The sequence below is a fragment of the Planomonospora parontospora genome, assembly GCA_014647935.1.
Taxonomy (GTDB): domain Bacteria; phylum Actinomycetota; class Actinomycetes; order Streptosporangiales; family Streptosporangiaceae; genus Planomonospora; species Planomonospora parontospora.
Genome location: BMQD01000031.1, coordinates 1 through 50200 on the forward strand (window position 1 = coordinate 1; position 50200 = coordinate 50200).

At 71.9% G+C, this 50200-nt stretch carries 50 protein-coding genes and 1 pseudogene; 24 read left to right on the forward strand and 27 right to left on the reverse strand.

What is annotated here, in order from left to right:
* Window positions 1-171: 171 nt before the first annotated feature.
* The 3 genes from IEZ07_RS30960 to IEZ07_RS30970 all read right to left on the reverse strand — a co-directional run bounded on the left by IEZ07_RS30960 (window position 172) and on the right by IEZ07_RS30970 (window position 2441).
* Window positions 172-1386, reverse strand: coding sequence for a helix-turn-helix domain-containing protein (locus IEZ07_RS30960; RefSeq protein WP_239321068.1), 1215 nt, complete (start codon window positions 1384-1386; stop codon window positions 172-174).
* 4 nt (window positions 1387-1390) lie between these two features.
* On the reverse strand, window positions 1391-1921 hold the full coding sequence (locus tag IEZ07_RS30965; protein ID WP_239321065.1) for a flavoprotein: 531 nt from the start codon (window positions 1919-1921) through the stop codon (window positions 1391-1393).
* 91 nt (window positions 1922-2012) lie between these two features.
* Complete coding sequence (locus IEZ07_RS30970; protein WP_307729043.1) at window positions 2013-2441, reverse strand: replication initiator; 429 nt, start codon at window positions 2439-2441, stop codon at window positions 2013-2015.
* A gap of 7 nt (window positions 2442-2448) precedes the next feature.
* Here IEZ07_RS30970 and IEZ07_RS30975 point away from each other — a divergent pair, with 7 nt between their 5' ends.
* The 4 genes from IEZ07_RS30975 to IEZ07_RS30990 all read left to right on the forward strand — a co-directional run bounded on the left by IEZ07_RS30975 (window position 2449) and on the right by IEZ07_RS30990 (window position 4781).
* On the forward strand, window positions 2449-2802 hold the full coding sequence (locus IEZ07_RS30975) for a type II toxin-antitoxin system RelE/ParE family toxin (protein ID WP_191898050.1): 354 nt from the start codon (window positions 2449-2451) through the stop codon (window positions 2800-2802).
* Entirely contained in the window at window positions 2799-3098 is a 300-nt protein-coding gene (locus IEZ07_RS30980; protein ID WP_068898232.1) for a helix-turn-helix domain-containing protein, read from the forward strand. Before IEZ07_RS30975 ends, IEZ07_RS30980 begins: the two co-directional genes overlap by 4 nt.
* A 196-nt stretch (window positions 3099-3294) precedes the next feature.
* Complete coding sequence (locus IEZ07_RS30985) at window positions 3295-4134, forward strand: AraC family transcriptional regulator (protein WP_204054720.1); 840 nt, start codon at window positions 3295-3297, stop codon at window positions 4132-4134.
* A gap of 65 nt (window positions 4135-4199) precedes the next feature.
* Window positions 4200-4781 (forward strand): dihydrofolate reductase family protein, encoded by a 582-nt coding sequence (locus IEZ07_RS30990; protein ID WP_191898051.1) that lies wholly within the window; start codon window positions 4200-4202, stop codon window positions 4779-4781.
* 113 nt (window positions 4782-4894) lie between these two features.
* Here IEZ07_RS30990 and IEZ07_RS30995 read toward each other — a convergent pair whose 3' ends face one another.
* Complete coding sequence (locus IEZ07_RS30995; RefSeq protein ID WP_191898052.1) at window positions 4895-5686, reverse strand: hypothetical protein; 792 nt, start codon at window positions 5684-5686, stop codon at window positions 4895-4897.
* Window positions 5687-5790: 104 nt separating this feature from the next.
* Window positions 5791-7113, reverse strand: coding sequence for an alpha/beta hydrolase family protein (locus IEZ07_RS31000; protein WP_239321062.1), 1323 nt, complete (start codon window positions 7111-7113; stop codon window positions 5791-5793).
* Window positions 7114-7360: 247 nt separating this feature from the next.
* Here IEZ07_RS31000 and IEZ07_RS31005 point away from each other — a divergent pair, with 247 nt between their 5' ends.
* The gene (locus tag IEZ07_RS31005; protein WP_239321059.1) at window positions 7361-8779 is read left to right on the forward strand and encodes a sensor histidine kinase; all 1419 of its coding nucleotides are present in this window, start codon (window positions 7361-7363) and stop codon (window positions 8777-8779) included.
* Window positions 8776-9456, forward strand: coding sequence for a response regulator (locus IEZ07_RS31010; RefSeq protein ID WP_191898055.1), 681 nt, complete (start codon window positions 8776-8778; stop codon window positions 9454-9456). The genes IEZ07_RS31005 and IEZ07_RS31010 overlap by 4 nt, the downstream gene beginning before the upstream one ends.
* Window positions 9457-9476: 20 nt before the next feature.
* Here the strand turns inward: IEZ07_RS31010 and IEZ07_RS31015 are convergent.
* The 3 genes and pseudogenes from IEZ07_RS31015 to IEZ07_RS31025 all read right to left on the reverse strand — a co-directional run.
* Window positions 9477-9650, reverse strand: a pseudogene (locus tag IEZ07_RS31015) (DUF7144 family membrane protein); the annotation flags it as partial.
* A gap of 118 nt (window positions 9651-9768) precedes the next feature.
* Window positions 9769-10686, reverse strand: a complete 918-nt coding sequence (locus tag IEZ07_RS31020) for a DUF6891 domain-containing protein (RefSeq protein ID WP_191898057.1) — start codon at window positions 10684-10686, stop codon at window positions 9769-9771.
* A gap of 87 nt (window positions 10687-10773) precedes the next feature.
* A complete protein-coding gene (locus tag IEZ07_RS31025; RefSeq protein WP_191898058.1) occupies window positions 10774-11091 on the reverse strand; it encodes a hypothetical protein in 318 nt (105 codons plus the stop codon).
* A 361-nt stretch (window positions 11092-11452) separates the two neighbouring features.
* Here IEZ07_RS31025 and IEZ07_RS31030 point away from each other — a divergent pair, with 361 nt between their 5' ends.
* The gene (locus IEZ07_RS31030) at window positions 11453-12037 is read left to right on the forward strand and encodes a TetR/AcrR family transcriptional regulator (protein WP_204054719.1); all 585 of its coding nucleotides are present in this window, start codon (window positions 11453-11455) and stop codon (window positions 12035-12037) included.
* A gap of 271 nt (window positions 12038-12308) precedes the next feature.
* A complete protein-coding gene (locus IEZ07_RS31035; protein ID WP_191898059.1) occupies window positions 12309-13187 on the forward strand; it encodes an SDR family NAD(P)-dependent oxidoreductase in 879 nt (292 codons plus the stop codon).
* A gap of 88 nt (window positions 13188-13275) precedes the next feature.
* Here IEZ07_RS31035 and IEZ07_RS31040 read toward each other — a convergent pair whose 3' ends face one another.
* On the reverse strand, window positions 13276-14262 hold the full coding sequence (locus tag IEZ07_RS31040; RefSeq protein WP_191898060.1) for an NAD(P)-dependent alcohol dehydrogenase: 987 nt from the start codon (window positions 14260-14262) through the stop codon (window positions 13276-13278).
* 193 nt (window positions 14263-14455) lie between these two features.
* Here IEZ07_RS31040 and IEZ07_RS31045 point away from each other — a divergent pair, with 193 nt between their 5' ends.
* Window positions 14456-15106: a DUF2306 domain-containing protein gene (locus IEZ07_RS31045; RefSeq protein ID WP_239321056.1), complete on the forward strand. Its 651-nt coding sequence runs from the start codon at window positions 14456-14458 to the stop codon at window positions 15104-15106.
* A gap of 99 nt (window positions 15107-15205) precedes the next feature.
* Here IEZ07_RS31045 and IEZ07_RS31050 read toward each other — a convergent pair whose 3' ends face one another.
* The 3 genes from IEZ07_RS31050 to IEZ07_RS31060 all read right to left on the reverse strand — a co-directional run bounded on the left by IEZ07_RS31050 (window position 15206) and on the right by IEZ07_RS31060 (window position 17908).
* Complete coding sequence (locus IEZ07_RS31050) at window positions 15206-15862, reverse strand: response regulator (protein WP_068898252.1); 657 nt, start codon at window positions 15860-15862, stop codon at window positions 15206-15208.
* Complete coding sequence (locus tag IEZ07_RS31055; protein WP_191898061.1) at window positions 15859-17007, reverse strand: sensor histidine kinase; 1149 nt, start codon at window positions 17005-17007, stop codon at window positions 15859-15861. The genes IEZ07_RS31050 and IEZ07_RS31055 overlap by 4 nt, the downstream gene beginning before the upstream one ends.
* A 568-nt stretch (window positions 17008-17575) precedes the next feature.
* Window positions 17576-17908 (reverse strand): hypothetical protein, encoded by a 333-nt coding sequence (locus IEZ07_RS31060; RefSeq protein WP_191898062.1) that lies wholly within the window; start codon window positions 17906-17908, stop codon window positions 17576-17578.
* A gap of 365 nt (window positions 17909-18273) precedes the next feature.
* Here IEZ07_RS31060 and IEZ07_RS31065 point away from each other — a divergent pair, with 365 nt between their 5' ends.
* Entirely contained in the window at window positions 18274-19122 is an 849-nt protein-coding gene (locus IEZ07_RS31065; protein ID WP_191898063.1) for a pentapeptide repeat-containing protein, read from the forward strand.
* Between the two features lie 59 nt (window positions 19123-19181).
* Here IEZ07_RS31065 and IEZ07_RS31070 read toward each other — a convergent pair whose 3' ends face one another.
* Window positions 19182-20363, reverse strand: coding sequence for an FAD-dependent oxidoreductase (locus IEZ07_RS31070; protein ID WP_191898064.1), 1182 nt, complete (start codon window positions 20361-20363; stop codon window positions 19182-19184).
* Window positions 20364-20415: 52 nt separating this feature from the next.
* On the opposite strand from IEZ07_RS31070, the gene IEZ07_RS31075 reads away from it, so the two are divergent.
* From IEZ07_RS31075 to IEZ07_RS31095, 5 genes are all read left to right on the forward strand, one after another.
* A complete protein-coding gene (locus IEZ07_RS31075; protein ID WP_239321053.1) occupies window positions 20416-20985 on the forward strand; it encodes a PadR family transcriptional regulator in 570 nt (189 codons plus the stop codon).
* Window positions 20986-21329: 344 nt separating this feature from the next.
* Window positions 21330-22316 carry a glycoside hydrolase family 16 protein gene (locus IEZ07_RS31080; protein WP_191898065.1) on the forward strand — a complete coding sequence of 329 codons (987 nt, stop codon included), beginning with the start codon at window positions 21330-21332 and terminating at the stop codon, window positions 22314-22316.
* A 140-nt stretch (window positions 22317-22456) separates the two neighbouring features.
* A complete protein-coding gene (locus tag IEZ07_RS31085) occupies window positions 22457-23329 on the forward strand; it encodes a CPBP family intramembrane glutamic endopeptidase (RefSeq protein WP_191898066.1) in 873 nt (290 codons plus the stop codon).
* A 94-nt stretch (window positions 23330-23423) separates the two neighbouring features.
* Window positions 23424-23996: a putative glycolipid-binding domain-containing protein gene (locus IEZ07_RS31090; RefSeq protein ID WP_191898067.1), complete on the forward strand. Its 573-nt coding sequence runs from the start codon at window positions 23424-23426 to the stop codon at window positions 23994-23996.
* A gap of 170 nt (window positions 23997-24166) precedes the next feature.
* Window positions 24167-24841, forward strand: coding sequence for an NUDIX domain-containing protein (locus IEZ07_RS31095; RefSeq protein ID WP_153054320.1), 675 nt, complete (start codon window positions 24167-24169; stop codon window positions 24839-24841).
* Here IEZ07_RS31095 and IEZ07_RS31100 read toward each other — a convergent pair.
* Window positions 24786-25418, reverse strand: a complete 633-nt coding sequence (locus tag IEZ07_RS31100; protein ID WP_191898069.1) for a GNAT family N-acetyltransferase — start codon at window positions 25416-25418, stop codon at window positions 24786-24788. The genes IEZ07_RS31095 and IEZ07_RS31100 overlap by 56 nt on opposite strands.
* 105 nt (window positions 25419-25523) lie before the next feature.
* Here IEZ07_RS31100 and IEZ07_RS31105 point away from each other — a divergent pair, with 105 nt between their 5' ends.
* Window positions 25524-26015, forward strand: a complete 492-nt coding sequence (locus tag IEZ07_RS31105; protein ID WP_191898070.1) for a GNAT family N-acetyltransferase — start codon at window positions 25524-25526, stop codon at window positions 26013-26015.
* An 85-nt stretch (window positions 26016-26100) separates the two neighbouring features.
* On the opposite strand, the gene IEZ07_RS31110 is transcribed toward IEZ07_RS31105, so the two are convergent.
* A complete protein-coding gene (locus tag IEZ07_RS31110; RefSeq protein ID WP_191898071.1) occupies window positions 26101-26454 on the reverse strand; it encodes a DUF742 domain-containing protein in 354 nt (117 codons plus the stop codon).
* Window positions 26451-28703 (reverse strand): sensor histidine kinase, encoded by a 2253-nt coding sequence (locus IEZ07_RS31115; protein WP_191898072.1) that lies wholly within the window; start codon window positions 28701-28703, stop codon window positions 26451-26453. Before IEZ07_RS31115 ends, IEZ07_RS31110 begins: the two co-directional genes overlap by 4 nt.
* A 174-nt stretch (window positions 28704-28877) precedes the next feature.
* Here IEZ07_RS31115 and IEZ07_RS31120 point away from each other — a divergent pair, with 174 nt between their 5' ends.
* A complete protein-coding gene (locus tag IEZ07_RS31120) occupies window positions 28878-29219 on the forward strand; it encodes a hypothetical protein (protein ID WP_191898073.1) in 342 nt (113 codons plus the stop codon).
* Here IEZ07_RS31120 and IEZ07_RS36070 read toward each other — a convergent pair.
* The gene (locus tag IEZ07_RS36070; protein WP_239321050.1) at window positions 29129-29584 is read right to left on the reverse strand and encodes a barstar family protein; all 456 of its coding nucleotides are present in this window, start codon (window positions 29582-29584) and stop codon (window positions 29129-29131) included. The two genes, IEZ07_RS31120 and IEZ07_RS36070, sit on opposite strands and share 91 nt — an antisense overlap.
* A gap of 110 nt (window positions 29585-29694) precedes the next feature.
* On the opposite strand from IEZ07_RS36070, the gene IEZ07_RS31130 reads away from it, so the two are divergent.
* From IEZ07_RS31130 to IEZ07_RS31145, 4 genes are all read left to right on the forward strand, one after another.
* Window positions 29695-30699 (forward strand): DMT family transporter, encoded by a 1005-nt coding sequence (locus IEZ07_RS31130; protein ID WP_191898074.1) that lies wholly within the window; start codon window positions 29695-29697, stop codon window positions 30697-30699.
* Window positions 30700-30708: 9 nt separating this feature from the next.
* Window positions 30709-31341, forward strand: coding sequence for a GntR family transcriptional regulator (locus IEZ07_RS31135; RefSeq protein ID WP_068898280.1), 633 nt, complete (start codon window positions 30709-30711; stop codon window positions 31339-31341).
* A gap of 76 nt (window positions 31342-31417) precedes the next feature.
* A complete protein-coding gene (locus IEZ07_RS31140) occupies window positions 31418-31768 on the forward strand; it encodes a hypothetical protein (protein ID WP_068898282.1) in 351 nt (116 codons plus the stop codon).
* Window positions 31769-32316: 548 nt separating this feature from the next.
* A complete protein-coding gene (locus tag IEZ07_RS31145; RefSeq protein ID WP_373868895.1) occupies window positions 32317-33702 on the forward strand; it encodes a sugar transferase in 1386 nt (461 codons plus the stop codon).
* 39 nt (window positions 33703-33741) lie between these two features.
* On the opposite strand, the gene IEZ07_RS31150 is transcribed toward IEZ07_RS31145, so the two are convergent.
* The 5 genes from IEZ07_RS31150 to IEZ07_RS31170 are packed head-to-tail and all read right to left on the reverse strand — an operon-like array spanning window position 33742 to window position 41015.
* Window positions 33742-35064: a glycosyl hydrolase gene (locus tag IEZ07_RS31150; protein WP_191898076.1), complete on the reverse strand. Its 1323-nt coding sequence runs from the start codon at window positions 35062-35064 to the stop codon at window positions 33742-33744.
* Between the two features lie 14 nt (window positions 35065-35078).
* Entirely contained in the window at window positions 35079-36392 is a 1314-nt protein-coding gene (locus IEZ07_RS31155) for an RCC1-like domain-containing protein (protein ID WP_191898077.1), read from the reverse strand.
* On the reverse strand, window positions 36389-37690 hold the full coding sequence (locus tag IEZ07_RS31160) for a ParB N-terminal domain-containing protein (protein ID WP_191898078.1): 1302 nt from the start codon (window positions 37688-37690) through the stop codon (window positions 36389-36391). Before IEZ07_RS31160 ends, IEZ07_RS31155 begins: the two co-directional genes overlap by 4 nt.
* On the reverse strand, window positions 37690-39231 hold the full coding sequence (locus tag IEZ07_RS31165) for a lipopolysaccharide biosynthesis protein (protein ID WP_191898079.1): 1542 nt from the start codon (window positions 39229-39231) through the stop codon (window positions 37690-37692). The genes IEZ07_RS31160 and IEZ07_RS31165 overlap by 1 nt, the downstream gene beginning before the upstream one ends.
* Complete coding sequence (locus IEZ07_RS31170) at window positions 39228-41015, reverse strand: Wzz/FepE/Etk N-terminal domain-containing protein (RefSeq protein WP_191898080.1); 1788 nt, start codon at window positions 41013-41015, stop codon at window positions 39228-39230. The genes IEZ07_RS31165 and IEZ07_RS31170 overlap by 4 nt, the downstream gene beginning before the upstream one ends.
* A 191-nt stretch (window positions 41016-41206) precedes the next feature.
* Here IEZ07_RS31170 and pssD point away from each other — a divergent pair, with 191 nt between their 5' ends.
* Together pssD and IEZ07_RS31180 are read left to right on the forward strand one after the other, a co-directional pair.
* Window positions 41207-41641 carry a PssD/Cps14F family polysaccharide biosynthesis glycosyltransferase gene (pssD, locus tag IEZ07_RS31175; RefSeq protein WP_239321047.1) on the forward strand — a complete coding sequence of 145 codons (435 nt, stop codon included), beginning with the start codon at window positions 41207-41209 and terminating at the stop codon, window positions 41639-41641.
* Complete coding sequence (locus IEZ07_RS31180; RefSeq protein WP_191898082.1) at window positions 41638-42186, forward strand: glycosyltransferase; 549 nt, start codon at window positions 41638-41640, stop codon at window positions 42184-42186. Before pssD ends, IEZ07_RS31180 begins: the two co-directional genes overlap by 4 nt.
* A 28-nt stretch (window positions 42187-42214) precedes the next feature.
* On the opposite strand, the gene IEZ07_RS31185 is transcribed toward IEZ07_RS31180, so the two are convergent.
* From IEZ07_RS31185 to IEZ07_RS31205, 5 genes are read right to left on the reverse strand one after another with little or no spacing between them, the layout of a single operon-like run.
* Window positions 42215-43144 carry a glycosyltransferase family 2 protein gene (locus IEZ07_RS31185; RefSeq protein WP_191898083.1) on the reverse strand — a complete coding sequence of 310 codons (930 nt, stop codon included), beginning with the start codon at window positions 43142-43144 and terminating at the stop codon, window positions 42215-42217.
* Window positions 43141-43971 carry a Wzz/FepE/Etk N-terminal domain-containing protein gene (locus IEZ07_RS31190; RefSeq protein WP_191898084.1) on the reverse strand — a complete coding sequence of 277 codons (831 nt, stop codon included), beginning with the start codon at window positions 43969-43971 and terminating at the stop codon, window positions 43141-43143. The genes IEZ07_RS31185 and IEZ07_RS31190 overlap by 4 nt, the downstream gene beginning before the upstream one ends.
* Entirely contained in the window at window positions 43968-44831 is an 864-nt protein-coding gene (locus tag IEZ07_RS31195; RefSeq protein ID WP_191898085.1) for a sulfotransferase domain-containing protein, read from the reverse strand. Before IEZ07_RS31195 ends, IEZ07_RS31190 begins: the two co-directional genes overlap by 4 nt.
* Before the next feature lie 11 nt (window positions 44832-44842).
* The gene (locus IEZ07_RS31200; protein WP_191898086.1) at window positions 44843-46045 is read right to left on the reverse strand and encodes a hypothetical protein; all 1203 of its coding nucleotides are present in this window, start codon (window positions 46043-46045) and stop codon (window positions 44843-44845) included.
* Window positions 46042-47433, reverse strand: a complete 1392-nt coding sequence (locus IEZ07_RS31205) for a hypothetical protein (protein ID WP_239321044.1) — start codon at window positions 47431-47433, stop codon at window positions 46042-46044. The genes IEZ07_RS31200 and IEZ07_RS31205 overlap by 4 nt, the downstream gene beginning before the upstream one ends.
* Window positions 47434-47677: 244 nt before the next feature.
* Between IEZ07_RS31205 and IEZ07_RS31210 the strand changes: the two genes are divergently transcribed.
* A partial coding sequence (locus IEZ07_RS31210; protein WP_191898087.1) for a PKD domain-containing protein occupies window positions 47678-50200 on the forward strand: 2523 nt, incomplete at its 3' end.

Consider the following 50200-nt stretch of genomic DNA (forward strand, 5'->3'; position numbering starts at 1 on the left):
CCGCCGGAATCCGATCTCCCGCCGCCCTCGAACAAGTACCAAAACTTACGATCGGCTCAGTTACCGGGGAAGACGGCTGATTCCGCCGTCGTGTCAGGAAGGACCGTAGGCACACCCCTGTAGGGGAACCCGTACCGCTGTGAAGCCAAAGCACCCGCACAAAAGTACGGGTCAGGCGATGCCCGCCCGAGCGGCCAGGCCTCGAAGCTGGGGAGTGCTGGCCCGGTGCTCGCGCTTGAGGAGCTGGGTCAGCAGGTCACGGGTACGCCCGCCGTAGCGGACGAGTTGCGGCGAGAGCCGTTCGGCTTCCAGGAGCATGTTCACCGCCGCCGCATCCTTGCGTTGCGCCGCGTAGGCCCGCGCGAGATCGAGATGCACCTGAGCGCGCCGGCCGACGAGCCCGGCGGCGAGTTCGGTGGTGTTCAGCGTCTCGCCCTTGCTGATGGCCTGCCGCGGGTCTCCGGACTCCACCGCGGCGGAGACCTCGTGAATGGTGACGTTGGTCAGCCCGAACGCCGTCCAGAAGTCGTTGCGGTCGTGCCCGATGTGTTCGGCCGTCCGCCGCGCTCGCTCAAGGAACGCCCTTACTGCCGTGTGGTCGTACCGGGCAGCCGCAGCGGTGACCGCCACGAGGTGGAGCGCTCCGAAGACGGACAGCGGCCGAGGGTCCGAGCGGCGAGTGGACCGCCCCAGCGCGTCCACCGCCCGCAGCGCGAGCTGAAGGGCCTTGTCCGGCTCGCGGAGCCGGACGAAGACGTAACCGAGCCGGTAGGCGCTCACTGCGACGAGTAGCGGTTTTTCGGCTTCTTCGGCGGCAGCGAGCGATCGGTCGGCGGCCATCCACGCCGGTTCGGCTTCCCCGACGCGTCGCAGCGTGGTCGTGGTGCAGTGGTAGGTCAGCGATCGGAGGGTCTGGTAAGCCCGGCGGTGCCGAGCAGGGGTATGGCGGCTACCCAGTTCGGTCGCCACGATCAGCCGAGGTAGCCGCTGGCCGACCTCGTCATAACGCGTCGCCTGATAGAGCCGGTTCACCTGGCGTATCTCGTGGCGGAGCCAGACGAGACTTTCCGGTGACCCTTCGGCGTGGCCGGGGTCGATCAGCGAGGACAGGCCGTCGTAACCCATCATGGCTTGCCGGATGCCGACTGCGGCTTGATAGGGCGTCATCGCGTCTGCCTTCGTCGCGGTGAGGTCATCGACGGGCAAGCCCAGGATCTCAGTGAGAGCATTGATGACGGTGTGGCTGTCCATGGAGCGTCGGCCCCGCTCCACCTGGCTGAGCCAGCTCTCGGACCGGCCGATCAGTCCCGCGAGGACGGTTTGCGACAGCCCACGACGACGCCGTGCCCGTGCGATCCGCTGACCGATGTCCTTGCGGGCATCCACGCCATCACCCCTGTGAGTGTCGGCCCCCGACAACGCTGTGCAGCTCGTGCATGATGCGTTCCCAGGATGGCATGCGCGCATGCGGTGGGGCCTCGGGATCGAACAGCACCCGCACGCCCATCTCCCGCAGAGCATCGAGGCTCCACCCGAAGGCCAGATGCCGGGCGAGAGCGTCTTTCAGCAGCGGCACGGCGACGATGGGGGTGCCGAAGCCCATCACCTCGCACAGCAGGCCCACCGCGAACGTGTCGGCGATGCCGTTCGCCCACTTGTTGATCGTGTTGAACGTCGCCGGAGCCACGATCACCGCATCTGCCGGAGGCAGTCCCTTGGGCTCGTCCGGCATCCGGTAGGTGCTGCGGACCCGGTCACCCGTCAGCCGTTCCAGCTCTGGAGCGTCGATGAAGCGTGCGCCCATCGGAGTGGTGACGACGTGGACCCGCCATCCGGCTTCCTGAGCGAGCAACACGAGGCGGTGAACGTCGGCAGCCGCAGGTGCAGCGCACGCGATCACGTACAGGACGCCACGCCTCATCTCTGTGCGGTCTCCATAAGCCATGATCCTAAACAGGATCAGCGCCCCGGACCATCGCGCGGAGGAGCGGCTGAAGGCCCTCACGGTGTGGTCAGCCGAGGCTTCCCGATTCCCGCTCCTTCCGGATCATGCGGGCGATGGTGAGGCGCTGGCGGGAGAGTTCGGCCAAGGAGGCTTCGCCGTCCCGGTGGCCGCCTCCGGCGTAGCTCCACTGCCCGATCATGACCAGCTCCGCCCCTTCCGCAGGGTCAGGTAGCCCGAGCGCCTGCCGTGCCTCTGCGGCCCGGTGGTCGGCCCGTACCCGGCGGAGATCGCCGAGGGTGACGGAGTAGCGGCGTGACTTGGTCGAGAAGTGCCCGCCGTAGCCGAGCGTGTGAGCCCACTTCCGCAGCGGGACGCTCCGGTACCCCGGAAGGTCACCGAGACTGGAACAGGTGTAGATCATGCGCCGTATGCGCTCGTCGCTCGCCCAGCGCGTTCGTGTGAAAACAGAGTACGAGAGAGCCTCGCCCCATAGCATCGATGCTATGACCTGGGGTACCGTGGAGCTGGAGCCAGAAGTTCGCAAGTGGCTTGAGGACCTGCCTTCGGCGCTGTTCGCGAGGGCGGCCTTCTATGTCGATCTTCTTGCGGCAGAGGGGCCTCTGCTGGGTGAGCCTTACACCAAGCAGTTGGACGGCAAGCTGCGCGAACTCCGGTTCCATCTCGACGAGTTCGCGATGCGGATCACATATTGGATCGCGCCCGGTCGCCGGATCGTGCTTCTGACCGTGTTCCACAAGACGCGGGCACGTGATGATCGGGAGATCGATCGGGCTCGGCGGGCCATGCGTCGCTGTATCGAGTCGGCGCACACCGTTGACGAGGAAGAAGCGGTATGAGCGAACAGGGAAGCTGGCGGGAGCTCAGGGATCGCCGGATGGCCGAGCCGGGTGCGGCCGAGGCGTATGAGGCCGCACGTATCGCCTACGAGTTGGGCAGGACGGTCAGGACGATGCGCGAGGGGCGGGGGTGGAGCCAGAGCGACCTGGCCCGGGAGGCCGGCATGACCCAGTCCGCGGTGGCCCGCTTCGAGGCGGGCGGAACCATCCCCACCCTGCCGGTTCTGGAGCGTCTGGCACGCGCCCTGGACGCGGATGTCGAGGTCCGGCTGACACCGAAGGCGCCGGCCGCCTGAGAGGTTTCAGGAGCACTCCGGATCTTGTCTCAGAGCTCTCCGGTCGCTGCGGCATCGGTGGAACCGGGTCGCGTGCCCGGTGGGCCTGACCTCCGCCGAGGCCTGACGGACACGCCTTCTCTCGGATGGGATCGTCTGCGATCGACGGCCTGCGGCGACCTGGCGGTCAGCCCGTGCATCGGTGATGCTGTGACGCGTGGAGTACGTGTCCAGAGTGCCGCGACCGCCGCTGGACGGGCTGGTCGACGACCTCTACTACCTGGAGGGTGCGCCGCCGTACGCCCGGCTGACGCTGCCGCCGATGCCGGCGGCGTTGCTCATCGTCAACCTCGGGGCGCCGTTCCGCATCCGCGCCGGCACCGACATCGAGACGGCCGAGTACGCCGACGGCTGCGTGGTCACCACACCCACCCGCGCCTTCGAGTTCGGGTATCCGCCGGGGACCCGGTCCGTCGGCGTGCACTTCAAGCCGTGGGGGCCGGCGCCGTTCCTGCCGATGCCCGCGGCCGAGCTGTGCGACCGGCCGGTGACCGTGGAGCAGGTCTGGGGCCGGCCCGCCGTTGCCGAGCTGCGGGACCGGCTGGCCGCGGCGGACGGACCGCACGAGATGCTGACGCTGCTCGAGCAGGAGCTGATGCGGCGGTTGCGCGAGACCGCCGGCCTGGGGCTGGTCCGCCGTACGAGCAGCGTCATCGCGGCGACCGGCGGGTCGGTGGCGATCGGCGACCTGAGCGCGGCAGCCGGTGTCAGCAGCACTCATCTGGCACAGCGGTTCAAGGAGCTCATCGGCGTCACGCCGAAGCGGCTGGCACGCACCCACCGCTTCGCCGCCACCGTGTTGGCGATCGATCCCGCCGGACCGATCGACTGGGGTGACCTCGCCGGTGGCGCAGGCTACTTCGACCAGGCCCACTTCGGCCACGAGTTCCGGGCGTTCACCGGGCTCACGCCGACGCGGTACGTCGAGGTCCGGCGGCGGTTCCTGCGCGAACACCCCGGCCACGCGCTGGACGGCTGGCCGCTGCCGGCCGATTGATTTCTTACAAGACCGACAGCGCACGCCACGCTAATTTGGGGCACCCCGAAGCAGAGGAGAGCCCCGTGGGCAAGGTGGTCATGTACGGCTCGGTGTCGGTGGACGGCTTCATCGCGGACGAGAACGACCGGCCCGGACCGCTGTTCGACTGGTTGTCCGGCGGTGACGTCCCGTTGGACGAGAGCGGTGAGCTGAAGGTGTCACAGACCTCCTACGACTACACCCGGGCGTACTGGGACCAGATCGGGGTCACGATCGTCGGCCGCCACGTCTTCGACCTGACGGACGGCTGGGACGGGAAGCCGCCGGGCGGGATCGACCACGTGGTCGTCGTGACGCACCGGCCGAGGCCCGAGGGCTGGGACCCCGAGGCGCCGTTCCACTTCGTCGACGACGTCGAGGCGGCCATGGCCAGGGCGCAGGAGCTCGCGGGTGACCGCACGGTCGAGGTCGCCGCCGGTGACGTCGGCGGCCAGATGCTGGCCGCGGGGCTCGTCGACGAGGTGCGCATGGACGTCGTACCCGTCGTGTTCGGGTCCGGCAAGCGCTACTTCGGGCCGGTCGACGCGCAGCACCTGTTGGAGGACCCTGATGCGGTGATCCAGGGCGACCGGGTGCTCCACCTGCGCTATCGGGTGCGCCGGTGACCGATCCGAGCGGGATCGTTGCTCATGTCAGGGGCTGATGTCCCGCTGGGGGAGTGCTCGGGCCGGGAGATCTTTCCGGTGGGTCGTATCGATCCTGCCGAAGCCGGCCGCCGTCAGCGGCAGCCCGCGAACCACTGCATGGTTTCGGCGAGCCCTTCCCAGTGCGTGTACGCCTCAGGATCGAGCACCTCATCCTGGGGGCGTGACCGGACCAGGCCCATCAGAGGCTCGAAGCCGAGGGCGCGGTAGTCAGGATCCTTCCTTCTGTGCACCGCCACACGGAAGACCGTCATCTTCGTCGCCGCGTCGACGGGGATGCCCAACGGGCAGGAGCGGTCCACCGCGTTCGGTATCCCGTCGAGTTCCTGCCGGGAGGGAATCCCATCTCTCAGATGGTTCATCAGGGAAAGGACCGGTGCGCAGCCCGTCCGGTCATCGTCTATGCGGGCGACGCGCAGGAGGACGACCTTGCCTGAGAGCACCCGGTATGCCAGCACTGTCCCAGGCGTCAGGTCGGTGACGTGGCGCCAGGGACGATGTAAGCGCTTGCGCTCCGGCTGCGGGCCGGTGAGCTGGACCTGGACCTTCTGGAGAACGGCTTGCCGACCGGTGAGAGCCTTGGCCCCCTCCTCCGCCCAGCGCGACAACCCCTCGCCTCGCTCGATGATGCCCAGTGCCCGGTCACGTACCGTTGCGTCCAGTCGGCCGATCTTCGATTGGGCGACGGCGAGCGCCAGCCAGACCACGGGGCCCTCGTCGGGGTCGTCCAGCACTTCGGCGTATGACTCCAGGACGTGGCGTTGGGCGTCCTCGTCGGCCGTTCCGTCCTCGATGAGTCCGCGATAGCCGTCCCGGACGTCGCAGGCGAGGTCGTCCGAGAACAGCGCGGGACCCCAGGCGCCCATCCACCGTCTCCGTTCCTCCGTATGGAAGATCAACGTATCCCGTTCGCCGACCGGCTCGGCAGGTCATGGCGGGGGCAGGGTCCGACGCGGTGCCATAAGGCGTCCTACCGGCACGTCTTCGTCTCGGGAGAGCAGTGCTCGACCTCGGGATAACGGGGCGACGGCTTGTCCAGCAGGGGCTGGGATCTCTTGCGCAGGTGCAGGTCGAAGAAGGCCGCGACGTATCTGCGGGTGATGTCCATGGCGCGGGCACCGGGTATGCCGGCGCCGGTGTCGATGCCGAGCTGGTCGGCCAGCACGCCCAGGTCGGTGAAGGACGTGTGCTCCGCCCCGGTCACCAGGAGCCAGCGCTTCCAGCCGGTCAGCTGCTTCCAGTCGCGCTCCCAGGTGGCGGCCGCGTCTCCCCCGCCCGGGGTGTAGGCGGCCGACCTGCCCAGGAACAGGAACGGCCGTGCCAGCCCCCTGGCCGGGATCCGGACCTCCGTGGTGCCGTCGACGTCCGCACCGGCGCGTATCCGGGAGTCCCCGAGCATGGCCGCGATGGTGCTCGCTCCTCCGACGGAGTGACCCGCCATCGCGATCCTGGAGGGGTCGATCAGGCGGGCGCCCTTCCACCTCGGCCGGGCTCCGGTCAGCCGGTCGAGCACGAAGGAGACGTCGGCCGCCCGGCTCTTCGCCAGCTTCCCCCACCACGCCGGATCCTTCTCGATCCCACAGGTGACGCAGGTGGCCACCCGCCCGTCGGGGAAGGTGGTGGCGACGTTCTCGTAGGTGTGGTCGATCGCGGCCACCACGTAGCCTCGGCTGGCCAGGTCCTCGGCCAGCGCCGTGAGTTCGCTCCGGGGTTTGGTGTGGCCGGGGGAGAGCACGACGAGGGGCAGGCCGCGCCTGCGGCCTGCCGGGCCGGCGTCGGTGAAGGCGTTGGTCCGCGTCCTGCTCAGCGTGTCGGCCGGAACGCCGGTGATCCCTCCGCTCTTCAGAAGCAGTTCGGACTCCTTGGGCGTCATGTACGAGGCCCGCTTGCGGCCTGGTGACTCGGCGGGGTACCACAGGGTGGCCATGAGCTCCCGGGCCTTCACCGAGGGAACCCAGGGGTCGGGGCGGGAGGTGTCTTTCAGGTACAGGGACGTGGTGCCGACCGGATGCGCACCGGTCGGTTCGGGCAGGCGGAGCGTGCTGCTCGACGCCGGTGAAAGGCCGGTTGCGGCAGGCGCGGACGCGTACGAGGCGGCCTCGGACCGGGCGGACACGGCCGGCGTGGTCGCCACGGATGCGAGCAGCCCGGCGGCGATCACACCGAAGCACAGGCTCCGGCCCCTTCCGCTTCGAGAGGAGCCCTGGCCGGTGGCGGCCGCGCCTTCCCCTGCGGTGCGTGCCGGTGTGCCCGCGCCGCCGTACCGCCCGCCCGTGTCCGTCGTCTCCGTCACATGACCCATGAACGTGCCCGTCCTTCCGGTTGAAACGGCCGCCTCGCCGGAGAAGTCCTGCGGGGCCGATGGCGGGGACAAGGCTAGAAGCGGCCGGCGCCCGCGCGCGTCGGCTGTCGTACCGGTATCGGATGCCTCCGTGGGATGATCCGCCCGCGGTGTCATCCTCGCGATGTACTCCCGGCGGACACCGCCGTGGGCACCGAAGACGATGTGCGGTGGATCGCGCGAACGCGAAAATATGTCGGTGGCAGCAGACGAACGACGGCTTTGGCGGCAGTACGTGCAGGACGTACTGCGGCCGGAACCGCGAACCGCCCGTCCGTCTCGAAGGGCTCTCGTCGCCGACGGGCTGCTCGCGATCTTCTTGACCGTCGTCGCGCTGATGGCGGCGGAGGGACTGCAGGGTCCGGTCCATCGCGTCGACGTGCAACCGCGTCCTCTGATCGAGTTGCTGCGGCTGCCGCAGCCTCCGGCGGCTCCGTCCCTCCCGGCGGCTCCGTCCCTCCCGGCGGCTCCGTCCCTCCCGGCGGTTCCGTCTCCTCCGGCGCTACCGGACGGGGGCATCGGCGTCCAGTCGGCCGCCCCGGAGCGGATCCATCCGCCGTCCGGCGCCGTCCCCGAGGAGCACGAGCCGCCCGTACTCCTGGTGGCGCTGACCGCCCTGCCGCTGGCGGCCCGGCGCAGGTATCCGCTCGCGACCTTCTGGGTGGTGGCGTCCGCGGTGCTGGCCATGGACGGCGGTGAGACGTGGGTCACCGTACTGGCCTGCTTCATCGCCGGCTACAGCGCCGTCGTCCACAGCCGCAACCGGGTGCCCGCGGCGGCCGGTCTCCTGCTGGCGGCCGTGCTCGCCGGCGCCGTGGACCGGGACGTCGCGTCCGGTCTTCCCAGTCTCCCCGGTTGGGTGGGGCCCTACGTGGTCCTGCTGAGCGCCGGGGTCTGCGCGAGCGTCGTCCGGTTCCTGCGGCGGAGCCGGGACCGGCTCACCGAACTTCAGCGGGCGCAGGAGGACGCCATGCGGAGGGCGGTCGAGGCCGAGCGCTCCCGGATCGCCGCCGAGCTGCACGATGTGGTGACCCACAATGTGAGTGTGATGGTGATCCAGGCGGGTGCGGCGCGCAAAGTGATGGACGCCGAGCCGGAACTGTCCAAGCAGGCCCTGCTCGCGATCGAAAGCAGCGGCCGGGCCGCCATGGCCGAGCTGCGCAACGTCATGGACCTGCTCGCAGGGCCGGAGGACGGCCGCGTGGACGGCCGGGGCGACGGGCTCGAACCGCAACCCGGCCTCGACCAGCTCGGCGGCCTCGTCGAGCGGGTACGCGCCGCGGGCGTGCCGGTGGATGTCGCGCTCTCGCCGCTGGACCCCTTGCCCGACGGGGTCGGCCTCACTGTCTACCGCGTCGTGCAGGAGGGCCTGACCAACACGATGAAGCACGCGGCCGGCGCGACGGCGTCCGTCGCGATCGGCCGTAACGGCGACTGGCTGGAGATCGAGGTCACCGACACCGGTGGCGCGCCGGGCCCCCAGGCGCGGACCGGCAACGGCCGCGGGTTGATCGGCTTACGTGAGCGGCTGGCCGTCTACGGTGGAACCCTGGCCGCCGGGCCCGTGGCGGGGGGCGGTTATCGGATCATGGCCCGTATTCCGTGGACCGCCGCATGAGCGAGCCGGTGCGCGCTGTCATCGCCGACGACCAGGCGCTGGTCCGTACCGGGTTCCGGATGATCCTCTCCGCCGACGGCATCGAGGTGGCGGCGGAGGCGGCCGACGGGGTCGAAGCGGTCGCCGCCGTACGGAGCACCAGGCCGGACGTCGTGCTCATGGACATCCGGATGCCGCGGATGGACGGCATCGAAGCCACCCGCCAGATCATGAGCGGCGGAGCGGACGAGACCCGCGTCATCATCCTGACCACTTACGATCTCGACCACTACGTCTACGCCGCCCTCACCGCCGGCGCCAGTGGCTTCCTGCTCAAAGACGTCAGCCCCGAGCACCTGGTGGCCGCGGTACGTCTGGTGCGCTCCGGCGACGCCCTGCTCTCACCCACCATCACACGCCGCCTCGTCGAGCGTTTCGCACCCCGGGACGAGGCGAGGGCCGGTCTCCACCGGGACCTGTCCGGACTGACGCCACGGGAACTGGAAGTGCTGCGCCTGCTCGCCACCGGCCTGAGCAACGCCGAACTCGCCGACCGGCTGACTCTCAGCGCGACGACGGTGAAGACCCACGTCGCCCGCATCCTGTCCAAACTCGGCCTCCGCGACCGCGTCCAGGCCGTCGTGCTCGCCTACGAAACCGGACTGATCTCCCCGGGCGGCCCATCGGCCACCGGTTGACCGGCCCCGCCGGGCGAGGTCTACAGAGTGTCGCCTCCGCCGGAGGCCTTCGTCTCCCGGCCGTGGACGGCGAGCGCGTAGATGACGAGGACGTCGAAGGTGATGACGATCACCGACCAGAACGGGTAGGCGGGGAGCCAGGCGAAGTTGACGAGCGCCTGGACGGAGGCGAGGAGGATCCCGGCCACCCGCCACCAGGTCCTGCCTCACGTACCCGAGACCCACTGACCACCTCCCCATATGGCCTGTTAAAGATGCACAAAGTAGGTGTGACACCGGTTTGGTGATCGATTCCCGGAGGGATGCGCTCCCTCAACCGATGAGGCGTTTGCGCCAGTCGAGGGGGGTGACGGTGATGCTCTGCGAGGGATCGCCGTTCCACTCCACCGGAAGACCGGTCTTCTCGAGCGCGGCCACGACCTCCCGGCCGATGGACGCCGTGGTGTCCGATGAGCCGTCGAATCCGCCGTACAGGAGCGCCAGTCCGTGCCCCCTCGCGGCCGAGTCCGTGCACTGGCTGTGGAAGTAGACGTAGCCGCGGGCGTCCGGTGCACCCGCCGACCAGATCTCCGCCTGACCGCAGGAGCGGCAGCAGGCGAAGTGCTCCCTCGCGGTGATGCCCGAGGACTCCAGGGCGGCGAAGGCCCGGCTGAGCCGTTCCGGGTCCGTCTCCCCCTGCCAGGAGGCCTGCTCCTCGACGCGCTCCAGCCACATCCGGTCCGCCAGTAGACGCGCCTGTTCGGGGGAGACCGGGTGGCGGTCGTCTGAAACGAGGTATTCCTGCGCGAGCTCGGCCAGTTGCGCCCGCGTCGCGTAACCGCCCACGATCACTTCGCGGACGCGCGCGTCGAGCCGCTCGCGTTCGTCCTCGTCGAGCTCGAGCGGAGGCGGGGGCTCGGAGGTACCCAGGTCCAGAGAGGTCCAGTCCAGCCCGGAGTCCCAGTCTTCCTCCGGCCGCGCCCAGCGGGTCATGGCCGCGATCACCGGTCCGGGACCGTCGAGCACCGCCTGGAAGTGCCGGTCGGGAGCTCCGTCACGGTGTTCCAGCACATAGTCGCCGCCGTTCTCGTGCCATACCTGAACGAAGACCTCGGGCAGGTCGGGAATCCGCTGGACGACCAGGAACCTGTCGTTCCGGCCGCCCAGCCGGCCGATCAGCTCGGTGAGTCCCCCGGCGTCCACCCGGACATGCCGGCGGCCGTCCTCGGTCCGTACGGTGATTGCGAACATGTCGGCCACCCTGGCACAGGGCGCGGTCATCCGTCCTCGGTCCGCCCGATCGGGACCCGCCGCCGCACCGTCGACGCGGCCTGCCGGTCAGCGTGGGCGGCTGAGGGCGGCCTCGGCCAGATCCGTCCATTCCTCGGCCGAGGAGTGGGGCACGACCACCCAGTCCTTCACCGTCCTGCCCTGCCCCGAGGGGTCGAACAGGGACGCCCCGGCCAGTCGGAGCGCGGCTGCGTGTTCGGGGGTGTCCCTGACCAGTCTGAACACCATCGCGCCGTCGCGCTGCAGGCTCGCGAACACCTTCCCGGCCTGATCTTTGAGCGCGGGCCTCCCCATCATCGTGGAGATCCGCACACCCAGGTCGGCCAACTCGGCGCCGACCTGCTTGAAATCCTCTTCCGGGCTCATCGTCAGTCGGTCCCCAACTCCATGGCCATGCCGCTCTCTTCCGCCGACGTGACACCTGACGTCGCCGGGTCGCAGCGGACGCGGGTCGGGCGGGCGCGAGCCGTGATCATTCCACGTGGCGATCAATCTATATCACCCGTCATATCTGGACTGCTCCTGTTTGTCGTCGTCAGTCCGTGCCCGTTGCCCATCAGCCGGAGGGTGTGCTCCGGAACCGGCCGGCCGGCCTGCCGGAACCGGTCGGTCCGGGCCGCTGCGGTCTCGACGGGACCGGCGTCGCCTGTCCGGTCGGCGTCGCGCCCGCGGACGGGTGGACCCGGCGTTTCGCGGTGCCCGGCCGGCGGGCCGTTAGGCTGTGCCCGTGACATCCGGTGCGGAGCGGGGGACGGCGTTGCGTGCGGACGCCGCGCGCAACCGCGCGCGGGTGTTACAGGTCGCCCGTGAGCAGCTGGCCATGGGTGACGACTCGCTCATGCTGAACACCATCGCCCGGCTCGCGGGGGTGGGCGTCGGGACCGTTTACCGGCATTTCCCCAACCGGCACGCGCTGCTGGAAGCGCTGATGGCGGAACGTTTCCAGCAGCTCGTCGACGAGGCGCGGGCCGCGGCGGCCGGAGCCGAGGAGGACGCTCCCGCGAGTCTGCGCCGCCTGCTGCGGTTCACCCTCGGGCGCATGCTCGACGACGCCGGGTTCGCGGCGGTGCTCGAATCCGCCGGCGGCCCCGATGCGCAGACCTCGGCGCTGAGGGCCGATCTGGACGGCGCACTGGCGGAGCTGCTCGACCGCGCCCGCCGTGCGGGTGCCATCCGGTACGGCATCGAGGCGGACGACGTCCGCCGTCTGCTCTGCGGCATCGGGCACGCGGTCCGCTCCGGCGGTGACGGCGCCGAGCACGCGGACGCCTATCTCGACGTCCTCCTCGAAGGCTTGCGCCCCCCGCGCTGACGGCGGTTCGCCCCCGCCTCCGGGTCCGGACCCGGAGGTCCGGACCCGCGTTCGGGCCCGGACTCGATGGTTCGCCCCCGCCGCGTCCGGACCCGGCGGTCCTGTCCCGTGTCCGGACTCGGCGATCCGGAATCCACAGCTCGGAGCCCACGGCTCGGGGGCCGTCGCCGTACGTCCGCCTCCATTAAACGGATAGCCATCCACTTGTGTTACGGTATGGATCGTAAAACGGATGACTATCCGTTAATGGGCGGTCGGCGAGGGGTGGATCATGGGCGGACGGGCTGTGGTGACGGCGGGGACCGGGGGGATCGGTTTGGAGACCGCGATGGGGCTGGCGGCGCGTGGCCATGCGGTGACCGTGGTCGGTCGGAACGCCGAGCGGGGTGCCCTCGCGGTCGAGCGGATCGGCGCGGTGGCGACCGGACCGCGGGCGAGGTTCGTCGCGGCCGACCTCGCCTCGCTCGACGCGGTCCGGGGGCTCGCAGCCCGGCTCGCCGGAGAGGGACCGCTGAACATCCTGGTCAACAACGTCGGGGCGATGTTCGCGGACCGGCAACGGACGGTGGACGGGATCGAGGCGTCGTTCGCCGTCAACCACCTCTCCCCCTACCTGCTGACGGAACTGCTGCTGGAACCGCTCCGGGCCGGGGGGCCGAGCCGGATCGTGAACGTCACCTCGGGCGCGGTCCGGACCGCCAAGCGTTCCTTCGACGCGGTCGAGCCGCCGGGCGGCTACTACGGCTTTCACTGGTACGGCCGGGCGAAGCTGGCCAACCTCGCCTACACGCTGGATCTGGCGGAGCGGCTGCGAGGCACGGGCATCTCGGTCTTCGCCGCGGACCCCGGTGGTGCGGCGACTGAGATGACCGACGGCACCATGCGGTCACCCCGGATCGTCTCGCCGGGACTGCGGCTGCTCTGGCCGCTGGTCCGCCGTACCTTCGAGCGCGCCACGTCGGGTTCCGCGTCGGCGGCCGCGCGGTCGTCGATCCTCGCCGCGGCCGACGCCTCCCTGGACGGGCGGACCGGGCTGGTCATCGGACCCGATGCCCGCCCCGTCATGCCCTTCCGCCCCGCCACCGACCCCCGGACGGCCGAGGCCGTTCTCCGGCTCAGCCGGCGGTCGGCTCCGCTCGTCCCCGCCTGATCTCCGGAGGGCGGGAGGCGGCGGCTGCGGGCCGGTCCCTCCGACGGGGACGTGGCCGGGTCCGTCGTGCATGCGGGGGTCCCGGGTCTCAGACCGTGATGACGACCTTCCCCGTGGCGTGTCCCTGCTCCTGGTAGACGATGGCCTCCGGGATCTCCTCGAACGGGTAGCTCCGGTCGATGACGGGGGTGAGGCGCCCGTCCTCGATGAGCTCGGCCAGCGTCGTCAGGTTCCGCTTGTTCTCCGTGCACCGGACCACGTCCGTCAGGGCCGTCCGCTGCGATACGAAAGGCGACGCCGCGAGCGCGGAGATGATGCGGCCCATGGGCTGCAGCCACCGGCCGCCCGGCCCGCCGACGATGACGAGGGCCCCCTTGGGAGCGAGCGCCCGCCGGTACGCCGAGGCCGGGTGGCTTCCCGCGCAGTCCAGCAGCAGGTCGTAGCGCCGCCCGCGCCGGGTGAAGTCCTCCGCGGTGTAGTCGACGACCTCGTCCGCGCCGAGCGACCGGACCAGTTCCACGTTCCGGGTGCCGCAGACGGCGGTGACCCGCGCGCCGAACGCCTTGGCGAGCTGTACGGCGAACGTGCCCACGCCTCCCGAGGCCCCGTTGACGAGGACGTCCTGCCCCGGCTGGATCCGCCCGTCGTCGCGCAGGCCCAGCAGGGCGGTGCCGGCCGCCATCGGTACCGCCGCCGCCTGATCGAACGACAGGTTCTTCGGCTTCGGCACCAGCTCTCCGGCCGGGACGCAGGCGTACTCGGCGAAGCCGCCCTGCTTGGGCATGCCGTACACCTCGTCGCCGGGGCGGAACTCCGTCACGTCCCGGCCGACCGCCTCGACCTGCCCGGCGATGTCGGCGCCCAGGATGCGGATCTTCGGCCCGAACAGGCCGGGACCGCCGCCCATCAGGCGCGCGATGTACGGCTCCCCTCTCATGAGGTGCCAGTCGTAGGGCTGGACGGAGGTGGCGCGCACCCGGACCAGCACCTCGCCGGCGGCGGGCACGGGCTTGTCGATCTCGGTGAGCTGCAGCGCGTCGGGTGAGCCGTACGAACGCAGGACGAACGCCTTCATGGGATTCCCTCCTCCACGGCGGGCCCGGGCGCCGCAGGGTGACGGGCACGTCCCGAGCCGTGGAGGCCAGCGTAGAAATCCTGCGCAGGGGACTCATCAGCCGAAAGTACGCCTGATCGGCGGACGATCGGCCAGGTCGGACCAGGCCGTTCCGGTGATGATCCGCCACCGCGCCGGCGGCCACGATCGGGTCATGACCGATGAGAGGCCGACAGGCCGGTTCGTGCCCGCCATGCTGATCCTGCTCAGCGCCGTGCCCGTGGTCGCGGGAGCCGCCCGCCTGACCGAGCTGACCGGTGGCGCGGAGATCACGCCGGAGAACGCGCGGTTCTTCGCGGTGCCGCTGCCCGTGGTGCTGCACATCGTCAGCGTCAGCGTCTACAGCGTTCTCGGAGCCTTCCAGTTCGCCCCCGGATTCCGCCGCCGGAGGCCCGGCTGGCACCGTGCCGCCGGGCGGGTCCTGGTCCCGTCAGGACTCGTCGCGGCGCTCACGGGGCTGTGGATGACGGTCTTCTACCCCTATCCCGCCGGCGGCAGCGATCTCCTTTCCGGGATCCGGCTCGTGTTCGGCACCGCCATGGCCCTGTCCATCGTCCTCGGCTTCGCCGCGATCCGGCGGCGGGACGTCGTACGGCACCGCGCCTGGATGATCCGGGGTTACGCGATCGGCCTGGGGGCGGGCACGCAGGTGCTGACCCACCTGCCCTGGGTCCTGGTCTTCGGGGCGCCCGGCGAGGTCGCCACCGCACTGCTCATGGCCGCCGGCTGGGTGATCAACGTGGCCGTGGCCGAGTGGGCCGTCCGCAGGCGGCCGGCGGTCCGGACCGTCCGGCTCGGCTCCTGACACGGCCGAGGGGGCCGTCCGGCGGCCGGTGACCCGGGCCGTCCGGCTCAGTCGGTGACCCGAACCGTCCGGCTCAGTCGGTGACCCGAACCGTCCGGCTCAGTGCCTGACGCGGCCGGTCTCGTAGGCCCAGATGGCGATCTCGACGCGGTTGCGGGCGCCGAGCTTGGCCATCAGGCTGGCGATGTGGGACTTGACGGTGCTGAGGGAGATGTAGAGCTCGTCGGCGATCTCGCCGTTGGTCCGCCCGCGTGCCACGGCGGCGAGGATCTGCTCCTCCCGGCCGGTGAGCGCCTCGACCGGCTGCGCCGGGGCCGAGCCGGACCCGGTCCGGGCGAAGGCTCCGAGCAGGCGCGCGGTGACGCTCGGGGCGATGAGCGCCTCGCCCCCGGCGGCGGCGTGGACGGCCTGGGAGAGCAGGGCCGCGCCGGCGTTCTTGAGCAGGAAACCCCGGGCGCCGGCTCGCAGCGCGGCGTAGACGTACTCGTCGAGGTCGAACGTGGTGATGACGACGACGGCGAGGGGATCGGCGACGTCGGGTCCGGCGAGGGCGCGGGTGGCCGCGATGCCGTCGAGGCCGGGCATGCGGATGTCGAACAGGCACACGTCGGGCCGGAGCCGCCGCGCCAGCTCGACGGCCCGCCGCCCGTCCGCGGCCTCGCCGACGACCTCGATGTCCGGCTGGGCGTCGAGGATCATCGTGAGCCCGGTGCGGACGATCTCCTGGTCGTCGGCGACGACCACCCGGATGCTCACGTCGCCGCCCCGGTCCGGGGCAGCACGGCGCTCACGGTCCAGCCCCGGTCGGGTCCGGGTCCGGCCGTGCAGGTGCCGCGGAGCAGGTGGGCGCGCTCGATCATGCCGATGATCCCGTATCCGGGTGAGGCGGCCGGGCGGACGAGACCGCCGTCGCCGTCGTCGCTCACGCGCAGGCGCACCGAGGTGTCGTCGGCGGTGACGCGGACCTCGACGCGGGTGGCGTGGCGCGCGTGCCGCACGGCGTTGGTGACGGACTCCTGGGCGAGGCGGTAGACCGCGGCCTCGACCGACGGGGGGAGGCCGCCGAGGTCACCCGAGATCTCCACGTCGACGGCCGGGCCGGAGCGGCTCCGGCCCGCGAGCCGCTCGATGTCGGTGATGCGCCGACCGGGCGCCAGGTCCGCCGGCTCGTCCGGCCGGTCCCGGCGGAGGACGCGGACCAGGGCGTGCATCTCGTCGAGCGCGCGCGCCGCCTCGGCCTCGATCACGCGGAGCGCCTCGGTCGCGGCCTCCGGCCGTGACTCCGCGGTGGCGAGGCCCGCCTGGGCGCGCACCGCCATCGCCGAGACGTGGTGGGCGACGGTGTCGTGCAGGTCGCGGGCCAGTTGCTCGCGTTCGAGCAGCTTGACCTGGTCGAGCTCGCGCGATCTCGCCCGGGACCGGTACCGGAACGCGCCGCCCAGGGCGGCGGTCGCGGACAGGGCGGTGAACGCGCCGATCACGTCGGGGCCGGCGGTGCGGCCGGTGACCGCCGACAGGGAGGCCGAGACGATCATGATCGCGAGTCCGGTCGCGGCCTCGCGTCCTGATCCCCACCGGAACAACGCGTACGGCAGGATCAGCTGGTACGCCATCGTGTACATCTCCGAGGGGGGCTCGCCCATCAGCAGCGGGGCCAGGCCCGTGACGGCGAAGCAGATCACGATCATGAGCAGCGGCCGGGTCCGGCGCCACAGCAGCGTGGGCACCAGCCCGACGGCGACGGCCACCGAGACGACCCGCCACGGAAGGTCCGGACGCAGGAACCCCTCGAGCACGGCGGCCGGGACGAGCACCCCCACGAGCACCAGGTCGCGCCACGTCCACGGCGGAGGATCGGGGGGACGGGGCTCGTTCCACAGGGAACGGAGAGCGGCGAGCACCTCGTCATCGTACGAGAGCCCGCGCCGCCGCGGACCGGCCCGAAGTACGAGATGTGCGTTCCGCCGGTACGGTGTGCATTCACCCGGCCGCCACGGCCGGTTCCCGGGGAGGGGCCGGGGGCGGTGACACACCCGGCGACGCGGCGGGGTGGAGGCGACCGGTGCCGGTCCCTCTCCGGGAACCGGCCGCCGCGATCGGACTTGGCCCTGCCATGGGGTCCTTCCGGGGTGCCGTTGGGGCGGCTCGGCGGGGTGGACGGCGGAATCGGATCCGCTGCGGAAAACGCGGTGACCGCGGTGGCGGCGCCGGCCCGCGGCCTCCGTGAATAACCGGTGATGAACCCGTACGGGCGGATGGTAATCCGTCCGATCTCATTCCCTTATCCGGGGGACGATAACGGGGAAACGAATTCCGGCCGAACGGGAGAAATGGGAGATGCGTCGGCGGATGCGGAGCCGGGCGTTCCGGCGGCCTTCCTCTGCGAATCCGGCCGCTCGTCCCGGGAGGACGGCCGTGTCGTGGGACCGGTCGGCCCCACGACACGTGACAACCTGCCGGAGGGGAGACCTAGCGGGTGATCTTCAGGACCTTCTTCAAGTAGCGCTTGTGGACGTAGCCCGTGGTTATCGTCTTGTGCCCCTGGACCGCACGCCAGTTCGCGGTGGCGAGCTTGCACTGGCCCAGGACCGCGTAGCGCGGGTCGATCCGATCGACCACCTTGGCGGTCTTCTTCGGCTTCCGACGGACGTTGAGGTAATTGCCGCTGGGGACGTTGCGCACCTTGTAGGCGCATACCGTTTCGGCGTGGGCCGGGGTCGCGGCGGCGGTGCCGAGTGCCACGAAGCCACCACTGGCGATGGCGGCCGCCGTGAACGTGCCGGCGAGTCGCTTGAATATCATTCGTCCCTCCTCGGTACGTTGACATTGCGATATGTCCCTTATGTCCGGATTCACGGGTTGAAAACGGCGGCCTCGCAGCATGCTCCATATATGGGTGCTTTCCGGCCTTTCTTTGACCCGCCGATGAACCGCCGTTCCCGCCGGTGACGGGCCGGGACATGGGGTCGCGCGTGCGTTCTCGATTCCGCGCGGGCAGGAGCCTGCGGACGCCCGGCGCCGCGCGGGCACGGGCGCGGAGACGGTACCTTTCACTGGAGCGCGCAGCCGGTCGGCTGGGCGGGGCCGGCCGGAGGACGCCGCCTTCCGGCCGGGGCGGCGCACGATGCGACAGGAGACCACGCACGTTGTCCTCTGAGATGTCCGGGATGTCTGCGACATCCGAGGCGCGCGACCATCCGGAACCCATCGCGGGCGGGGACGGCTCCGCGCTGCGGGCCGACTGCGGTAACTGCTTCGGACTGTGCTGCGTGGTGCCCGCCTTCGCGGCCTCGGCGGACTTCGCGATCGACAAGCCCGCCGGGCGGGCCTGCCCGAACCTGCGGCAGGACTTCCGCTGCGGCATCCACGACCGGCTGAGGCCGGAGGGTTTCACGGGCTGCACCGTCTACGACTGCTTCGGCGCGGGGCAGAAGGTCTCCCAGGTCACCTTCGGGGGGCGGGACTGGCGGCGGAACCCGGGGACCGCGAAGCAGATGTTCGAGGTCTTCCCGGTCATGCGGGACCTGCACGAGCTGCTCAGGTACCTCGCCGAGGCGCTGGCGCTGGAGGCGGCCCGCCCGATCCGCGCCGAGCTCCGCGCCGCGTTCGACGAGATCGAGGGCCTGACCCAGGGGGACCCGGACTCCCTGCTGAGGCTGGACGCGGCGGCGCGGTGGCGGCAGGTCAACGCCCTGCTGCTGCGCGCGAGCGAGCTCGTGCGGGCCGGGGTCGGGGGACGGAGGAAGGACCGGCGGGGCGCGGACCTCATCGGGGCCAAGCTGAAGGGCGCGGACCTGCGGGGCGCCAGTCTGAGGGGGGCCTATCTGATCGGGGCGGACCTGCGCGGCGCAGACCTGCGGACGGCCGACCTGATCGGGGCCGACCTCCGGGACGCCGACCTGCGGGGCGCCGACCTCACCGGGAGCATCTTCCTCGTCCAGGCGCAGCTCGACGCGGCGAGGGGCGACACCGCCACGAGGATCCCGCCGTCGCTGACCCGCCCCGCCCACTGGTGAGACGACGCCCGCCCGGGTGACGCGGGTCTCCCGGCCGGAGGGCCGCCGCTCCGGCCGGTTCAGCCGGAGGTCGCGGTCACCCGGTCGTCCCAGGAGATCCGGTGGTCGTGCATCCAGGCCAGGGCGTTCCTCCTGTCCATCTGCCGGACGAACAGGGGCAGGGTGAGGTCGCGGAAGAGGGCGCCGAAGGGACCGGGGGCCTTGCCGCTCCCGTTGCGCCTGCCCTGCGCCACGACCCGCTCCACCCGCGTACGCCGCAGCCGCTCGAAGGCGGCGAACGCGTCGCGGGTGCCGGGGACGTCGCGCAGGCACCTGGCCAGCACCACCGCGTCCTCGATCGCCATGGACGCGCCCTGGCCGGAGGAGGGCGAGGTGGCGTGCGCGGCGTCGCCGATGATCACCATGCGCCCGCCGGACCACTTGGGCACGGTCGGGAAGTCGTAGGTGTTCCAGCCGGGCAGGATGTGCTCGGTCGCGCCGATGATGTCGAGCATCGGCCCGGCGTCGTCCCGGAACAGCTCCACCAGCCGGGCGCGCCACTGCGCCGGGGTGATCGCGGCCAGCTCCTCCGGGGTCGGCTCCCGGCGGCTCGGCGGGTTGGCGAACCACCACACCTCGCCGTCGGGGTGGACCAGGTAGCCGAAGAAGCACCTCCGGCCGAAGATGAAGTGGTTCGTCCCGGGGCGGCCCGGCACCGTGACGCCCCGTGCGAAACCGCCGGTGTTCAGCAGGCCGACGTGCCGGGCGCGCGGCGCTCCGGGGTCGATCAGCGTGCGGGTGCGCGAGCGCAGCCCGTCGGCGCCGACGAGCAGGTCGCCCTCGGCCGTGCTCCCGTCGGCGAAGACCGCGCGCACCCCGTCCGCGGTGGTCTCGGCGTCGGTGAGGCGCTTGCCGTAGTGGACGCGCACGCCGCGCCGTACGGCCTCGTCGCGCAGGGCCCGGTAGAGGTCGGCGCGCTTCAGCGTCCGGCCGGGCTGCCGGAAGGAGGCCAGGAGCCTGCCGCGTCCGTTGCTCATCTCCATCCGCGGCGTGTCCACGCCCAGCTCGCAGACCAGGTCGTGCAGGCCGAGCAGGCGCAGGGCCTCCAGTCCGTTGACCGCGAGGGTGAGGAAGGCGCCGACGCCGTCGGCGCCGCGGTCGTACGCCTCGTAGACGTCGCTGTCGATGCCGGCCTGCCGCAGGGCCATCGCCGTCACCGGGCCGGCGATCCCGCCACCAATGATCATCGCTCTTTTAGTCATGAGATGACTATACATAATATGACTAAGATTTGGCCAGCCCTACGATGGCGCCATGTCCTCACGACGGTCCCCTCTCGCGATGGCGCTGCTCTCCCTGGTCGCCGAGGAGCCCATGCACGCGTACCGGATGCAGCAGCTGATCAAGGAGCGGCGCAAGGGCGACGTGGTCAACGTCGCGCAGCGCAACAGCGTCTACCAGACCATCGACCGGCTGCTCCGCGACGGGCTGATCGCGGTCCGGGAGACCCTGCGCGAGGAGAACCGCCCGGAGCGGACCGTCTACGAGCCGACCGACGCGGGCCGGGAGACACTGCGGCACTGGATGCGGACGATGCTCTCCGCTCCCGCCCGCGAGTTCCCCGAGTTCCCGGCGGCGCTCGCCTTCCTGCCGGTGCTCCGGCCCGACGAGGCCAGGGCGGCGCTGGAGGAACGGCTGGCCTCCCTGGAGGGGCGGCTGTCGGCGTTGGACGCCGACCTGGCCGAAGGGGCGGCCTTCCTGCCCCGGGTCTTCCTCGTGGAGTCCGAATACCAGCGGGCGGCGGTGCAGGCCGAGCTGGACTACGTCCGGAGTCTCGTCGCCGACCTCCGTGAGGGTCGGGTCGACTGGGACTACCGGCTGTAGCACGGGCCGGTAGGGCTCGCAGGTCGCGGGGCGGACCGGCTCGGCTCGTGGGCGGGTGGGGCTCGCGGACCGTGGGGCGGACCGGCCGGGAGGTGCCTCCGCCTTCTGGATGATCTATCCATTCTCCCTGGATGTCCTGACTTGGGCGCTCTTAGCGTTTGTGTGATGACTATCTGCGACATAACTGCTGCTGTCAGTGACAGTGCTGCAGATGGGGACGTCGTGGGTGAGGAACGGGGACCGGAGAAGAGGACGCGGCTTCGCCCGCACCGCCCGCCACGGGGGTGGTCCGATGCCCTGCCGGGCTGCCGGCGGCCCCGGGTTCCCCGCCGGGAGCGCGTCCGATGACGGTCCACGGGCTCAGGGGAGCCGGTGGGCGGGTCGCGGTCACCGCGGCGGCCGCTCTGCTCCTGGGGGCGGGGACACCGGTGCAGGCCGGGACCGGGGTGGACGATCCGCCTTGGCCGGGGACGCCCGGAACCGGCACGGTGCCCCTGCCGGGGACGCCCGGAGTCGGCATGGTGCCCTTGCCGGGGGCGGGGGAGATCGCGGGTGGGCTGCCCGGGATGGGGGTGCCCGATGACGCGGTGGGGCAGGCATCCGGGACGGCTGCGCCGGGGGACGTGGACGCCTCGGCCGCGGAGGTCCGCTCCTTCCGGGACGAGTTCACCGGCCCCGCCGGGAGCGCGCCCTCGGCGTCGAAGTGGAAGCAGCTCACCGGATGCATGTGGGGGCACGGGGTCGAGAAGCAGTGCTACACCGCCGGCGGCCGTAACGCGCGACTCGACGGCGCCGGCCACCTCGTGATCAACGCCCGGCGGGAGAAGTACGTCGGCGCGGACGGGGTGTCGCGGAGGTACACCTCGGCGCGGCTCGTCTCCAGGGTTGCCCGGGCGGGCGGGACCCTCCGGGTCCGGGCGAAGCTGTCGCGCCGGCAGGCCGGAGCGTGGCCGGCGATCTGGCTGCTCGGCACGCCGGCGGCGAAGACGCCGCACTACGGCGAGATCGACCTGATGGAGAACGGCCTCAACGGGGCCGCCTGGGATCCGGAGTACCACGTGCACACCTCCGGTGCCGGTTCCGGCGCCGGAGGGGCGTACGGCGTCGACGCCACCCGCTGGCACGTGTACGAGGTCAGGTGGACCACGGGCCCGTCCGGCCGGGTGTGGTTCCGCATCGACGGCAGGCTCGTGCGGGTCCTCCCGTACCGCGTGCCGTCCGGCTCGCCCGCCGAGGTCATCCTGAACATCGCGGTCGGTTCGCAGGCGGGCCGTCCGGCGGCGGACCTGGACAGCACCATGACCGTGGACTACGTGCGGATGGGCGGGTGACGGCCCGGTCCGTCCGCACGTCAGGGGATCGCCAAGGCGGACCACGGGACGGTATGGGCGAGGCCAGACATGGTCCAAGCCACGGTGCGGAATGCCCACGCCTCATGCGTCCGGAGGGTCGCCGTTCCTAGCTTTGGCGCATGCGCTCCGATCGTCTCGAACCCGTCTGGCGGTCCGCTCTGACCGTGGCGGGCCTCTTCGCGTCCATTTTCACCGTCCTGTTCGTCTCGTTGATCCCCGGAATGTCGGCGGACGCCTTCTACCTGGTGGCCGGGGCCGGGGTGACCGCCTGCGCGATCGGCCTGACCTGGTGCGTGCAGCGCGTCGTCGAGGGCCGCTCCTGGACCGAGCTCGGGCTGGCCGTCTCCCGCCGGGCGGCCGGCAGGGCACTGCTCGGGACGGCCGCGGGAGCCGCCGCGGTCTGCGCGGCGAACGCCCTGTGCGTCGCGCTCGGCGCCGCCGACTGGGCCCCGGACGCCTCCCTGGCGAGTGTCCCGGCCTGGCTCACGGTCACCGTGCCGGCGGCCCTGCTGGTGCAGGCCGTACCGGAGGAGCTGTGGTTCAGGGGCTACCTGTTCCGGCACCTCAGCGAGTCGCTGCCGCCGTGGGTGACGGTGGCCGTCACCTCGGTCCTCTTCGGCGCCCTGCACATCATCTCCCAGAGCGGGGCCGGCTCCCTCCAGGAGAAGCTGCTCTACGTGGCGCAGGCGACGGCGTTCGGATTCGTGCTCGTCGCCTGCCGGATGGCCACCGGGGAGCTCTGGCTCGCCGTCGGCTTCCACGCCGGGTACGACATGCTGAACGAGCGGCTGATCGCTCCCGGCGAGGGTCTCTACTCCGTCAACCTGATCTGCCTGGTCGCGGTCCTGACCGCCGCCGCCGTGCTCACCCTGCGCCGACGGCAGCGCCGTGCGCCCCTCGACTGGCGGGCGAGGCCCGTTGCCCCGGCCGCCCGGACCGTCCCTGCCGCTCCGGCGGTCGAGGAGCGGCCGCTGGCCGGTTCCGCCGTGTGACGGGGCGGCCCGCGCGGCCTTCCGCCGACGCGTGGTTCACCCCGGTTCTCCGGGGCACGGAGGAGCTGGAGGGTTCTGCGGGAAGGAGGGCGCGATGCGCGGGCTCGTGTGGATGAAGGACGAGGGGGCCGAGTACGCCGAGGTGGACCTCTCGTCGGGGCTGACGGCGGTCGGGGTGGCGATCGGGACGGATCCGGTGCCCTACCGCCTGGAGTACTCCCTGCGCACCTCGGCCGAGTACGTGACCGAGCTGCTGACCGTGCGGGCGCATGGGGCGGGCTGGGCGCGCGCGCTCGACCTGCGGCGCGGCACCGACGGCGGCTGGTCCTGCGAGACCAAGTGCGAGGGCGGGCTCGAAGGGCCGGAGCCCGGCGGGGACATGATGGGCCTCAACGACGCGCTCGACTGCGACCTCGCCCTGTCCCCGCTGACCAACACGATGCCGCTGCTCCGCCACGGCCTGCTGCGGAGCCAGGGGCGGATGGGCTTCGTGATGGCCCTGGTCCAGGTGCCCCACCTGCACGTGGTCCACCACCCGCAGAGCTACACGCACCTCGGGCCGGACTCCGTGCGCTTCGAGAGCGAGGGCTTCAGCGCCGACCTCGTCTGCGACGGCGACGGCATCGTCACCGACTACCCGGGCCTGGCGAGGCTGGCGGTCCGCTGACCCGTCCTCCGCCTCGCCGGCCCGCGGCCCGCCGACCTGCCGCCGGCGGTCCGCCGGCCTGACCGTCGCCCGGCTTCGGGTGCATTGTGCTCATGTACAGTGCGGAGTCGGTATCACCCGGCCGCGCGGTGGGGCCGGCCGGAGGCGGGGCGGGACCGAGGGGGAGAAACGTGTCGGGTGGGGTGCCGGGGATCGACGTCCCCGACCGGCGGGGCCGTACTGGGCTGGACCGGGAGGGACTGGACCTGACCGGCAACCCCGGGGTCCGGGTGCGCGAGGTGGAGCTCCTCTCGTCGAGCTGGTACGTCCTGCGCAGGACCACGTTCGACTACCTGCGGGCGGACGGCTCCTGGGACACCCAGGAGCGCGAGACCTACGACCGGGGCAACGGCGCCACCGTGCTGCTCTACGACGCCGGGCGCGGAACGGTCCTGCTGACCCGGCAGTTCCGCTACCCGGTCTACGTCAACGGGCACCCCGACGGCATGCTGCTGGAGACCGCCGCGGGACTCCTCGACGACGACGACCCGGAGACCGCGATCCGGCGCGAGGCCGCCGAGGAGACGGGCTGTGAGATCGGCGAGGTCCGGCACGTCTTCGACGTCTACATGAGCCCCGGTTCCGTCACCGAGCGCGTGCACTTCTTCGCCGCGCCGTACAGCACCGCGCACAGGACCTCCGGCGGCGGCGGGGTGGCCGGGGAGGGGGAGGACATCGAGGTGGTGGAGCTGCCTTTCGCCAAGGCGCTGGACATGATCTCCACCGGGGAGATCGCCGACGCCAAGACGATCATGCTTCTGCAGTGGGCGGCGCTGTCCGGTCCGTTCTCCGGCCGAGATAGGTGAGCGGTCCCGGGTCGGCGACGGGGATCTCGTGGAAGCCGAGCCGGTCGTAGAAGGCGCGGGCCGCGGTGTTGGCGGTGACCATGCCGAGGTGGACGTACTCGACGCCCTTGCGGTGCAGCGCGTCGAGGAAGGCGTTCATGAGCGCGCGCCCGTGGCCCTTGCGCTGGTGGTCCGGGAGCAGGTCGATGTGGAGGTGCGCGGGGTATCCGGCCAGCTCGGGAACGATCATGCGCTCCGGGCGGTACATGAGATCGATCATCACCTCGCTCGGAGTGGACGGCGGCCCGTCCAGAGCGGGGAAGCGCTCTCTCAGTCGGGGCAGCCAGGACGCCCGGTAGGCCTCGACGAAGGCGGGGGTGTCGGCGGTGCCCAGGACGTAGCCGACGGCACGCTCCCCGTCGTCGAGGACGAAGGTCAGGTCGGGCTCCAGCTCGGCGTAAGGAGCTGCGAAAATGCTCGGCATCAGCTCCAGGTCGGGGTAGATGTGCCGGGAGTCGCCGCCCTCGTGGGCGGTGCGCACGCAGATGTCGTAGAGCGCGGCGTGGTCGGTGGCGCGGTACGGCCGGACGATCGTCATGGGGTCCATGATGCTCCCGCTGGGAGCGCTCTCACAAGATATGCGGGTGTGGGAAGATCGAATTCGGCGTCGTTCCGCTCCGGCGGTGATCGGTAGGGTGTTCGCGTGGTCGAGGTGAGGTTGAGGGGGTGGCACCCCGGTGACGTGCCCGCCGTGCTCGCGGCCTTCGCCGTGCCGGACATGGCCCGGCAGGCGGCCAGGCCGATCGACACGCCCGAGGCCGCGCTGGAGTGGATGGGCTTCTGGGGGTTCCGGGACGACGCGCAGGCCTTCGCCGTCACGGTGAACGGCGAGGTCGTCGGGAACGTGGCGGTGAGCAACATCGACGCCCACGACACGGGGTGGGTCTCCTACTGGACCTCGCCGCACGCCCGGGGCAGGGGTGTCGCGACGGCGGCGGCGGCCGCGCTGGCCGAGTGGGCGTTCAGGGAGCGCGGGTTGTTCCGCCTCGAACTGGGACACCGGCTGGACAACCCCGCCTCGTGCGCGGTGGCGGTTCGGGCGGGGTTCGCGGCCGAGGGGATCGAACGGGCCAAGCTGAGGTACGGGGACGAACGTCACGACGTGGAGCGGCACGCCCGGCTGGCCACGGACTGAGGGCCGAGGGGCCGGTTCTGAGGGCCGACCGGTTCTGAGGGCCGAGCGGCCGGTTCCGGCGGTCACGGGCCGCCACGGGAGCGGGTCAGAGGGTCCTCAGCCCGGCCAGGACGTCGCGGAGGAGGTCCACCCGGGGCTGCGCCCCGCCCGATGACGTCCGTACGGTCACCAGCCCGGCGTCACGCAGGTCCCCCAGGAGGACGCCGACGACCCCGACGGCCAGGCCGGTGCCGGATGCCAGCTCGGCCACCGAGATCGGCCGCCGGCAGGCCGCCAGGACCCTGCGGTGCTCCGGCGAGAGGCCGGGGGCCGCGGACCCGGTCGCCGAGACCGTGGCGATCAGGTCGAACCGGGCACCGGTCGGCCGGGTCCGTCCCCTGGTGACCGTGTAGGGGCGGATGATCGGTCCGGCGTCCTGGTCGAGCCAGCGCTCCGTCATTTCCCATCACCCTCCTGCTCGGCACGGCGCCATCCCTCGCGGAACGACGCCAGGACGCGGCTCGGCACGGGGGGCGGCTCTTCGCCGTCCGGGTGCCGTGACCGCTGCGGCAGGCCGCCGGGTACGGCCTGCCGCGGGGGGGCCTGCCCGGGCACGGTACGCCGGACACGCCTGGGCAGGCCGCCGCCCGTGGCGGCGGCCCGCTCGGATCGGACCGGCTCGGATCGGACCGGCTCGGATCGGACCGGCTCGGATCGGACCGGCTCGGATCGGACCGGTTCGGCCCCGATCGGTTCGGGCCGCTCGGCCTGTTCGACCGGTTCGGTCCTTTCGGCCCGCTCGACCTGGACCGGCCGCTCGGCGGGCGGCTCCGGTGTCTCGGCGACCAGCTCGTCCGGGATGAGCACGATCGCGGTGGTGCCGCCGAACGGTGACGGCCGCAGGGAGACGCGGATACCGTGGCGGGCGGCGAGTCTGCCGACGACGAACAGGCCGAGCCGGTCGCTGTCGGCCAGGTCGAACTCCGGCGGGTGCGCCAGGCGTTCGTTGAGCTGGGCCATCTCCTCCGGGCTCATCCCGAGGCCGCGGTCCTCGACCTCGATCGCGTACCCCCGGGCGGCGGGCTCGCCCTGCACGAGCACCGGGGTGTTCGGGGGCGAGAAGATCGCGGCGTTCTCCACCAGTTCGGCGACCAGGTGGACCACGTCGGTGACGACCGTGCCGGCGAGCGCCGGGCCGTGCGGCACCTCGACCGTGACGCGGCGGTAGTCCTCGACCTCCTCGACCGCGGCGCGGACCACGTCGTAGATCGCGACCGGGGTCCGCCAGCCGCGGCCGGGCACCGAGCCGGACAGGATGATCAGTCCTTCGGAGTGCCGCCGCATGCGGGTGGTCAGGTGGTCCAGGGCGAACAGGTTCTCCAGGGTCTCCGGGTCGGTGGCCCTCCGCTCCATCGTCTCCAGCATGGCGAGCTGCCGGTGCAGGAGGGACTGGCTGCGCCTGGCCAGGTTGACGAAGACCTTGCCCACGCCCTTGCGCATCTCGGCCTGGCCGACGGCGGCCTCGACGGCCGTCCGCTGCACCGAGGAGAACGCCTCGCCGACGCTCACGATCTCGGCGGTGGTGCCGTGGTTCAGCGCGGGGGACTCCGAGACCGGGCAGACGTCCTCGCCCCTGCGCAACCGCGCGACCACGTCGGGCAGGCGCCGGTTCGCCAGGTCGAGGGCCGCCTGCTGGAGGCCGACGAGCTCGGAGCCGATCCGGCGGCCGAAGCGCACCGAGACGAAGATCGAGGCCGCGACCGCGACCAGGCCGAGCCCGCCGGCGACGCCGATCTGGATCAGGGTTCCGGCGGCCAGCGGCTCGGCGCGGTCGGCGATGCGCTGGCTGATGTCGCCGGCGAGTCGGTCGAGGGTGTCGGAGAGGGCGATGGCGGCCGTCGCCCAGGAGGCTTCGGGCCGGGCCGCGGTGGTGAAGGTGTTCTCGACGCGTTCGAAGGCGGAGTGGGCCGGCGAGGTCGCCAGGCGCGCGTAGGACGCCTGGAACTCCTCGTCGAGCTGCTTGACGCCGATCGAGTAGAGCAGCCTGCGGCTGGTGGTCAACTCGGCGAACCGCGCGCGCTCCTGCGCACCGATGGCACGGGCGGAGACGACCCCGGAGACGATCGCGGCCTGCCGGCTCAGCATCTCGCGGCTCCGCCCGACCACGGTGGCTGCCCGGACCTGGTCGATCAGGTCGATGTCGGCGGAGATCCGGAGCTTCTCGTAGACGTCGAAGGCCAGCTGGACGATCTCGCTGTAGGCGTCGAGGGTCTGCAGCCGCCCGGCGGAGCGGGTGTCCACCCCGCTGCGGGCCTCGGTGAGCCGGTCCGCCGCTGTCAGCAGCCGGACGATCCGCTCCCACAGGGGGCCGGGGATGTCCGCCCGGCCCTCCGCGGACATCCGGTCGAGCTCCGCGCGCGCGGTGTTGGTCCTGGACCGCTGGGCGTCCAGTGCGGAACGGGAGGCCGCCGGGTCGCCCAGGAAGGTCAGGGACAGCAGCCGCTCGTGCTGCAGGGCGGTGGCGAACGCGCGGGTCGGGACGGTCACGTGCTCGTGGACCGTGCGGACGACGAGAAGCTCCTGGCCGCTCCGCAGGGTGATCGCCGCCGCAAAACCCCAGATCGTCACGAGGGAGACGAGGGGGACCAGGAGCAGAGTGAAGATCTTGGTCTTGATCGAATATGTGCGGCGGGTCACAATACCTCGCATCGTGGATATGCGCGGTTAACGGTGGCGAAACTGTAGCAACGCGGAGCACGCGCGGCCAGGGACGCGCGACCCCCTTCCGCGGCGCCCCTGAGGAGAAAAATTCTGTGTCCCCGAGGTAATGCGGAACCGCGGGCACTCCGGGCACGTCTTTCCTGAGGATTAGGGGAGGCGTCCATGACAGGGATGGCGGAGCTGGCCGGAGCAGAGCTGGCCCGCGCGGCGCAGGCCGTGCTGACCAGGGGCGACGAGCTCGAGCAGTCGGGGGCCGTGCAGCTGGTCAGGTTCGGCCCGCTGCGGGTGATCGCCGAGGTGGACGACTCCGCCGCGTGCGTGGACTTCCAGGTGGCCGACGGGGTCCTGCGGTGGTCCTGCACCTGCCGCGAGGGCCGGGAGGGCGCGTTCTGCGCCCACTGCGCGGCGACGGCTCAGTCGGTCAGGAGGAAGACGGAGAGGAAGGCCTTCTCCGGGGTGTCGTCGGTCACGGCCTCCGAGAGCGCGGTCCGGATCGCGTCGTAGGCGGGGCGGTCGGCGTCCCTCAGGACCGCGGTCTTCGTCCAGACGAGCGCGTGCTCGCCGGGCGGCAACCAGGACAGGTCGGTCAGGCAGTCGTACAGCGCGTCGAGGTTGTTGCCGAAGGTGTCGGGGAACGACAGCGCCTCGGCGATGGCCGTCATGGCCTCGGCCGAGGTGGTGATCTCCGAGCCGTCCAGCCGGTGCGGCGTGGCGGTGCCGATCCTCTGCCGGAAGGCGGCCTCGGCGCCTTCCTCGAACGTTCCCCTGGACAACGAGGCCACCTCCGCGGGTGTCGATGACGAAGGGCCGGTGACGAGGTCGCCGGCGGGAGCGTCGTGGTCCCCGGCGCCGGTGCCCCGGAGTCCCACGCGGGGGAAGCTACCCGCTCGTACTCGGAGGAAACGGTGGTGGACCGGCCGTCTTCGGCCAGGTCGCAAACAATTGGACTTTCATTGTCTGGTTGTCTGACAATGCTTCCATGAAGCTCGCCGTTCTCGGCGCCGCCGTGCTCTGGGGCACCGCGGGGACCGCCGGACTGCTCGTCTCCGGGGTGGACCCGATCTCCGTGGCGGCCGCCCGCCTGGTGGTGGGCGGCCTGGCGCTGGTCGCCACCGCGGTCGCCACGGCGGCCGTCACCGCGGATGGGCCCGCCGTACGGGTGCCGGCTCGCCGGGGCCTGCTCCTGGCCGCCGCGCTGGGGGTGGCCGCCTACCAGCTCTGCTACTTCGCCGCGATCAGCCGGACCGGTGTGGCCGTCGGCACCGTGGTCGCCATCGGCAGCGGGCCGGTCTTCACCGGTCTGCTCTCCTGGGCGCTGGACCGCGTCGCCCCCACCCGGCGCTGGGCCGGGGCGACCGCGGCGGCGGTCGCGGGCTGCGCCGTACTCACCGGCGGGGGAGGGCAGGTCCGCGCGGACGGCGTCCTGCTCGCGCTCCTCGGCGGGCTGCTCTACGCGTTCTACGCGGTGGCGGCGGCCCGGGTGATCGGTTCCGGCGTCCCCTCGGACACGGTCATGGGCGCGCTCTTCGGCGGGGCGGGCCTGGTCATGCTCCCGGTCCTGCTCTGGACGGGCGCCGGCTGGCTCGCCGAGCCGCGCGGCCTGCTCGCCGTCCTCTACCTCGGCTGCGCCACCACCGCCCTGGCCTACGTCCTGTACGGCAGGGGCCTGCGCACCACCCCGGTGGCAACCGCGGCGACCCTGGCCCTGGCCGAGCCCGCCGTCGCCGCCCTGCTCGGTGTCGCCGTCCTCGGCGAGCGGTTCACCCCGGTCTCGGCCGCCGGCCTGCTGCTGATGGGAGCCGGCCTGGTCTCCGCGGCCCTCCCCGAACGGCGCGCGCCGGTACGTCCCGCCGGTGCGGCCGCCGCCTCTGCTTCCGCGGGTGCGGCCGTCGTCCCCGCCTCCGCCGGCACGGCCGTCGCCTCCGTTCCCGGCGGCGCGCTCGCCGACGACGTGCGGACCGCCGGGCCGGGGTCCCGGCAATAGGCTTCCCGTGTGACCGTCCCCCTGCGCCCCGTCTCCGCCGTCACCGCGCTCACCGAGGAGTTGCGCCGCCGGGTGCTCTCCGGGGAGATCCCGCCGGGCACGGCCCTGCCCGAGCAGGAGCTCTCGGCCGCCTACGGGGTGGCCCGGCCGACCGTCCGCGAGGCGCTGGCCGCCCTGGTCCACGAGGGCCTGCTCCGCAGGGAGAGGCACCGCAGCGCCCAGGTGGCCGAGGTGACGGGGGAGGATCTGGACGATCTGATGTTCGTCCGGCGCCCGCTGGAGGACCTGATGGCCGCCTCGCTGGCCGGACGGCGGGTGGCCGAGGCGGACGGGGCGCTGGAACGGATGGCCGCGCTGCCGGGCGACGCGCCCTGGTCCGACGTGGTGGCCGAGCACATGGCGCTGCACCAGGCCCTGATCGTCGCCGTGGGCAGTCCCCGGCTGGAACGGCTCTACGCCGCACTGGCGGCCGAGACCCGGCTGGGCCTGGTCCGGCTGCGCGACTCCTACGCCGACCGGGACGTGCTGGTGGCCGAGCACCGGGACCTGCTCGACGCGATCGGCGCGGGATCGCAGGAGGCCGCCCGGCGGGCGGTCGCCGCGCACCTCGACCACGGCTGGGGCGCGCCCCCCGGGGAGTGATCCGCAAGCGGCGGTGACCGTCCGGCTCGCGCGGCTCTATTGCGTGGAGAGCCCTGGAGTCGTCACAATCGCGGCCATGCACGGCAACTCAGTGCCGGATACCTACGTCTACGTCACCGAAGAAGGCGTGACCCGCCACTACGCGGACGGCAGCGTCGACGCCCTCGCGTGGGAGGACGTCGTCGAGGTGCGGATCGCCGGCGAGAGCGACGCGGAGATCCTGTACATCCTGCTCGACCGGGACGGCCAGGGCTGCGTCGTGCCCCGGTCGGCGACGGACGCCGCCTTCCTCACGAGGCTCCGCTACCTTCCGGACTTCGACGTCGACCGGCTCAGCGCGGCGGTGGACTCCGCGGACGACTCCGCGGTCGTCGTCTGGCGCAGTCCCGAGCCGCCGTCGGCCCTCCCGGATCTGGAGTACGACTGAGACGCGTGCCCGCGAATCGGGCCGAGCCGTCGAGTCGAGCCGGTCCGAGCCACCGGGCCGGGCGGCCGGCTCCGCCGGAACCTGACGCCGTCCTCCACGTTCCGTCCGCTCGCACCGGAGCGCGAACGCAGGCACGCCCGTATGGAACGATCCCGGGGCGGGCCGTCAACGGCAAGAGCTGACAAGAAGCCCTGTGCCCTCAGCCGCAGGAGCCGCACATCCCGGAACTGCATCCCCTTGTTTCACGCGGTGTCACGCCGACCGCCGGGAGACGGCGCGACCTCTCCTGAACGTCCGTGGTCCTCCGTCTACAGGAGATGTTCACAGATGGATGACCAGATGTGGACAAGCAGGTGGAGTTCACCTTAAAACCCGCCCTTCCTATCATGAAGCATATGGATGACAAGGCTGAGTAAGGTGTGAACCACGGCACCTGCAGCGGCGTCTGTTGTGCATGGTGTGGGTCAAGTGCGCGGCGAGGGTGTATGAGCGTTGTTGCTGGTGAAAAAGTCGATGCTTCACGTCCGAGCACGGGTCCTGCGGAGTGGGTGCGGTCGTATGTGCTGACGGCGGCGCTCGCCGACGTCGCCTGCGTGGTCGTGTCGCTCGCGGGCGTCGTCGTGGTGCGGTGGTTCCTGGGCTATCTCAGCTTCCTGGAGATCGTCCTGGCGGGCGTGCTCGTCGTCGTCTGGCCTCTGGTCATGGCCGCGGTGGGCGGCTACGACGAGCGTTACCTCGGAGAGGGTCCCGAGGAGTACCACAAGGTGCTGCGGGCCGCGCTGGGCGTCGCCTCGGCGATGGCCATCATCGCCTACGCGACGCAGACCCCGATCGCCCGCGGTTACGTGATGATCGGGATCCCGCTCGCGGGCTTCCTGGACGCCCTCATCAGGTACGGCCTGCGCCAGCGGCTGCACCGCCGCCGTTACGAGGGGTCCTGCATGCGCCGGGTCGTGGTGGTCGGGCACTGGACTCCGGTCCTCGAACTCCACACGCAGCTGAGCCGCAAGCCGCACCACGGCATGAAGATCGTCGCGGCCTGCGTGCCCTCGAAGGACTCCGACCGGCCCAAGCAGTTCGACGGCTTCCCCGTGCTCGGAGACTTCTCCACCGTGCCCGAGACCGTCCGGGAGGTCCGTGCGGACACGGTCGCGGTCCTCTCCTGCCCCGAGTTCGACGGGGCCGCCCTCCGGCGGCTGGCATGGCGGCTGGAGGAGGACGGCACCGACCTCTACGTCGCCTCCGCGCTCATGGAGGTCGCCGGCCCGCGCATCAACATCCGCCCCGTCGCGGGGCTCCCGCTGCTCCACGTCGCCCACCCCGACCTCGACGGCATCCGCCAGCTGGTCAAGGGGGCCTTCGACAGGATCGGCGCGGCGCTGGCGCTGCTGGTGCTGCTGCCCCTCCTCCTCGTCGTGGCGGCCCTCATCAAGGTGTCCGGCCGCGGTCCCGTCCTGTTCCGGCAGGCCAGGATCGGCAAGGGCGGCCGGGAGTTCACGGTGCTGAAGTTTCGGACCATGATCCCGGAGGCCGAGCAGATCAAGATCGGGCTGGCCGCGTTCAACGAGGGTGACGGCGTACTGTTCAAGATTAGGAACGATCCAAGGGTCACGCCCGTGGGCGCCTGGCTGCGCCGCTACTCGCTCGACGAGCTGCCGCAGCTGGTGAACGTGCTGCGGGGCGACATGTCCCTGGTCGGACCGCGTCCGCCGCTTCCGGAGGAGGTGGCCCAGTACGGCGACGACGTGCGCCGGCGCCTGCTCGTCAAGCCCGGCATGACCGGCCTGTGGCAGGTGAGCGGCCGCTCGGACCTGACCTGGGAGGAGTCGGTGAGGCTGGACCTCAGGTACGTCGAGAACTGGTCCCTCGTGCTCGACCTGCAGATCCTGTGGAAGACCTGGTCCGCGGTCACCCGCGGCGTCGGAGCCTACTGAGCGGGCGGTTCCCGTCGCGGGGGCCGGCGGATGCGCCGTTCAGCGCGCCCGCCGGCCCTCGCGGCGTACGGGTCGCCGGCCCCCGCGGCGTACGGGACGGCTCCGCATGGCCTGGCGGGAGGGAGCGAAGAAGTCCGTCATGCGTACGCAGTCGCCGATCTCGCACGGGCCCCCGGCACCGAAGGCGGAGTGGCTCCCCATCTCCCGCCACGCCGCGAGGGCGTCGGAGGTCGAGGCGTAGTCGAAGTCGCAGGCCCACTCCTCGTCCAGGTTGCGCGCGTCCCAGGCGAGGACCGCGCGGTACTGCTCGTAGCCGGGGCTCAGCAGCGTCCGGGTCGCGTCGGCGAGCCACTCGGCCCGCCGGCCGGGCTGCGCCGGGTCCTCCACGGAGCCCCACTCCAGGAGCATGAGTCCCTTGTCGGGGTGGCGCAGGCCGAACCGGCGGTGGCCCTCGATGACCTCGGCGAGGCTGAGCCACTTTCCCTCGGGGTTGCTGCAGTTGTAGAAGTTGTAGGCGTCCGCGGCGATGTGGTCGACGTAGTCGTCGCCCGGGTAGAACAGCTCGGCGGAGGTGTGATCGGTACGGTCGAAGGCCACCGGGGTGACCGTCCAGACATAGCGGGCCAGACGGACGCCCTGCGCCCAGTGGACATCGACGATCTTCCGCCAGGCGTCGACGAAGTCCGCCCCCTCGCCCATGGCGCGGGAGCCCTTCGCCTCCGGCTCGTGGTTGAAGGTGAAGTAGACCACGGCGCCGAAGTCCCGCAGCTCTTGCGCCTGGCGCACGATGTCCGAGTGCAGCTCGCTGCCGGGTTGCGCGTCGGCGATGTCCCGCCAGCGGATGTCGCTGCCGTCCTTGCGGCGCGACTTGACGGAGACGAAGATCGTGTGGCCGGTGTCGCGCGCCCAGACCTGGTGCTCGTTGAAGACGGGCTCGTCCCAGCGCTTGAAGACCCGGACCGCCTCCAGCGGCTGCCCCAGCTCCTGCTCCCGGCCGAGGATCTCCTCGCGGTACTGCCCGACCGCGCCGAACATGATTTTCCGCCCCTGGACGCGGAACGGCTCAGGGGCGGACCCCGCGGTCTCCGGGGAGGACTCCGGTCCCGGAACGGGCTCCGCGGTCCCGGGCTCCGCGGTGGGTTCCACGGTCTCAGGCTCCACGGTCCCGGGCTCCGCGGCCTCCGGCTCCACGGCGGGCTCCGCGGCCCCGGATTCCCATTCCGGATCGGGTCCCCACCCCGGAACGGGCGCCGTGGCCCCGGGGACGGCCTCCCACCCCGGGACGGGTTCCGCGGCGGCGGGGAAGGCGGAGAACGCGATCGCGACCATCGTGGCCAGTGCGACGAACCCGGTACGTCTCATCCTCAGCCCTCCTGTCAGTAGGCCTGCTGCAACACCAGGAGCAGATGGCGCTCGCCCGCCGCGGCGGTGACGGCCCTGCCCGGCTGCTCCCCGCCGGCCAGGACGATCGGGCCCGAGCGGCTGCGGGGGTTCCGGTCCCCGGAGCCGAGCTGGCCCTTGCCGTTGGCGCCCCACGTCCGGACCGTGTCGTCGTCGAGGATCGCGGCGCCGTACGCCTCACCGGCGAAGACGCTGCGGACCGCGCGGAGCACCTCCCCGTTGGCGCCGACGACCTGGACGGGCGTCGTGCGGCGTTCCAGGGTGTTGTCACCGAGCTGGCCCGCGGTGTTGTTGCCCCACGAGACGACGGTGTGGTCCCTCAGTATGGCGAAGTTGTGCTTCTCCGCGGAGGAGACGGCGATGACCCCCCGCAGCGGGCCGCGGCCGCCGGGGCCGGAGACCAGCTCCGGGGTCATGCGCGTCTTGTAGTCGCCGGTGCCGAGCTGGCCCATGTCGTTGTAGCCCCAGGCGGCGACCGAGCCGTCCTGGAGGAGCGCCAGCCCGTGCTGCCCGCCGATGGTGATGGCCGTCACGCCGGTCAGCTGCTCGGCGCCGTCGAGTCCGCGCACGGGGACGGGGAGCGAGCGGTCCTCGGTGGTGCCGTCGCCGACCATGCCGTACTTGTTCGCGCCCCAGGACAGCAGCGAGCCGTCTTCGAGCAGCGCCAGCTCGGTCCGTCCGTCCGCGGCGATCGCGGTGACCCCGGTCAGCGGACCCGAACCGTCCGGGGCGAGGACGGTGGTGGGCGTGGGCGGCGCGGTCTCACTGCCGATGCCGCGCTGCCCCGCGTCGCCCTTCCCCCAGGTGACGACCTTCCCGTCGGCGAGCAGCGCCATGGAGAAGTCGCTGTTGGCGGAGAGCGCGACGACCTTCTTGAGCTCGCCGTCCCGCCCGTCCGGGGCGCGTACGGCCACCGGCTCCGAGCGGTCGGTGGTGGTGCCGTCGCCGAGCTGGCCGAAGTCGTTGGCCCCCCAGGCGACCACGGAGCCGTCGTCGAGGAGCGCGAGGGAGTGCCGCCCGCCGGCGGCCACCGCGGTGACCCGGTCGAGCGCGGGCCCGCCGTCGACGCCCCGGACCTGGCCGAGCGCGGTCGCGATCTCCTCGGTGGGATGGCCGAGCTGTCCGTCGGCATTCCAGCCGGTGGCCCAGACACCGCCCGCCACCGCGGACGCCGGGGTCTCGGAACTCTCCGAGGAGGCGGGACGCGTGGCCTCGGAGGTGGCGCAGGAGGCCGACAGCAGCAGGAGGAGGGCTGCGGCCCCGCCGAACAGGCTGCGGCGCGCTGTCATCGGTCCTCCCGGACGCAGGCGAACAGGTGGCGCCGGTAGTTGTCGGCGTACGGAGGCACGGCGTCGTCGTCCGGCCCCAGGTCGACGATCTTCGAGAAGGTGGTGTTGCGCTGGAGGAAGTCGGCGATCATGGAGGGGTTCCAGCCGGCGAGGGAGGTCCTGAACCAGGCCTCGTTCTCCTGGCCGGTGTCGAGGAACAGCACCCGGCCGGTGACCCGGTCGAGCAGCCTGAGCAGCTCCTCCGGGCCGACCGAGGCGCGGCCGAGCACGAAGTGGTGCAGGAGGCTGAAGCAGGAGACCACGTCCCAGGTGCGGTCGGCCGCGCCCAGGATCTCCACGCAGTCACCGGTCTCGATCGCCCCGGCGGGCAGACCGTAGACCGCCTGCCCGAGGGGCACGGCCAACGGGTCGCGCTCGACCCCGTGGGCGTCCATGCCGAGCCTGCCCATCTCGGAGACGAACCAGCCGTAGCAGCTCGCCACGTCCAGGTAGCTCAGGCCCGCCGGGTCTCCCAGGAACTCGCGCATCTTGTCGCGCCGATCGGTGCACTTGCGCACGGTCGGCCAGCTCTCGGCCAGCTCGGGGGCGTCGATGGGCTGGTACAGCTCCCGCGTGCCGTCGAGCCAGCTCATCCGGAGCAGGTGGTCCTGGAGCGGGGTCGTCACCGGGAACCGCTTGACGGTCACCTCGGCGCTGCGCTCGCCCCGCTGCACGGCGCTCGCCAGCCGGTGGTGCCCGTCCAGGACCTGGTAGTAACCGGACCACTTGACCGGGGCGACGAGGATGGGGTCGTCCGGCCCGCTCTGGTAGGTCCGGGGCGCCTGCGGCGCGCCTCCGCGGTGCCGGTCGATGAAGGCCCGGGCCGTCTCCACGATGCCCGCGTCGTCCGTCGCCCAGAAGTATCGGCCGCCGGTGGCGACGGCGCGGCGGGCGAGCGTGCCGTACGGGCTGTCGAGGATCTCCGCGTCGGACGGCTCGCGGCCGTCGGCGAGACGCAGCAGCGCGACGTGGGGGCCTTCGGACACGGGGGTGGAGCCCCAGAGCATGTCCCCGGTCCTGGTGCTGAACTCGGTGGCGGTCCACCCGTTCTGCGCGCCGAGCAGCAGCCGGTCGATGGGGACGGTGACCGAGCCGCGCTGGCGGAGGAGGGCCGTGGACAGCTGGACCCGCACCTTCGCCGGGATCGGCAGGGACTTCGCCGCGGACATGAGCGCGTGCGAAGGCGACGGCCCCGTCAGCCGGCGGAGCACGACGCGTGAGCGCCGCCGCACCGCACGAAGGTTGGCCAGAGCCGACATCAGACCTCCTCGATCACCGGAGCCGCGGCGCCCCTGCGCGTGCGCCGCCGGAGCAGGGCGGACAGCGCGGTGAGGGAGACGCGTTCACGGATTTTCCACAGCAGGATTACATAAATCGCAGCGCACGCTACCAAGCCGGCGAAGAGCACGGGTGTCGAAGCGCCGAGAAGGCGCAGCAGGAGCAGCGGTCCTCCGAACGAGAGGACCGTCGCGCCGGTCGCCCAGGCGAGGCCGCGGCTGAGCGGCGTCATCTCCGTCGCCGCCCTGACCTGGACGAACGAGAGCACGTTGCGGACCACGATGGAGACCGCCCAGTTGACGGCGGCGCCGAGGACGCCGAACCGCGGGATGAGCACCAGTCCGAGGGCCACGTCGATCGCGAGCGCGGCGGCGGTGTTCAGCAGGCTCAGGCCGCTCCGGCCGCTCATCAGCAGCATCGTGTCGACGGGACCCGCGGCCGTGGCGAACATCATCGCCAGAGAGAGGACGAGCACCGGCAGGACCCCCGCGGCGTGGTACTCCTCGGCGAAGAGCGAGAGGTACAGGGACGCGGCGGTGGCGGTCGTCACGTAGACGGGCCACGTCAGTAGAACGGTCCACACGGTGGCCACGGAGAACGTCTGGTGGGCTCCCGCGCGGTCGTCCAGCGCCAGCTGACGGCTCACGACGGGCTGCATGACCTGCTGCACGGCCTGGGTGCCGAGCTGGCCGAAGACCACGAAGCGGCTGGCGACCGTGTAGACCGCCGCGTCGCGGGGCGAGCTGAGCGCGGCGACCATCACGATGTCGGCCCGCTGGAGCGCGGTCTGGCAGACCCTGGCCAGCGCCCGCAGCGCGGTGAAGCGCCAGTATTCGGCGGCCAGCGTCCGGATCGCCGCCGGGGGCTCGGCCTGGGGCGGGCTCGTCCGGCGCAGGCCGCGGTACCACCACGCGGCGGCCGCGAGCGCGGGGAGGTACGGCAGCGCCCACATGAGGGTGAGCAGCGCCGGCTCGTCACCGAGGACGAGGGTCAGCGCGACGCCGCCGATCTGCGCCACCGGCCGCCCGATCCGGTCGATCAGCACGGTGGGCCGCATCTTCCCGTGGGCGCGGGTGGCCGCCAGCAGCACGTTCGCCGCCGCCATGACGGGCAGGAAGACCGCCAGCGCCCGCAGCATGGACGTGGTCTGGCCGGTCCGGGCGCCGTCGAGCACGGCGGCGAGGAAGGGGGCGGCGGCGAACAGGCCCGCCGCGACGAGGACCGAGACGCCCGCCACCGGGATGAGCGCCGCGTCGACGCAGCGGGCCGCGTCGCGGGTACGGCCGAGCGCGAGATGGCGGGGCACCCAGCGCAGCAGCCCCACGTCGCAGCCCAGCTCGCACAGCGCGCCCAGGATGAGGAAGACCGAGGTGGCGGCGAAGAACGCGCCGCTGAGCTCCGCGGAGTACAGGGTGGCGACCAGCAGCACGAGAGCGAACTGGGATATTCCGGTCACCGCGGCGCCGACGAGGTTGACTGAGCCGCCTCTGGCCATCGAGGCCAGGTTGCCCGGCTGGCTCATTTCGAGCGGCCGGTCTTGGCGGGCGTGTCGTTGTTGATCCGGGGGAAGGCCATCGTCGGAGCCTCGTCGGTCATCGGCCTGGGCTCGTCGTCGGGGTCGGGCAGGTCGAGCACCACGATCTCCGGCTCCTCCACGACGGCGTCCTCGTCGACGACCTCCGGGTCCTCTATGACGACCTCGGCCTCTCCGGCCCGGTCCCGGGGCTCCGCCGCGGTGATCGCGGACATGACCGAGGACTCCACCAGGATCGGTTCGGCGGTGGCCCGCGAGGCCTCGCGGGCCACCGCCGCGCGCAGCTCGCGCCGGCTCGGCGGAGTCAGCACGACCGCGCCGATGATCTTCGCTTCGGCCTGCTCGGCCTGGGCGTAGGCGGCCCGCACCTCCCGCCGCCGCGTGACGCCGGCGGTGATCACGAGCAGGGTGGCGTACGAGACCATGTTCAGCGCCTGGCCGTCGGGGTCGTCGAGCGGGGGGCCGGTGACGATGACGAGGTCGGCGCTGTGCCGGAACACGTTCACCGTCTGGAAGAGCCCGCGGCCGAGGAAGTGGCTGGAGGCGTTCTTGAGGTCCGTGCCCTGCGGCAGGAGCTGGGTCTGGGGGCCGGCCTCGCGCAGCAGGGCCTGGGGGTCGTCGTGGTCGAGCAGGACGTCGGTCAGCCCGCGCTGGATGGTCGCCCCGAGCAGCGCGGACGCGCTGGGCGTCGCGGTGTGGTCGGCGTCGATGAGGATCGTCTCGGTCCCGCCCGCGCCCAGGGCGAGGGCCAGGTCGGCGCTCAGCCGCGCGGCGTGGTCGTTTCCGGAGACGCCTGCGACGAGCATCGAGGCGGGCATGTCGGTGATCCTGGTCAGCACCGCCACCCGGAGCTTGCGGAGCTCCTCGTCGTCCTGCGAGTCCGGCGTCGTCAGCGGCTCGTAGGGCTGCGCGGGCATGCTCCTGACGGCCAGGACCGGCACGCCGTACCGCTCCACGGACTCGGCGTCGCGCAGGCGGTCGTCGCCGTACTCCCGCAGCATGCCCAGTCCCAGACCGCCGAGCAGGCCCGCGAGCAGGCCGGCGACCCCGAGCTCGGGCGTGCCGAGCAGGCTCGATCCGCTGGAGGCGGGGGTGGAGGAGATGACCTGCCCGGGGAAGATCGGGGTGCTGGCGAGGTCGTTGGCCTGCTCCTCGAGGACGGCGAGCTGGTTGGTGAACTGAGTCACCCGCTGCGTCAGGTAGGTGCGCCGGGCCGAGGAGAGCTTGCCGGAGGACAGGTCGTTGGTGGCCTTCCGGAGGCTGGCGTCGACCTTGGCCGACTGCTCCTCCACCTGCTTGATCTTGCCGTCGATGATCGACTCTGAGCGGTTCCTGCGATACGTGAGGTAGCTGTTGGCGAACGCGGCCGCGCCCTTGCTCGCGGTGTCGGGGTCGCCCGCGGTGAAGGTGATCAGGAGGGTCTGGGTGTTGGCGGGGACCTCGACCGTCACCCGGTCGGGGATGGAGGCCCGGTCGACGCTGCCGCCGAGGGTGCTCGCCACCCGGTTCATCACCGTGTCGGCGGTGACCAGCTGGGTCTCGCTCGCGAGGTTGATCAGGTCGTCGCCCCTGCCCTCGGGGGAGTAGGGGTTGCCGCTGAGCGGGATGATGAGCACGGTCGTGGAGGCCTTGTAGCTCTGCGGCATCAGCTGGGCCGCTCCCACGCCGAGGAGGGTGCCGAGCAGCACGCAGACGGTGATCAGAGCCTTGCGGTAGCGGAGCGCCTGCACGAGAAGCTGGGAACGGAACGGAGTGGCCTGACCTCCCGCCACGCGGGTCCCCCTAATCGATCTGTGCCGGCTGGGTGAGCCCCGTACGCTGGTTCGACCCCAGATGAACCTTCAAGCCAAAAGCTCGCTCGAAGTTTACCGGAATATGGCTGATGTTCTACTCTTGCTTGAACGAACATCAATCTCACGGTGTAGATCGGGCCAGGGTGACGGCAGCGAGAAGTGTCCTGCTGGTGGCGTCCAGCGGAGGCCACCTGGCCCAGTTGGACGCGCTCGAGCCGTGGTGGCGCGAGTGGGACCGGACCTGGGTCACCTTCCGGACCGACGACGCGTCCTCGCGGCTCAGCGGTGAGCAGATCACCTGGGGACACCATCCCACGACCCGCAATGTCCCGAACCTGCTGCGGAACTTCGTCCTCGCCTGGCGACTGCTCCGGCGGAAGCGCCCCGATCTGATCGTTTCGACCGGAGCCGCGCTCGCATTCCCGTTTTTCGTTCTTGCGAAGATTTTACGCATTCCTACCGTCTACATCGAGGTGTACGACCGGCTTGACAGCCCGACGCTGACGGGCCGGCTCTGCCGCCCCTTCACGACCCTCTTCCTCGTGCAGTGGGAGGAACAGCGCCGGTTCTATCCGGGGGCCACGGTCATCGGAGGGCTTCTGTGACCGACCGGGAGAGCCGGCTCGTCTTCGTCTCCGTGGGGACCGACCACCACCCCTTCGCCAGGCTGGTCGAGTGGGCGGACGCCTGGGCGGCGGACGCCCGGGGGCGCGACGTCAGATGCGTCGTGCAGTACGGCAGGTCGCCCGCTCCCCGCGTCGCGGAGGGGCACGCCTACCTCGGCCACGACGAGCTCACCTCCCTCATGGCGCGGGCCTCGGTGATCGTCTGCCACGGAGGACCGACGACCATCGCGGAGAGCCGCCGCCGCGGGCTGCTCCCCGTCGTCGTCCCGCGCTCACCGGGCCTGGGCGAGCACGTGGACGACCACCAGGAGCGGTTCTGCGCCCGCCTGTCCGCCTCCGGCCTCATCGCGCTCGCCCGGGACGAGGCCGGGCTGAGGGACCGGATCGACAGGGCGCTGGACGACCCCGAGGCCTTCCGCGCGGAGGCCGCGACGGACTCGATCGCCGCGACCGTCCGCCGGTTCGGCACCCTGGTCGACGAACTGCTGGCGGCCAGGCCCGGCCGGACCCGGCCCTCCTCCTGAACGCCGGGCCCGGCGCCCCGCTCCGGGGTCAGATCCCGCGTCCCCTCGAGTGGGCCGTGCGGAGCATGAAGTCGGGACGGAGCAGGCCCGCCGTCATCATCAGCACCAGATAGGAGCGGGGCTGCCGCCAGTTGCTGCGGAAGGTCCGCCAGGCCAGCCTGAGGGCCTGCCTCCGGTCGCCGAGCGCGGCGAACGCGAACGCCTGACGACCGGTGATCTTGGCCGAGGCGCGCGGGTCCGCGCGCAGGATCTCGTGCTTGCCGGCGAGATACTCCAGCCCGTCGACGACCATGCGCCAGTCGCGCTGGAAGAAGGACTGGGAGCCCCACAGGACGCGGACCAGGGGCTCCTCCACGGCGGCGATCGGGCCGGCCGCCGCGGCACGGAGCATCCAGTCGTAGTCCTCGCCGTAGCTTCCGGGGATCTCCTCGTCGACCGGCCCGATCCGGTCGAAGAACGCCTCCCGGCGGACCAGCACCGTGGACGGATGGGCCTCCATCACCCGGCGGCGGGCGAGCTGCAGGACGGTGAGCGAGGACTCGTCCGCGACCCGGGCGGTGGACCTGCCGTCGAAGAGCACGTAGATGCCCGAGACCGCGACGTCCGCACGGCGGGACTCCAGGAGGGAGACCTGGGCGGAGAGCTTGCCGGGCAGCCACTCGTCGTCGTCGTCGCAGAACGCCAGGAGCTCGCCGCGGCTCCGCAGCGCACCGCTGTTGCGCGCGCCCGCCAGCCCCGGAGAGCGGTCGTTGCCGACGACCACCACCGAGCGGTGCGGATCAGAACGTTCCATCGAGGTGTCCGGCGGGACCTGGTCGTAGACGACCACGCACTCGATGTCGCCCTCGTAGTTCTGGCCCATGATGGACTCGATCGCCTTGGCGAGCAGCAGCGGCCGGTCGCGGGTGGCGACGACCACGGAGACGGTCGGCAACGCGCTCGGGGGGGTGTCGGTCATACCGGGGTTCTCCTGGGTCTGGGCTGCGGTGGTGTCGCGTCGTGCCGGGTGCGGCCCGCCCTCCGGTCCCGGCGGACGCCGAGGCCGATGCCGGCGAGCAGGCCGATCGCCGCGTAGGAGACCGGCGGCACCTCGCTGTTGTTCCGGTCGGGCCGCCGGGGGCGGACGGCCGTCCGGACGATCTCGCCGCTGCTCGTGTCCTGCTTCTGCAGCGCGGAGACCTGCCTCTCCATCTCGTTGATCTGACGGATGAGGGCCTGGCGGTGGGTGCGGGCCCTGGTGTTGCGGACAACCGTACCCTGCGTCATCGAGGCCAGCCTGGACTCCAGCACGCCGATGCGCGACTGCAGCGCCTCCAGGTGCCGCTGCCGGACGCCCGCGACGATCTGCGCCCGCAGGACGAGGTAGGCGTCCGTGGCCACGCCGACGCCGTTGAGCGCCCTGTCGGGGGTGGAGCCGCTCACCGAGACGGTCAACACGCGGGTGTTCGTCGGCACGGTGACGACCAGCCGCTCCGCGGCGGTCTCCGGGCTGACGCCGAGGGCGGTGGCGACCCGTCCGATCACGGAGCTGGAGCGCAGGATCTGCGTCTCGGTGTCCACCGTCACCTCGCGGGGGAGCCGCTGGCCGGGTTTGCGCTCGAGCCCCGGATGCACGGGCGTCGCGGGCGCGAACACCTGGGCCGAGGCGGTGTAGGTGTCGGGTGCCAGCAGGGCCTGCACCACGCCGGCGGCCAGCCCCAGCACGGTCATGACCCCGATGACCAGGAGGTTGCGGCGCGCGAACCTGAAGTAGTCCGACAGGACCGGATCCGGCCGGCCGCTCATCTCCGCCATGGTGGGGTGACCCCGAGCAGTCCGGCGAGACGCTCGTCGTGGGGGGCGAACCGGTCGGCGAGCTCGGTGCGGAGGGATTCGGGCATCGGAGACCGCGGCCGGGCGTTGTGCCGCTCGAACGCCTCCGGGGACCACCGGGGCAGGCCGAGGAAGTCCAGGATGCGGGCGTACTCGGTCTCCGGGTCGGAGAAGAAGTCCTCGGCGAACAGGACGTGGACGCGCTCCCTGCCGAACAGCCCGAACAACCGGTCGACCTGGTCGGCGTACCGCCCCCTGTCGACGTAGGAGTGGTGCCGGTGGCTGTGGCTCACGTAGGCGGGGTCCGCCAGGATCCGCGCCACCTCGCCCTCCAGCCGGCTCTCCTCCAGCTCGATCGCGCGCTCGAACGGCTCCGTCTCGAAACCGCGCGAGAGCTCGTGCCTGTGCGCGGAGTAGGCGCGCTCCACCGGGTCCCGCAGCACGGCGAGGAGCTTGACGCCGGGCAGGTCGGCGGCGATCCGCCCGGCGGACAGCGGGTGGTGCATGTAGTAGCCGGCGGACTCGCCCGTGACGACGGGCGCGCCCTGGGCCTGGCGGTGCGCCAGCGAGCGGATCGGGAAGTGCCCGCGGTACCAGCCCATCCCGCGCGGGTAGGCGACGTCGAAGTAGTGCACGCCCTTGTGGAACAGCGGCGGCACGACGCAGGGGTGCGCGATCAGGGCCCGCCACAGGGACGTGGTGCCGCCTCGCTGCGTGCCCACGAGCAGGAAGTCGGGCAGCATGCGCATCCCGCTGGTGAGCCGTCCCACCTGGCGGGTCACCGCTCGCCCGGCCTGCTTGACGACGGGGGGCGCGGACTGGCGTGAGAGCATGGCGTCCTTCCTTACATCCGGGGGCGGCTGCGGTCGAGGAGGTCGAGCAGGGCGTCGGCCTGGGGCCGCAGCGGCTCGCCGATGCTCCCCTGGCCGGCGATGACGTACCGGGCGTACAGCTCGGTCAGGTAGAGGGCGAGAGTGGCCCGGGCCGCCCGCTCCCCGACGCCGAACGGCTCCAGGGCCGCCAGGACGCCGTCCGACCAGACCAGGTCGGCCGTCCACGAGGTGGTGGGCCGGAACTGCTGGAGGGTGTAGTGCAGCAGGTCGAAACCGGCGGGCACGTCCCGGGCGAAGCGCTCCCAGTCCCACAGGTTGACCGCGTCGCGCCGCCAGGCCATGTTCCACGGGGTCCAGTCGCCGTGCCAGGCGCCGAAGCGCAGCTCCAGGTCCCCGTAGCGCTCCGCCAGGTGGTCGAGCAGACCCTCCAGCCGCGCGGCGGCGGAGGGGTCGCCGATCTCCGCCGGCACGCGCCGGAGGCGGTCCAGGAAGGGGCTCCCGGCGAGCGTGCGGACCTCGGCGGCGACGGCCGAGAGCCCGGACATCGCGGCGACGGGCACGGCGCCGGACGGCCGCCGGCGGCGCACCCCCGTGGGCAGCGCCGACATCACGAGCAGCTCCAGCCCGCGCCAGCTCTCATGGCGGATCATCCGCGGCACGCGGATCCCGGGCGGCCGGAGGACGGCGAGCTCCTCCAGCGCCGCCGCCTCGGCTCTGATCAGCTCGCGGGCCACATCCGTGTCGCCCACCTTCACGAACGCGAGGGACTCGCCGGACGGGGTGATCGCCTGGAGGACGGGCTTGCGGTTGGCGCGCGCGTTCCCGATGCTGACGCTGACCACCACGCGCCGCCCGAGGATCTCCGACAGCCGGTGCTCGACCGACTCTCCCGCGGGGCGGGACGCGCGGACGCGCATGCGGTCGGGGAGGAACCGCTGCGGCAGCCCGGTCCGGACCGCCGCGGAGAGCAGCCCGCGCCCGAGCCGGGCCCTGACGCCCAGGTCGTGGCTGTAGCGGCGGAGGGCCGTACCGGCGGCGCGGGGCGTGCCGAGGGGGAGGAGCAGGCGCGCCCGCCGGGCGTCGGGAAGGTAGACGAACTCCCGCACCTCGTCACCGGCGGTGGCCGGGCCCGGTCGCCGTCCGCGGGGCGAGCGGCTGACCTCGGCCTCGGGCCAGAGCCTGGAGACCGCTTCGATCCAGGCGGATTCGCTCACCCTCCCGCCACCTCCATTCGCTCGCGTCGCCACATCAGAGCAAGGGCGATCATGACGGTATACAGCGGAACGTCGAGTAGATCGTAGATGAGCAGGAACACCGCGAAACTGAGCAGCACGCAGCACCCCGCGATGGCGACGCGGTCGGGATCGCTCCAGTGCGCGGCGAAACGCCGGACCATGAACCCCAGGAACAGCCCCGCCCCGACCGTTCCGTGGGAGAAGATCAGAAACCAGAGGCTGCCCTGGGTGCCGAGGGGCGGGACGCCGCAACCCTTGCAGCCGGGCCGTTCCCCGCCGCCCACGGAGGCGAAACTGCCCTGCAGGTCGCGGGTGGAGCCGAAGCCCACCACCGGTGATCCGATCAGGGTGCTGACCACGGTCACCTCGTAGAGCTGGCCGCGCCTCTCGTTGCTGTGCGGTGTGTCCAGCCGCTGCTCGAACAGCGCCTTGAGCGGGGAGCCGGCGAACACGAGCAGCAGGGCCACCGCGCCGCCCACGGCCAGCCGCAGCGCCCACTTGTTGCCCTTCCGGGCGAAGCGGAAGGTCATGTACGCGGCACCCAGCCCCAGCACGCCCCACAGACCCCGGTTGAGCGAGTAGATCACCGGCCACAGGCACAGGAGCAGTACGGCCGGCAGGAGGAGGCGGCGCCAGCGGCCTCCGCGGCTGTGCGCGAGGAGGAAGAAGGGCAGGAACAGCGCGAGGTTGGCCCCCCAGGAGTTGGCGTAGGCGAACGGCGCGATGGGACGGGACTCCTCGTACCCGAGGAACGTGGTGCTGGTCGCCGCCTTCGGATGGATGAGGCTGGCCACCAGGTCGTTGCGCGAGAGCGACTTGGGGAGCACCAGTTCCAGCAGGGAGGGGAACTCGAGGTGCGGCAGCAGGACGCCGAGCAGGCCGCCGCCCACCGTCACCACGAACATGAAGCTCAGCAGCCGGACGACCCGCTCGGTCGGCAGCTCCTCCTCCGTGAGGTTGCCGACGTAGAGCAGGACGACCGTGATCGAGAAGTACCAGGCGGCGCGGTAGGCGAAGACCAGGATCCGGTTCGGTTCGGCGCCGGGCACTCCGTACGGCGCGTCGACGAAGAGCATGAGGGCGCCGAGCAGCATCCACACCAGGAAGAGCAGCCACATCGCGAAACCGCGCGGGACCCTGACGGTCCCGCGGCGCCACAGCTCCAGGACCATCGGCACGCTCATGATCAGGAAGATGAACGCGCTGAAACCGGTCACCCACCACAGGGGGAAGCCCAGGAAGATCACGCTGAGCGGCCAGCCCGGCCCCGGCCTGCGCGGCTGACGGCCCTCCACCGCCGACGGGGAGGGAGGGGACAGGCCGGCGAGAGCCCCGGAGGGCGACGAGGGCCCGGCCGTGCCTGACATGCGTGACCAGATCCTTCCAGGCGCGGCGGCGAACCCGTTCACGGGAGCGTGTCCATATTGAAGCCGATGCGAAGCTTTCGTGCCAGCCGCCTGTCTCGCCGCTGACCTGGGAGAGCGGTCTTGCTCAGGCGGTGTGGACGGGCATGGGACATGTCATAATCTGCCGACGGTCGGGGGCTTATGTGTTCTTTACCCTGGAGGGGCAATGAGGGGACGTAGACACGCCTCCGCAGCATGGATCGCGGTGTCGGCAATCTTACTTCTCGTATGGAGCGGTCCAGCGCTGGCCGTGCAGCACCCGCAGGACCGCGTCGTCTCCGCGGACCCGGCGAACTTCACGCCGCACGCCCTGGACGGCAGGGTCAACGCCGTCGTCCAGATCGGCAACCGGATCTTCGTGGGCGGCAGCTTCACCCAGGTCCGCGAGTGGGACGACCAGACCGTGCAGACCCGCAACAGGCTCTTCTCCTTCAACGCCTCGACGGGCCGCCTGGACGCGGCCTTCGCGCCGAACATGAGCGGTGAGGTCGAGGCGCTGCTGCCGGCTCCCGACGGTCAGTCGATCTACGTCGGCGGCGCCTTCGGGCAGGTCAACGGGGCCACCAACCGGGTGCTGACCCGGCTCGACGTGGCGAACGGGCAGGTGCTGCCGGGCTTCACCCCGTCGCTCAGCGCGCGGGTGCTCGACATGCGGCTGGCGGGGGGCCGGCTGTACGTCGGCGGCGCCTTCGCGACCGTGAGCGGCACGCCGCAGGCCGCCCTGGCGACCCTCGACCCCGACACCGGCGCGCGCGACCCGTTCGTGGACCTGGCCTTCGCCGGGACGCAGAACGGCGGCACCACGCAGATCCTCAAGCTCGACGTCACGCCGGACGAGTCGCGCCTGGTGGCGGTCGGCAACTTCGCCACCGTCGGCGGGCAGAACCGCCGGCAGATCGTCCAGCTCGACCTGACCGGCGAGAGCGCCGAGCCGGCGGACTGGCACACCGCCCGCTACGAGGCCGCCTGCTCCAGCTCCTTCAACACCTACATGCGCGACGTGGACTACTCGCCGGACGGCCGGTTCTTCGTGGTGACGACGACGGGCGCCTACGCGGGCGGCCCGCCCAAGCTCTGCGACACCCACGCGCGCTGGGAGACCTACGCCTCGGGCTCGAACCTCAACCCGACCTGGGTCAACTACACCGGCGGCGACACCAGCTACGCGGTGTCCGTGACCCCGCAGGCGGTCTACGTCGGCGGCCACTTCCGCTGGGCCAACAACCCGTTCCGGGGCGACGCCGCCGGTCCCGGGGCCGTCTCCCGGCCGGGCCTCGCGGCCCTCGACCCGGTCAACGGCGTCCCGCTGACCTGGAACCCGACCCGGACGCTCGGGGTCGGCGTGTTCGACCTGACCGCGACCGCGCAGGGGCTGTGGGTCGGCAGCGACACCGACCGCATCGGCAACTGGGAGTACCACGCCAGACTGGCCATGTTCCCGCTGTCGGGCGGCGCGGTCGTGCAGCCGCCGTTCGCCGGCGTCCTGCCGGCGGACCTGTACCAGCTCGGCGCGGGCGAGACCGCCACGGACACCGTCCAGCGCCGCTCCTACGACGGGACCGCGCTCGGCGCCGTCCAGCCCGTGGGCGCCGGAGGGACGGCCTGGTCGGGGGCGCGGGGCGCCTTCATGCTCAGCGGGCGGCTCTACACCCCGTGGTCGGACGGGAGGCTCTACCGCCGGACCTTCGACGGCACCACGTTCGGGGCGGCCGCCGAGGTCCCCCTGAACGGCCTGACCGACTTCGCCGCCGACATGCAGAACATGACCGGCGTGTTCTACGCCCACGGCCGGCTCTACTTCACCCGCAGCGGCCAGTCCTCGCTCTACTACCGGGGCTTCACGGCCGAGAGCGAGATCGTCGGGGCCCAGCGCTTCACCGCGAGCGGCAGCGTGGCCGGCGTCGACTTCAGCCGGGTCGGCGGCATGTTCCTGTCCGGGGACAAGCTCTACTTCACCGATCGCCTCGACGGCCGCCTGCTCCGGGCCGACTTCGTGAACGGCGCTCCGGTGGCCGGCACGGCCACCGTCCTCAGCGGCCCGGCCGTGGACGGCGCCGACTGGCGCCAGCGCGCCCTGTTCATGTTCGCCGGGGCCGGGACCGCGGCGCCCAACGCCGCTCCGGTGGCGGAGCTGGTGCCGGAGTGCGAGGAGCTGACCTGCACCTTCCGCAACACGGGTTCGCGGGACCCCGACGGCACGGTGGTCGCGACGAGCTGGACGTTCGGCGGCGGCGGCGGTGCGTCGGGCGCCGTGGTGCGGCACGCCTTCCCGGGCAGCGGCACGTATCCGGTGACGGTGACGGTGACCGACGACCGGGGCGCGACGGCCTCGGCGACGGCGAACGTGACGGTGCAGGGCGCCAACCAGCCGCCGGTGGCGGACTTCGCGGCGACCTGCGACCAGCTGGCCTGCTCGTTCGACGCCAACCCGTCGAGCGACCCCGACGGATCGGTCACCGCGTACGCGTGGGAGTTCGGTGACGGCGCCACCGCCACCGGGGTGACCGCGTCGCACGCCTACGCCGCCGCGGGCGCCTACCCGGTCAAGCTCTCGGTGACCGACGACCGCGGGGTGACCGTCTCGGTCACCAAGGACATCTCGGTCGTGCAGCCGTCCACCGGGGTCGAGTTCGTCGGATCGGCGGCGTCCAACGCCAACGTGACGACGCACTCGGTGACGGTGCCGGGGCAGGTGGCCGGCGGTGACGGGCTGCTGCTGTTCATGACG

Bases quoted from the DNA above. Each gene is read 5' to 3' on its own strand.
- IEZ07_RS31155 (WP_191898077.1), bottom strand. From the start codon at position 36,392: ATGACAGCGCGCCGCAGCCTGTTCGGCGGGGCCGCAGCCCTCCTCCTG.
- IEZ07_RS31140 (WP_068898282.1), top strand. From the start codon at position 31,418: ATGCACGGCAACTCAGTGCCGGATACCTACGTCTACGTCACCGAAGAA.
- IEZ07_RS30995 (WP_191898052.1), bottom strand. From the start codon at position 5,686: ATGGGCGCCTGGGGTCCCGCGCTGTTCTCGGACGACCTCGCCTGCGAC.
- IEZ07_RS31065 (WP_191898063.1), top strand. From the start codon at position 18,274: ATGTCTGCGACATCCGAGGCGCGCGACCATCCGGAACCCATCGCGGGC.
- IEZ07_RS31085 (WP_191898066.1), top strand. From the start codon at position 22,457: ATGCGCTCCGATCGTCTCGAACCCGTCTGGCGGTCCGCTCTGACCGTG.
- IEZ07_RS31100 (WP_191898069.1), bottom strand. From the start codon at position 25,418: ATGACGATCGTCCGGCCGTACCGCGCCACCGACCACGCCGCGCTCTAC.
- IEZ07_RS31060 (WP_191898062.1), bottom strand. From the start codon at position 17,908: ATGATATTCAAGCGACTCGCCGGCACGTTCACGGCGGCCGCCATCGCC.
- IEZ07_RS31115 (WP_191898072.1), bottom strand. From the start codon at position 28,703: ATGCGAGGTATTGTGACCCGCCGCACATATTCGATCAAGACCAAGATC.
- IEZ07_RS31035 (WP_191898059.1), top strand. From the start codon at position 12,309: ATGGGCGGACGGGCTGTGGTGACGGCGGGGACCGGGGGGATCGGTTTG.
- IEZ07_RS31130 (WP_191898074.1), top strand. From the start codon at position 29,695: ATGAAGCTCGCCGTTCTCGGCGCCGCCGTGCTCTGGGGCACCGCGGGG.
- IEZ07_RS31190 (WP_191898084.1), bottom strand. From the start codon at position 43,971: ATGAGCGGCCGGCCGGATCCGGTCCTGTCGGACTACTTCAGGTTCGCG.
- IEZ07_RS30975 (WP_191898050.1), top strand. From the start codon at position 2,449: ATGACCTGGGGTACCGTGGAGCTGGAGCCAGAAGTTCGCAAGTGGCTT.
- IEZ07_RS31075 (WP_239321053.1), top strand. From the start codon at position 20,416: ATGTCCTCACGACGGTCCCCTCTCGCGATGGCGCTGCTCTCCCTGGTC.
- IEZ07_RS31120 (WP_191898073.1), top strand. From the start codon at position 28,878: ATGACAGGGATGGCGGAGCTGGCCGGAGCAGAGCTGGCCCGCGCGGCG.
- IEZ07_RS30980 (WP_068898232.1), top strand. From the start codon at position 2,799: ATGAGCGAACAGGGAAGCTGGCGGGAGCTCAGGGATCGCCGGATGGCC.
- IEZ07_RS31205 (WP_239321044.1), bottom strand. From the start codon at position 47,433: ATGTCAGGCACGGCCGGGCCCTCGTCGCCCTCCGGGGCTCTCGCCGGC.
- IEZ07_RS31195 (WP_191898085.1), bottom strand. From the start codon at position 44,831: ATGCTCTCACGCCAGTCCGCGCCCCCCGTCGTCAAGCAGGCCGGGCGA.
- IEZ07_RS31160 (WP_191898078.1), bottom strand. From the start codon at position 37,690: ATGTCGGCTCTGGCCAACCTTCGTGCGGTGCGGCGGCGCTCACGCGTC.
- IEZ07_RS31150 (WP_191898076.1), bottom strand. From the start codon at position 35,064: ATGAGACGTACCGGGTTCGTCGCACTGGCCACGATGGTCGCGATCGCG.
- IEZ07_RS31070 (WP_191898064.1), bottom strand. From the start codon at position 20,363: ATGACTAAAAGAGCGATGATCATTGGTGGCGGGATCGCCGGCCCGGTG.
- IEZ07_RS30965 (WP_239321065.1), bottom strand. From the start codon at position 1,921: ATGAGGCGTGGCGTCCTGTACGTGATCGCGTGCGCTGCACCTGCGGCT.
- IEZ07_RS31010 (WP_191898055.1), top strand. From the start codon at position 8,776: ATGAGCGAGCCGGTGCGCGCTGTCATCGCCGACGACCAGGCGCTGGTC.
- IEZ07_RS31185 (WP_191898083.1), bottom strand. From the start codon at position 43,144: ATGACCGACACCCCCCCGAGCGCGTTGCCGACCGTCTCCGTGGTCGTC.
- IEZ07_RS31045 (WP_239321056.1), top strand. From the start codon at position 14,456: ATGACCGATGAGAGGCCGACAGGCCGGTTCGTGCCCGCCATGCTGATC.
- IEZ07_RS31080 (WP_191898065.1), top strand. From the start codon at position 21,330: ATGACGGTCCACGGGCTCAGGGGAGCCGGTGGGCGGGTCGCGGTCACC.
- IEZ07_RS31110 (WP_191898071.1), bottom strand. From the start codon at position 26,454: ATGACGGAGCGCTGGCTCGACCAGGACGCCGGACCGATCATCCGCCCC.
- IEZ07_RS31025 (WP_191898058.1), bottom strand. From the start codon at position 11,091: ATGAGCCCGGAAGAGGATTTCAAGCAGGTCGGCGCCGAGTTGGCCGAC.
- IEZ07_RS31040 (WP_191898060.1), bottom strand. From the start codon at position 14,262: ATGAAGGCGTTCGTCCTGCGTTCGTACGGCTCACCCGACGCGCTGCAG.
- IEZ07_RS31090 (WP_191898067.1), top strand. From the start codon at position 23,424: ATGCGCGGGCTCGTGTGGATGAAGGACGAGGGGGCCGAGTACGCCGAG.
- IEZ07_RS31165 (WP_191898079.1), bottom strand. From the start codon at position 39,231: ATGAGCCAGCCGGGCAACCTGGCCTCGATGGCCAGAGGCGGCTCAGTC.
- IEZ07_RS30970 (WP_307729043.1), bottom strand. From the start codon at position 2,441: ATGCTATGGGGCGAGGCTCTCTCGTACTCTGTTTTCACACGAACGCGC.
- IEZ07_RS31020 (WP_191898057.1), bottom strand. From the start codon at position 10,686: ATGTTCGCAATCACCGTACGGACCGAGGACGGCCGCCGGCATGTCCGG.